Source organism: Rhizobium sp. SJZ105, assembly GCF_007828365.1.
Taxonomy (GTDB): domain Bacteria; phylum Pseudomonadota; class Alphaproteobacteria; order Rhizobiales; family Rhizobiaceae; genus Agrobacterium; species Agrobacterium tumefaciens.
In genome coordinates this window covers 1-57,671 of the sequence record NZ_VIUP01000005.1, presented here as the reverse complement: position 1 = coordinate 57,671, position 57,671 = coordinate 1, and the positions used below count along the sequence as shown (strand labels likewise).

Sequence of the window (57,671 nt, the reverse complement as noted above, 5' to 3'; positions counted from 1 at the left end):
GCGGGGCCGTATTCTGCCGACAGGTGAAGAGTTTCAGCCGCTCGACGAGGCCGATGTGCGCGCGGCTGGTGAAGCGATGAAGGCGGCTGGCGTCGAGGCCGTCGCCATCCTTTTTCTCCACTCTTACGCCAATCCCTCCCATGAGTTGCGAGCGCGCGATATTCTGGCTGAAGTCCTCCCAGATGTGGCAATTTCCGCTTCGGTCGAGGTGAATGCTGAATTCCGCGAATACGAACGCGGCTCGACGGCGGTGCTCAATGCCTATCTTCGTCCGGTCATGGACCGTTATCTGTCTTCGCTCTCCGGTATGTTGCAGGATGAGAAGGAAGGGCTGGGCCTTGGCCGCGACCGTCCGGTTATGGTGATGGATGCGGCCGGTGGACTGATGAGCCTCGAAGGAGCGCGCCTCAAGCCCGTCCATACCGTTCTATCCGGCCCCGCCGGTGGTGTGGTCGCCAGCGCGCATGTGGCTATGCTGGCAGGTATTCCCGATATCATCACCATGGATATTGGTGGAACGTCCACGGATATCAGTCTCATCCGGGCTGGACGGCCGGAAATTACCCGTTCGGCCAGTCTCGAAACCGTGCCGATCCGCCTGCCGGTTATCGATATCAATGCTATCGGTGCGGGTGGTGGTTCCATTGCCTGGATTGATGACGGTGGGGCGTTGCGTGCGGGGCCGATGAGCGCCGAGGCGGTGCCGGGCCCCGTTTGCTATCGTCGCGGTGGAACGTTGCCGACAGTTACCGATGCCAATCTTTTGCTGGGACGGTTCTCGCCGCAATCACGTCTGGGCGGTTCGATGACACTTGATCTGGATGGGGCCCATAAAGCCATCAACGATGTCATTGCCCAACCACTTGGTCTTGATGTCTATGAGGCGGCGGCAGGAATATTGCGCGTAGCCCATGCCAACATTGTTCGGGGCATCCGCGTTGTTTCCGTGGAACGTGGTTATGATCCACGTGATTTCGCGCTTGTGCCATTCGGCGGTGCGGGACCGATGCATGGCAGCCCCGTAGCCCGCGAACTCAAGATGCCGCGTGTAATGGTGCCGCCGACCCCTGGCATTCTATGTGCGCTGGGACAGCTGATTTCAGACCTGCGCCACGATTTCGTTGAAACACACGTCGTCCCCTATGCCGCCAATGGCGAAGCTGAAGCGGCTTTGCGCATCAAGCGCCTGACTGACCGCGCCGACGGCCATCTCGATCATGATGGCGTCGCGCCGGACCGGCGCGACGTGGAAATACGCATCGACATGCGCTATCAGGGCCAGTCGTTTGAACTGTCAGTGACGGTGAATCCCGGCGAACCCTGTTGGTGGGCCGACCTTCCTCGCCGGTTTCACGCCGCGCACCGGGCCCGCTTCGGTCATGCTGACGAAAACGCCGCAATCGAGATCGCCGGCTTCGGCGTCACAGGTATCGGCCGCATCAAAACGCCGGTGCTTCCCGAACTCGACGACGGAGGCCCTGTGCCCGACGACGATGCCCGGACCGACGAACGCCCGGTCTATTACGAGCCTGGCGATACCGGCGCGCGTGGCGCCTTCCATAGGGCGGCGGTCTACGCCCGGGAAAAGCTCAAGGCTGGCAACATGATATTCGGCCCCGCCATTATCGAGGAAGTTTCTTCGACCACCGTTCTTTATCCTGCCGACCGTCTCACGGTTCATAAATCAGGCAGTCTGATCGTTGAGGTAGCAGAATGACCATGTTTGATCCGATCCGTCTCGAAGTTCTGCGAAATGCCCTGGAAGCAACCGCGCAGGAAATGGGCGTCGTGCTGAAATGCACTGCCTTTTCGCCCAACATTAAAGAACGCATGGACGCATCCTGCGCAATCTTCAACGCGAATGCGGAGCTGGTCGCGCAGGCAGAGCACGTACCGGTGCATCTTGGTTCCATGCTGAGGGCCGTTGCGCCGACACTTGCACAGTTGCCACCGCTCAAAGAAGGCGATGTCGTCATCGTCAACGACCCTTTCATTGCCGGCGCGCATCTGCCCGACATCACGTTGATAGCTCCCGTTTTCGCCGCAGGTGAACTCGTTGCGCACGTGGCAAGCCGCGCACACCATTCGGATGTCGGAGGCATGGAGCCCGGTTCGATGCCCGGCAGCTCAACAGAGATTTTCCAGGAGGGCCTGATCATTCCGCCAGTCCTACTTTACGACGGAGGTACGGAACAGGCCGGTATCATGCGCATGGTTCTTGCCAATGTTCGCACGCCGGAAGAGAGGCGCGGTGATCTCAATGCCCAGTTGGCGGCTCTCAGGATCGGGGAGATCCGCCTGCAGGAAATGGTGGGGCGTTTCGGTGTCGATGGGCTGAAACAGGGCCTGTCAGCCATTCTTGACTATTCCGAGCGGCGCATGCTGAAGCGCCTCGCGGAGTTGCCGCCCGGCCGCTACGAGGCCGAGGACTGGCTGGATGACGATGGATCAAGCCCGGAGAAAGTCCTGATCAGGGTTGCCGTCGATGTTGCGCCCGACCGTCTGGTATTCGATTTTGCAGGAACCGCGCCGCAGCGGCGTGGCAATGTCAATGCGGTCAAGCCGATGACACACTCGGCTGTGTTCTACGCCATCAAGATACTGACCGACGCAACACTTCCGCCAAATGCCGGCGTGTTGCGTCCAGTCGAAATTCACATTCCGCAGGGCTGTTTCCTCGATGCTCAGCCGCCGGCCGCCGTCTGCGCGGGCAATACTGAAACCACGCAACGCGTAGCAGACACTGTGCTGCGCGCCTTTGCGCTTATCGCGCCCGATCGCATCGCTGCCGCCAGTCAGGGGACGATGAACCTGATCGGCATCGGTGGACGTGATCCCCGAAGCGGAAGGCCTTATACCTATATCGAGACGATTGGCGGGGGGCAGGGCGGCCGTCCTTATGGTGCTGGCATGCATGGCGTGCACGCCAATATGTCGAACACGCTCAACACCCCGATCGAGGCGCTTGAAATCAGCTATCCGCTGCGTATCGAACGTTACGAGCTGCGCCAGGGATCGGGCGGGACGGGGCACCATGCCGGCGGCGAAGGCCTGATCCGCGCCATTACAGCGGTGGATCACGAGGCGCGTGTTTCGCTTCAATCCGACCGTCGGATCACTGGTCCTTACGGTCTGCATGGCGGTGACGCCGGCGCGACGGGACAAAACTCGGTCATCGATGCGGCCGGCATTGCGACACCGCTAGCCGGCAAAGGCTCGGTAACGCTTTCGTCTGGAGAAACGGTCGTCGTGGAAACGCCCGGCGGCGGCGGCTGGGGGAGGGTTCCGGTTCAGATCGAATAGAGACGCTAGAGTCTCCCGCATACCTTGGACATCTGCGATCTTCTGCGGCACGCCATTGCGCCGAAACGACAATTTCAAGTCGGTTCAGCCACCGGCTGAGGAACGAAGGGGGGCGCAGACGCGACTACTACCTTTTTACCCGCAATCCGCTGCCGCTATCTTGCCGGCACGCGGCCGGTGCCGGTCGCTTCCATTGATGGAGGTTCGGGATCGGGTACGACTGATAATGTGTGTTTGAGGCATTTAAGTGCGAAACAGGATCGGGAGTGGCGTACACCCTCGATCTTGTAGAGCTTTCGGCGCAGAAACTGCTCGTAGCCTGCGGTTCCTGCCACCGCCACCTTGATGAGATAATCATATTCGCCTGTCGTCAGATAGGCTTCCAGCACCTCCGGAAGAGCGGCCATCGCCTCTCCGAAGCGTTCCAGAACCTCGTCGTCGTGGCGCTCCAGCATCACCTCGATGATAACAGTTTCGGTCAGTCCAAGCTTGGCCTGATCGAGAATGGCGGTATAGCCGCGAATGACCCCTTCGTCTTCCAGCCGCTTGACACGCTGCCAGCAGGGACTGGGCGACAACCCCACCTTTTCCGAAAGCTCCGCATTGCTCAACCTGCCGTTCTCCAGCAGGGTGCGCAATATCTTGCGGTCAATTCTGTCCAGCGGTTTCGTCATCCCCGGTCTCCACACAATACGTTGCAAAAATCTGCCGTCACTGCGGCAGACTGCGAAAGAAATGTTTTCCGACGGGCGGTTTGGCGCTGGCATTCGAAAGCACCTTCCGCTGATTTTTAAGTACCGTACTGCAAGGTACAGGCAGCAGGGAGGAGCAGGCGTGGCACCCGTAGAACAGCATCATTTTCCAAGGCCAAGAACGTTGATACATCCCGGCATTTCCTCGCCGGTGCGCATCAACAGCTCGCACTCGCCATCCGCGCGCCACGTGCGGCTGTTCATTGCGGCGGGCCGCAGTCTTTACGATGGAATCGTGCAGCCGCTTTTTGAAAACGGCATTGAGAATGCCTCGCTCACCATTCTTGGCGGCTATTTCGACATATTGTCCTATTGCGTCGCCCCGCCCGACCCTTCCGGCAAGGCGGTCATTGCCTATACGAAACCCATCGACGCCGGTGCGGCCTGGCTTGTGTTCGGCAATGCTACGCTCGGGCGCAGCATGAAGGGCGAGCCGATTGTTCATTGCCATGCCGCCATGCGCACCGCGGCGGGTGTGGTCAAGGGCGGCCATCTGCTGACTGAATCCTGTATTGTTGGCGAGAGCGGCGTTTCCGCCCTGGTGACGTCACTCGACAGTTTCGTGCTGCAGCAGTCCTTCGACCCTGAAACCAACATTCCCCTTCTTCAACCCAGGAACCGTACGGAGCGCGCCGATGAACACGCATAACACTGTCGAAATCGGATCCATGGGGCGTGTGGCCTATGCCCGCATCGCACCCAATGAAGACCTTGTTCTCGGTGTCGAAAAACTGTGCCTTGCCGAAGGTTTCAGAAATGCCTTTGTGCGCGGTGCACTTGGTAGTCTCGTTGATGCCTGTCTCGGCACCCGCAACGGCGCGTTCTTGCAAATACGCGGTCCCGCCGTGGAAATCGTCTCCATAGCCGGCGAAGTGCGTGCCCAGCCGGACGGCTCGCTGCGCGCCTCGCTGACCGGTGTCGTCGCCGATACCGAAGGTTCGGTTTATGGTGGTCCCTTCATCGCCGGAGCTAACCCGGTTTGCATGACTTTTGAAGTGACGCTTGAAGAGTGGTTGCCTGCGGAAAAGCCGCAGGCGGCGTGAGTTGTCGTCAGGCGGGCCGGTGAGTTGCTCAGCGCAACTCATGCGGCGCGCGCCTGTCTTTCGGTCAGAAGTAGCTCGAAAGTAACGCAGACCGGGTTCTTGCCGCGCACCAGCCGCCCGCCGCTGATATGTGTGGTGAGGTCCACCATCGCAATATCCAGCATTGCTTGTCGGTCTCCCGACGCGGCCGTGGCGATACGGCCGTTTCTTATGAGGATTTCGCTCGCGTAGGCAGTGAGGGTTGTTCCGTCTTCATAATCCGCACCGACCAGGCTGCCAATTCCATTGACTTCGGCTTCTCGCAGACCAAACTGGGTAGAGACCTCTTCGAGTGCCGTGCATATATCGGTATTGGGGCGCACTGTGCATAAAAGTGCCCGAAGACCTGAACCCTTTTGGTGGCGCTGCTGCGCGATGGGTGTAAAAAGGGGGAAGTTGGTTTCCTCATCCTTTTGCACATCGAGGATCGCTCCATCCAGCGCCAGAGCTTCAAGCGGTGTTTCTACAGCAAATTCGGTCTCGAAAGGCAGTAGATGCCCCATGGAGACAACGCCTTCGGCACTCTTCCATGAACCATGGCAATGCAGAAACGGCGCGTTATCGCGCCGGCCCATATGCAGGCCGGCATCGATGATAGTGCCCCCCGGCATGGAAAAGGTTTCGCTGTACCATGCGGCATGCGCGTCATCCGGTGCGGCTGCCGGCATGACATAATGCAGCCGTTTCATCGGTACGTTCTTCAGTCTGACGTAACCGCCTTCGAACCCCAACTCCGCAAAGGCATCGGCAATCGCTTGGTTGGCATTTACGCCGGACCGGACCGTCAGAGTAACAGGATAGGCATGGCAGCCGACGGCGCGAAAGCGTTCAGGCGTGATCGGTCCGGGATGGACGATGTGGCGGGGAAGCTCTTGCGTGCCTGTCTCCGTCATACCGCAAGCCCCGCGGTAATGAAGCCCCCATCCACGGCGAGCACCTGTCCGTTGATGTAGCTTGCGTCATCCGACACCAGGAAGGCCACGGCAGTAGCGATCTCGTCCGTCCTGCCATAGCGATGCATCGGAACGCGGCTATGCCATTGGTCACGAACATTTTCCGTATGAACCGCCTGGGTGAGGGGGGTATCGACCGGACCGGGAGCAATTGCGTTGACACGAATGCCTGATTGCCCCAGCTCGTTTGCCATTACCATCGTCAGAAGATTGACGCCGCCCTTCGAAGCGCCATAGGCGCTGCGGCCACGATTTCCACACATGCCGGAAACAGAACTGATATTCACGATCGAGCCGGCAAGATCGCGCTCCAGCCAGTAACGTGCGGCAGTGCGCGCTACCGCGAAGCTGCCGACGAGATTGACATCAACGATGCGGCGAAATTCTTCGACGCTTGTGTCGACGGACAGCTTGTCGATACCGATGCCGGCGCTGTTAACGACGGCGACCAGATCAACCGCATGATCGGAATCTCCCGCGGTCAGGGCGGCGAAAGCCATCTCTATCGATGCCTCGTCCGCAACGTTGCAGACGATGCCGCGCGAGAGATCGATACCGAGCTTTTCGCAGGCTATATCCAGCGCCTCGCGCTTGAGATCCAGCAACCATGGCTGCCAGCCGCGCGCCATCAGGAGCTGCGCGGTGGAAAAGCCGATGCCGGATGCACCGCCTGTGATCGCGACGGCCCCTTTTGTCCCTGTTTTTTCTTGTGTCATACCGTCTCCTCCCGATTGAATGTCACGCCTGTCAGCCTGTCCGCTTTTCTTCGAAAGCCGGCATCTGACCGCGTTTCTCCAGTTCCTCGCGGATCATTTTCTTGGTGATCTTGCCGTAGGCGGATTTCGGCATGGCATCCCAGAACACCACTGATTTCGGCAGCTTGTAGCGGGCCATCTTGCCTTCCAGATAGGCCTTCAGATCAATAGCGGCGATATCCGCGCCCTCGCGGGCCACGCAAACGGCCACACCGACCTCGCCCCACACCGCGTCCGGCACACCCAGAACCGCAGTCTCGCTGATGTCAGGATGCATGAGGATTTTTTCCTCGATTTCACGCGGATAGATGTTCGAGCCGCCGGAAATATACATGTCGGAGGCGCGCCCGGTGATGTAGAGGAAGCCGTTCTCATCGCGATGACCAAGGTCGCCCGTCCGGAACCAGCCATTGCGGAAGGCTTTGGCATTGGCCTCGGGATTATCGTAGTAGCCGGCGAAAACGGCGGGACCGATTACACAAATTTCGCCGGTTTCGCCTGCGCCAACCTCCGCGCCAGCATCGTTCTGGATCTGCACTTCCATGCCGGTACGGTCGAAGCCGCAGGTGCCGATGCGCGTTTCCGGACCGTCCTCGGCGTTATGAAACGAAGGCGGCAGCACGGTGATGTTCCCGGTGACTTCACCCAGGCCGAAATATTGCACCAGCACCGGGCCGAGCTTTGCAAGCGCCCGTTTCTGGTCCGCGCGATACATCGGCGCACCGGCATAGATGACATAGCGCAGTGAGGAGTGATCGAAACGATCCACAGAGGGGTCTTCGACGAGCATTTTAAGGATGGTCGGTACAGTGAAGGCGTTGGTGATACGCCATTTTTCGATCAGCGCCCAGACGGCGGGCACATCGAGTTTTTCCGCCGCCGGAAGCACGGTTTTCGCGCCATGCGCCACCTGCACCAGCTGGTGAATGCCCGCACCGTGTGAAAGCGGGGCAACGACGATGGAGGCGTCGTCCGGTCCGGTGCCGGGCATCAGATCGCAGAGATGGTTGGTGATGACGAACGCCATCTGGCCATGGGTAAGCACTGCAGCCTTGGGCCGGCCGGTCGTGCCTGAGGTGAAGAAGAACCAACACGGGTCATCCCGATCCACTGCCTGGCTTTTGACTTTGTGCCCCATATGACGGGCCACGATGGCATCGTAATCCTCACCGAACTCTGCCGTGCCGATGGCGATGCTGAAATCGATCGTGCTTGCCTCATGGCTGGCTTTAGCATGATCGGGAAAAGCACTGGCGCAAATCATGCCGCGTGCGCCGCTGGCCTTCGCCAGATAGGCAACTTCATCGGGCGATTGACGGTAATTGGTCGGCACCCACACCGCACCCACGCGGAAGCATGCGAACATGGATTCGAACATCTGGTTGTTGTTGGAGGACTGCACCAGAATGCGGTCCCCCTTTCTGACGCCGAATTCAGTCTCCAGCGCATGGGCCATGGCGTCGACGCGGGCTTCCATTTGAGCCCAGCTCCAAGTCTTTTTACCCCAGACGAAACCGATATGGTCCGGGTTGCGGCGTGCCGCCTGCGTCAGGAAATGCGAGAGGTTCATCACCCGCGTGGTGGAGGGCGCAACCCCGCCCGCGGGATGCTGTACGGCACTTTGCGTCGTCATTTCACACGCTCCATGATCGAGACGTAATTGGCAACCGCCGTGCCACCCATGTTGAACACGCCAGCCAGCGAGGCATTGGGAATTTGCATGTCGCCTGCCTCGCCCATCAATTGCATCGCCGCCATGACATGCATGGAAACGCCGGTCGCCCCGACGGGATGACCTTTCGACTTCAATCCACCCGATGGGTTGATTGGCAGGCGTCCGGTCTTCAGCGCCGTTCCATCCTGGACAACGCGATATCCTTCACCGGGCTTCGCAAGCCCCATGGCCTCATATTCGATCAGTTCGGCAATGGTGAAGCAGTCGTGCGTTTCAACGAAAGAGAGGTCGTCGAGCGTTGCGCCGGCAAGTTCCAGCGAGCCGGCCCAGGCGCGGCGCGCGCCTTCGAAGGCCAACGGATCGCGACGGCTCAATGCCATGATGTCGTTGACATGCTTGCGGCCCCGGAAACCGATGGCGCGGTTGAGTGTGGCTGCCGTTTCCTCGTCGGCCAAAATGATCGCGGCAGCGCCATCCGAAATCAGCGAGCAGTCGGTGCGGCGCAGCGGGCCTGCGACGTAGGGGTTCTTGTCCGAAACCGTATTGCAGAAATCGAAGCCGAAATCCTTGCGCATATGGGCATAGGGATTGACCGCGCCATTGGCGTGGTTCTTTGCGGCAATCATCGCCAGCTCTTCCGAGCGGTCGCCATAACGTTGAAAATATGCCTGGGCGATGCGGCCGAACTGGCCGGCAAACCCGCCGGGAATATTGGCCTCCTCCGCACGGTAACAGGCGGAGAGCAGGATTTCGCCCACCTCTGCGGTTGGCAGCGCCGTCATTTTTTCGGCGCCGACAACGAGTGCGATGCGGCCGCGCCCGGCTTCGATGAAATCCATGGCGCTGTAGAGGGCGGCCGATCCTGTTGAGCAGGCATTTTCGAAACGCACCGCCGGCGTATAGGCGAGGCGCTCATCGCCCATCGCTACCAGGGCGCCCTGAAAATCCTGCTTCGAGAAGCCATTGTTCATCACGCCGACGAAAATGCCGTCGATATCACTGACATCGACGCCCGCATGGGCTATGGCCGGCGCCACGACCGAAGCCATCAGTTGCTCGGTATTTTCAAGGGCCGACTTGCCGAAAGGCGAATGCGCCCAGCCGACGATCTGCGCTTTGCTCATTTGCTCGTTCTCCTCGTTTGCCGTTTCGTGTCGCCTTCACCGCGCGTGCGGGCGCGGCTGGCCATCATTTCCGCGATGCGTGTCTCGATGCGGGTTACTTCCTCGCGCAGCAGCGCTGCCAGTTCCGGCTGGCGCTCCGGCCGCATGCGGCTGTCCACAGCGGCAATGCTCAGCGCTCCTACCACCGCGCCATCAGGCGCGCGGATGGCAACGCCAATACCCCAGGAATTAGAAAGGATCAGGCCGGGGTTGAGCGAATAGCCATTGGCTCTCGTCAACTCGACATCACGGCGCAGGCCCTCAAGCGTGATGCCGGGATAATTAGCGGCAATCAGCCCGCTATTGGCCGCAATGATGCTTTCCACCTCGGCGTCCGGCAGCGCCGCCAGCATGGCGAGCGAACCCGCGCCAATACCCAAGGGGTGTTCGAAACCGGCCTGAAGTGCATGGGTGCGCACCGGCCAGGTGCCTTCTTCGCGGTAAAGGCACAGGGCAAATGTATCACGGCGCACGGAAAGGAAGCTCGAATCCTCCGAGCGGCGGGAAATGCGCGTCAAGCCGTCCTGCGCCATTTGAAGAAGGCCAAACCGGCGCGATGACAGGCTGCCCAGCACATAGGTTTCTTCGCCGAGGTAATAACGCCGCGTTTCCTCATCCTGCTCCACAAGCCCGGCGCGGATCAGAGCCAGCAGCAGGCGGCGGGCCGTGGGTTTGTTCAGTCCGCTTTCTGTCACGATGACCGAAAGCGCCACGCCGCGTTCCGCGTGCCTCCCGACCATGGAGAGCAGCGCCAGAGCCCGGTCCACCGCACGCGCGCCCGTCAGATCTTTTTCTACCGGGATCGTTGTTGTTGTTGCCATTTCAGGAAAACGCCCCCACCGCACAGCTTTGCCCGCCATCGACCGGCAAACAGACGCCGGTGATGAACTTAGCCTCATCAGATGCGAGAAAAACGGCGGCGCGGGCAATATCGAAGGCATCGCCCATGCGACCCACCGGGATAGCCGCATTGCGCGCCGCCACCATCTCCTCGACAGACGCATATTGATTGCTGATCTGCTTGTAGATCAGTGGGGTGTCGATCATTCCCGGAAGAATGCAATTGGCGCGAATGCCCTGCCGGGCATATTGCATGGCCAGCGCCACAGTCGCCTGATTTACAGCTGCCTTCATGGCGTAATAGGCAAAATAGGGATAGCCGGTCCAGCGAATGGAGGCGAGCGACGAGATATTGACAATGGCCCCGCCGCCCTGCGCCAACATCACCGGCAACACAGCCTTGGAAGTGCGATAAACGGAGCCGATATTGAGATCGACCGAGGCGCGAAAGCTTTCCTCATCCAGCTCAACCGGCCCGCCCATATGGGTCACGCCGACATTATTGTGCAGAATATCGATGCCACCAAAGGCCTCGCAGGTGCGGTCAACGGTGGCCGATACGGACTGTAGTTCAGTGACATCGGCGGCAACCGCAATCGCCTCCAAGCCTTCGCCGCGAATGATCTCAGCCGTCTCTTCGGCTGCGTCAGCGGATAGATCGACACAGGCTACGCGCGCGCCTTCGCGGGCAAATTGCACGGCCGCAGCCTTGCCGTTGCCAAAACCCGGCCCCGATGATCCTGCGCCAAATACAAGCGCGCGTTTTCCCGTCAGGCGACCTGTCAAAGCAGTCTCCATTCCAATCGTCAGACATAGTCGGGTTGGCCCCGCTACGGGCGGGGCCAGTTATTCAACAGGCCGGTCAGGTCAGGCTTGCACCAACGGCCTTTTCAAGAATGGCCCAGGCTTCATCGCCGTATTTGCCTTTCCACTCGGAATAGAAGCCTGCCTCTTTCAGCGCGGCGCGGAAAAGTGTCGCATCCGTGTCGTTGAAGGTCATGCCCTTGGAAATCAGATCTTCCTTGACCGAGGCATTGAGCTTCGCCACGTCGGCGCGTTCATCCTTGCCGGACTGGTTGAGGTTTTTGGCGACGATGGCGCGCAGGTCATCCGGCAAACGCTCCCAGGCGCGCTTGTTGGCCAGGAACCAGAATCCGTCCCACATGTGATTGGTGACCGAGCAGAATTTCTGCACTTCGAACAGCTTTGCGGTGGAAATGATCGCCAGCGGATTTTCCTGGCCATCGACCACACCGGTCTGCAGTGCAGTATAGACCTCGGCGAAATTGATCGAGGCAGGGGCCGACTTGAATGCCTTGAACATAGAGGTCCAGAGCGGGCTCACTGGCACGCGGATCTTGAAGCTTTCGAGATCTGCCGGCGTGGCGATGGGCTTGGAAGCGCTGGTGATCTGGCGGAAGCCGTTGTCCCAGATTGTGTCCATGGCAACGAGATTCTGCTTGGCAATTTCGCCACGGACATATTTACCGAGATCGCCATCCATGGCCGCCCATACGGACTCGTAGTTCGGGAAGGCGAAACCGATGCCGCTGATGGATGCGTTCGGTACCAGCGTCGACAGGATCAGCGGCGAAAGCGTGAAGAATTCAACGCCTCCAGAGCGCACCTGGCTCAAAACGTCTGTGTCGGCACCCAGCTGGCTGCTGGGGAAGATGCTGATATTGACCTGCCCATCGGTCTCTTTGGCGATGCGCTCGGCGGCCTCCTTGGCGCGAATGTTCATCGGGTGCGCCGCAGGCAGATTATTGGCATATTTATAATTGTATTGGGCAGCGCGGGCGCGCGACACGAAGGCGGTGGCCAGTACGGCGGAACCGGCGCCGGCGAGTATGGTACGTCTGTTGATATTCATTGCTTTCTCCTCCCAAAATAAAGCAGTTATCATTCATCGGCGTGGCGGGCGGACCCGTCACGGTCTCAGAGCAGAATGGTCGAAAATCCGGGGATTGCTGCAATCAGCAGCAGGCCGATGATCATGGCTGCGAGATAGGGCCAGATGGCACCCATGGCTTCGTCCGGCGACACGTTGCCGATCTTGCAGGCGATGTAAAAGCCGATACCGATTGGCGGCGCCATCAGGCCGATATTCATGGCAACCACCACGACCATCGAATAATGGATGTCATTGATGCCAAGTGTGCGGGCGATCGGAAACATGATCGGCGCGAGCAGAACGATCGCTGGCAGTCCTTCCAGGACGCAGCCCAGGATCATGAAAATCAGGATCGACACGACCATATAGGTCATCCAGCCGCCCGGAAGATCGGTAATCATCGCGGTCAGCTGGAAAGCAAAGCCGCTCTGTGTCAGCCCCCAGGCCATGGCCGATGCACAGCCGAGGATCAGCAGGATCGCCCCTGAAAGTGCTGCCGTCTCGACCAGCATCGAATAAAGCTTCCTGAGGCTGATGCCGCCATAAAGCACTGCGCCGACGATCATGGCGTAGAGCACGGCAATAGTGGACACTTCGGTTGCGGTGGCGACACCGCCTCCCACCAGGCTGCGGATGAGGAAGGGCAGAACGAGCGCCGGTGCGGCAATCAGGGCTGCCTTACCGACCTGCGGCCATGGCGTGCGCTTTGCGCCTTCCATGTTTTCATCCCGCGCCTTCCAGCGGGCCAGAACGGCCAGCACCAGAAGCAGGACCATTGCAATCATGAAACCGGAGGTGAAGAGGCCGGCAATAGACACACCTGCCGCCGAACCCAGAACGATCAGCACGATTGAGGGCGGAACCGTATCGGCCATGGCGGCGCCGGTGGCCAGAAGCGCGATCATTTCCTTGGGTTTGTGGCCACGGCGCTTCATTTCCGGAAAGAGCGCCGGTGCGACGGTTGCCATATCAGAAACCTTGGAGCCGGAAATGCCGGAGACAAGAAACAGAGAACCGAGCAGAACATAGGACATGCCCGCGCGAATGTGGCCAAACATCGAGGACAGAAGCTCGACAATCGCCTTACCCATGCCGGTAGCATCGAGCACGCAGCCGAGTAGCACGAAGACTGGCACTGACAACAGAATGATGCCGGACATGCCCTCATCCATGCGCCCGATCATCACAATGGTCGGAACCCAGGTGGTGAAGGTCAGATAGGCGAGGGTTCCAAGGCCGAAGCAGAAGGCAATCGGAACGCCCAGCACCAGAAATACCGCAACGAACAGGCCGAGGAATATCGCCAGATTAAAATTGCCGAGGGATTCCAGCATCGGCGATGCCAGATAGAGCAAACCGGAGGCAACCGCGACCGTTACAAGGGCCGCAATGATATCGCGCAGATTTTCTCGTCGGAAGAGATTGTTAAGCACCAAAAGCAGCATAAGACAGGCGCCGACCGGTAGCGCCGCAGCGCGAAACGACATCGGAATATTCAGCGCCGCTGACGTGACCACCCACTCCTCGATGGCGTATTCCATGGCGGGCTTGATGATTGCGGTAAGAAAGGTCGCCACCAGCACCAGTGCTAGGGAATTGATATAGCCCAGAACACGTTGCGGGAACATGTTGAGAAACAGCGTGAGGCGCAGGTGTTCACTGCGATCGATGGCGATTGCCGCGCCCAGCATGGCAAACCACAGAAAGCACAAGGACGCCGTTTCATCGATCCAGACAATCGGCAGATGCAGGGCATAACGTGACGTCACGCCCAGCAGAAGCAGGCCGATCATCACCGCCAGCAGCACCGCCGCCACGGCCTCGATGGGGCGCATGAACCAGGAGCCTGTTACCTGTCCGGTGTGCAACAGTTCGCCATCGAGTACAAATACGTCGTCATTCGCGTTTGCGGTCATGGTCATCGGGGCCTCCTCTCCCACAGAACAACCTTCGCAATGAACATGTCTGCAAAACAGAACGTCCGTGCCACGACCGCGACATCAGGATAGCTGTTGTTGCCAGACAGGCCAGACCCCTCCAAAGGTCTGAATGTATCGGGATACTGCCTCCACAATATGGACCGTTACAAAATCATGTATTCGGGATACACAGGAAAATTCATGAAATCAACAGTAAATAGACGGATTTATGCAGTAAATTTATGCATCCATAAGGTCCATATAGTGGATCATACTTGACGAGAGCCCTCATTCCTAATGATTGCCTTGCGGCGCGACACCCCGTTCAAAGGCCAGTCAATGCAAATCGTGCCTACCGATTAGAGCAGGTCGCCAGACATCCGGGACGCCTGCGTCGCGTTACAGAGAGCCGGAAAACATGTCTGCCAGTCCTTAAACTGGCGGGGTTGGAAAAGCTGCGACGTGACGACCGCTGGGCGCAATTGGAAAAATGACGGTGGTGCGCCTGAGCGCTCCCTAAACGGCAATACGGGCGTCGATTATCTATCGAAACCTTCCCTAGCGGTGGTTTCTTGACCTAACGTTATGCGGCAAGAAAATATGTTCTTCGCGACGTCACCGCTTGGAATTCTTCCTGTCAAGCGCGGGGCGACGCGTCGCCCATCCTTTCCGGCGGATTCTGAGCGGATTGATCTGATGCGGCAGGTAAGCGGCTACTGCATCCGGGCGCGCCTCGCCATGCTGCGTTCAGACAAGAGCCAAAATTCGGGCCGGACCGCCCGTTCCGCCGCGATGTGCAGGCGCGCCGACGACGATAGTCGCGCCCTTTATCGGCAAAGCCTCTAGGTTGTTGAGGCCTTCGATGCCGTAGCGCCCTGCCGGGAGCCAGGAATTGTGAACTGCAAAATCGGCAGAGTTGCCAGGATCAAGCGAAAGCGTGTCGACGCCGATCGCGACGGTGTCGTGCTTGAGCAGAAGGTCGGTTGCCGACTTGCCGAAACCGGGGAAGGCGAATTTTCCCGCGTCGTCATTGCGGAAGGAGGGGCTCTTTACTCTCGTTGCCCAGCCGGAGCGCAGAGCAACGATGGAACCTGCCGGGATGTCGCCATTTGCGGATATCCAGCGCTCGATGTCTTCGGCCTCGATGGTGGAATTGGCATCCTCTTTTGCGCGGTCTGTGATGTCTATGATGACCAGCGGCGCGACAAGTTTCTGCGGTTCCAGCTGATCGACACTCGCCCCGTCGGCGCTAAAGTGGAAAGGTGCATCAATATGCGTTCCGGTATGTTCGTAGATCGTGAGTTTGTGTAGCTGATAACCGTCCTTGGCGATCTCAGCGGCCCATTCGTATTCTATGCCCGGTTTGCCATCGAATGTAGGGAATGTGGAATCATATGTATGTGTGAGATCAACGACCTGTCTGGGTGTCTGCGCAAGCACCGGGGCCGCGAGGCTGCCAGCCGTCATCGCCGTTACACCGGCCACGGCGCCCTTGAACAGCAAGCGTCGCGACAGCATGTTCTTTTTCACGTTCTCGATCACGCAATGGTTGCACATACCTTAGTCCCTCCAGTGAAAATCCCTGATCGCAACCGTAGCGCAACGATGGAGTGAAGCAAGACATGACCTTCCCCGATTTTTGACCCGTGTTCAGATGGCGGTTTCGGCAGCCCGCCGTCCATAGGCAGTACTCGCTTGCCCACCGGCAGGCCGGTCTCCGATATCGTGAAAGGGTGGTGTACAGATTGTCCGCTTGCCACAGGGCGTTGCGCAACGCGACTGCGTTACCAAGAGGGATGGCAGGAAGAAGTGTTGGCGAAAACGGCCGCGGCGGCACGCCGAGCCGTTTCCTTGAGGTCAGATCGATGAAACCGCGCCCAGAAGTCCCGCAAGCGGCGAGGGCTCGTCGGATGTAGCGTCATATACGCATGGTACTGCAAATATCGCCGCAAACACGACGGCGATGACAAGGACGCGGGCGGAAACCATCGGCTTAAGCGAGAATGAGCGTAACATCGATGTTCCCCCTGGTTGCCTTCGAATAGGGGCAGATCTGGTGGGCATCGTCTATTATCGTCTGCGCGATGGGACGATCGATACCGGGCAGGCTGACAGTCAGGCGAGCCTGCAGAAAGAATTCGCCACCCGTCGTGCCGAGGTCAACCTCCGCATCGACAGTGGTGTCGGCGGGAAGCCGGAGCTGGTGTTTTGCCGCCGCCTTTGTCATGGCGCCGATGAAACATGCCGACCAGCCTGCCGCAAAAAGCTGCTCGGGATTCGTGCCCGGCTTTCCGCTGCCCGGAGGGGAAAGCTTGATGCCAAGCGCGCCATCATCGCTTTGCGCCGATCCGTCGCGCCCACCGGTCGTGTGGGTCTTGCCGGTATAAAGAACAGTCTCGATCTTGGTCATGGGAGGCTCCTTTCATTGTGCCGCTGTTGCGGCGTTTCGTGATAGGAGCTTCGTGACGGATCGGCGTATCCGGCATGTTTCCGGAAACTGCAAAACTGTATCGAAAAGTATCGTTGTTACTGGTCTTCAGACGCCACCTTTTCGATATTTTGGTGGGAGTTCTGCGGTGGGCAGGTCGGCGGCCCGTTTGGGGACCTGCGATGGATTGGCGGCTTGCCGTTTTGTCATGGTTTTTTCGCGCATTTTTCAGGTGCTTTGTACAGATAAGAAATGCGTGAAAAAATGACCGGTTGTAAGCGTGTATGAGCTAAGTACAACGTCATCAGGCTTGAAATGCGGCGTTCGGTGGAGCCATGACATAACCTGCATCAAATGCACGTTGGCGGCCGTCTACAGCAGAAGTTGCTTAGAGCACGGCGTTCAGGGGAGGAGATGTGGTGTCTCCACGCGGAATGAACATGCATGATGGCTAAAACAGAGGGTGCGAAAAACAACAGTTAGCCATCAAGATGGCAGATGCCATCTTGATGGCTACCTTAATTTAAGCTATATTCGATCCAGACGAAGGAGCACTCAATGGTAACCCCGCAACTATCTGTCCGCAGTTCCAAAGCGCGCGACCTTGCACACAAGCTCGCCCGCCGAGAAAATCGCACGATTGCCGATATCGTCGAGCGCGCGCTCGAAACATATGAGGCTCGTGAGGCAGGACGTGAACCCGCTGCGAAATTCTATAGTCGTCTTTCATCGCAGTCGGGTACGGATATCGATTTCGACAGTATCATCGATGAAAACAGACGCGCTCACAAAGGCGTCGAGCTTTGATTTTTCTCGACACGAATGTGATTTCGGAGACTTTGAAGAAATCTCCCGATTCTGCAGTCATAGCATGGCTGGTTCGTCACGACGCCGAATTGGCATTGCCGACGGTTGCAGTTGCTGAGATCGCTTTTGGTATTCAAAAGATCAGGCCGGATCAGCGCGCCGATCGCCTGGAAGAGGGACTTGTGAGCTGGCGTCGCCGGTTCTCCGACAAGATGTTTGCTTTCACGGAAGAAGCAGCATTGGCCTATGGCGATATCATGGGAGACGCTGCGCGGCAGGGGAGGGGGATGTCGGCTCCGGACGGCATGATCGCGGCGATAGCGCGGATCAATGGTGGTCGGTTGGCGACCCGAAACCTCAAAGATTTCGAGACAACAGGGCTCGAATTGATCTCGCCCTGGCAATTCTAACAGTGAGACCCGATCTACAATCGGGCCGCTCGCCTGCTTCTCCGTGTAGCACTGTTATAATAGCTGGATGCTTGCTGGACGGATCGGTGGCGTGATTGCTCCATGGCTTCTGGTAGGGGAGTTCCGCGGTTGGCAGCCTCGGTCAGGCGCACACACCATCTGGCGAAGTGCTTACTTCAGCTAGGGCCCAAGCCGTCGTTATTCCGGAGCCAGTGGTGATCAAATGATAAGAGGTACTTATCGTTAATCTGCGTCCCTCTCAGGCAAAAGCCACCTCGGCTGCAAGCCCGCCGCCTTGCCTGTTATAGAGGCGCACTGAGCCGCCGATTGTTCCGGCGAGCTGCTGCGCGATCGCAAGTCCGAGTCCTGTACCGCCGGTGTCGCGGTTTCTCGATGTTTCAATCCGGAAAAAGGGCTGCATGGCATTTTGAAGCATCTCGTCTGGGATGCCCGGCCCACGATCGAGCACCGTGATGACCACGGTGCCTTCAGTGCGCCGGTCGACCTTAATTTCCGCACTGCCCCCGAATTTGAGTGCGTTATCTATCAAGTTCGTCAGGATTCTTCGCAGGGCATGTGGCTTTGTCGACACTGTGCCGCGCACCATACCATCAACCGTGACTGCTTTTCCTGTATCCTGATAGTCGTAGGCTATGCTGTCGATGAAAGAGGCCAGATCGATACGTGAGGATTTCTCGCCATTGCCATGACCGCTGCGTGCATAAGCGATACCATCCTGTACTAGACGTTCGATTTCACGCAGATCACTGACCAGCTTTTCCTTTTCCGGCGTATCGTCTGCCATGTCGGCGCGCAACCGCATCCGGGTGATGGGCGTCTGCAGGTCGTGCGAAATCGCCGCGAGAATCTGGACCCGCTCTTCGAGATATTGGGCGACGCGATCGCGCATCGCGTTGAAGGCGCGGGCGGCGTGGACAACTTCGCTTGGGCCGCTCTCACTCATCGGTAACCCCTTTTCCCCCGGATCCAACGCTTCGGCTGCCGCAGCCAGCGCGCTGAGCGGTCTGGTCGTCTGTCGCACTGCAAACCAGGTGCACAGAAGAAGAAGCGCCATCTGAGCGGCGAAGACATAAGGCAGCCACTCCGCCAGCGGCATCACGCCGCGCGGTGTCACGTCAATTGTGAGGGGCGAGCCGTCCGATAGCGTCAGATGCGCCTGAAGCCGCTTGCCGTCGCCGGGAATGGACTCGACCTTGACGGGGAAACGGTGACCTGCGGCCTCCTCGATCCTCTGCGCAATTTCAGCGCCGCGGCCAGACATGTCGGAAACACCTGGAACACCCGGGCCGAGGACGAGCTGATAATTGCTGCGGCTCAGGCGATGGACCCATTGCGCCCGCTCTTCCGCAGGCAGGCGGTCGATTATGGCGATCGATACAGCCAGATCCTGCTCAAGAGTGCCGAGCATGACCGCCTTTGCCGACATATATCTTTCGGCAAAGAGGATGCTGAACGACAGACCGTAGGCAATGGCGAGGCCCGCAAACAGGATGATGAAAAGTCTGGACCGCAACGAGCGCGGCCACCAGCCGGCGAGCAGGCGTGGGCCGTTCATAACCTCGGCTCCGAAATCTCCACGGGCACCGCAAAGACATAGCCTTCCGCCCGCACCGTCTTGATGTAGACGGGTTCGCGCGCGTCATCCCCCAGCCTTTGGCGCACGCGGCTCACGAGAAGATCGATCGATCGGTCGAAAAGTTCGGCATCGCGGCCCTGAGTGAGATTTAACAGCTGGTCCCGGTTGAGGACGCGCTGGGGATGATCGATGAAGACCTTGAGGAGCCGGTATTCAGCGCCGCTCAAGGCCACGGTCGTGCCCTCCCTGTCGAGCAGGTGGCGGCCCACCGTGTCGAGGCGCCACTCACCAAAGGTCAGGAGCTGCCCGGCCTCGCTGATCTGCAGATTGGGAGGCAGCATCCGCGTGCGGCGCAGGATGGCTTTGATCCGCGCAAGAAGTTCGCGGGCAGCGAAGGGCTTCGACAGATAGTCGTCGGCGCCCATTTCGAGCCCGATAATGCGATCCATCTCGTCATCCCGGGCGGTCAGCATCAGCACCGGCTTGGCTTTGTGTTTCCCCGCCCGCAGCTCACGGCATAAAACTAGCCCGTCATCGCCAGGCATCATCACGTCGAGCACGATGAGATCGACGGTATTGCCGTCGAGAAAACTTCTCATCTGCCGTCCATCGGCCGCCACGCTCGTACGCAGGCCGTTCTTCTTCAGGTAGCTGGAGACCAGCTCCCGGATTTCCCTGTCGTCGTCCACGACGAGAATATGGTCGATATGGTCCATTGGATGCCTTCGTCGTCCGGACGGTTCGAGTGGCCCGCTACCGCGCGCCCCGCTGTCACATGCAGTAAGACAACGGTTCGCGGGCTTCGGCAAGTTTAAAGCTTTGCGACGTCCAGAACAGCCCTGGCAAAAGCCTCTGGCGCTTCCTGCGGAAGGTTGTGGCCTATGCCGCCGCTGATGTTGCGGTGCTGGTATTTGCCGGAAAACTTTGATGCATAGGCGGAAGGGTCTGGATGCGGAGCACCGTTGGCGTCGCCTTCCAATGTTATCGTCGGCACGGCGATGACGGGAAGTTTCGCAAGCTTACGCTCGTAATTATCGTACTTGGCTTCCCCGTCTGCCAGTGCCAACCGCCAGCGGTAGTTATGGATGGTGATGGCCACATGGTCGGGATTGTCGAATGCGGGGGCCGAACGATTGAAGGTCTCGTCACTGAATTTCCAGGTCGGAGATGCCGTCTGCCAGATCAGACGCACGAAGTCGCGGGTGTTCGCTGCGTAACCCGCACGGCCGCGTTCCGTCGCGAAATAGAACTGATACCACCACGAAAGTTCCGCCTTGGGCGGAAGCGGCTTTCTATTGATTTCCTGACTGCCGATGAGATAGCCGCTGACCGACACGAGCCCGGTGCAACGCTCGGGCCAGAGTACGGCCATGATGTCGGCGGTGCGAGCGCCCCAGTCATAACCGGCCACGACGGCCTGTTTGACGCCGAGTGCGTCGAGAAAGGCAATCATGTCGACCGCAAGCGCCGCCTGCTGTCCGTTGCGTGCCGTGTCGTCCGAGAGAAAACGGGTCGTGCCATATCCGCGCAGATAGGGGATGAGTACCCGATATCCAGCCGATGCAAGGATGGGCGCGACATCGACATAGCTGTAGATGTCATAGGGCCATCCGTGCAGCAGCAGCACGACCGGGCCGTCTGCGGGGCCAGCTTCTGCGTAACCGACGCTGAGTACACCCGCTTCAACCTGCTTCAGGGCGCTAAAGGAGGTAGCTCCGTCGCGTCCGGTTGACGGCTGAGGCGCAGGCGCTTCGCCCTTGGCATGAGCAAGGCCTACTGAAGCGAATTCGACGGCGGCAACCGTCATTGCGGCAATGCCAAAGAAGCGGCGGCGCTGGAAATTGATCTCGGAAGTCATTTGCTGTCTCTCCTGTCCGTGTTGGATGCCGGGCAGGTAACAGGGTGCGTGTATCGTCGATGTGTCCCAAGGGAGGCGACTGTGAATGGTTTTGTAGCAGGGTGCATTCCGGATACAGACTGATACATTTGGCTCGCCCTTCCAACGCAATCAGCCGCCCCGACATCCGGGGCGGCTGCATTTGATCTTACGGAGGTGTGCTTACTTTGAGGATTGCCGGGCGGCCTGTTCGATGATGTCTGCGACCTTTTTGGGCTGGGAGGCGAAGACCGCATGGCTTGCCGCAATCTCGGTCACCGCACTGCCGGCGCGCTTGGCCATGTCACGCTCGAGATCGCGGTTAATCGACCGGTCCTGCGTTGCGACGATCGACCAGCTTTTTTTGGTTTTCCAGGCGGGTTCGCCGGCCTTGGCGGCAAAGGCGGCCTTGGCGGCGAAGACCCGACTTCTTGCCATGAAGGCCGCGTCCTCACGCGGCAGATCGCCGGCGAAATCTTGTCCAAAGACGGCGGGATCGAGATAAAGGAACGCGCCATCCTTCGTCGGCTTGATGCCGTTGCCGGCCGGCGGTTTGGAGCCGGCGAGGTCGAGAAGGCTCTCTCCCTTCTCCGGCTGGAATGCGGCGACATAGACCAGCCCGGCCACGTCCGGTCGATTGCCGGCTTCCGAAATCACCATGCCGCCGTAGCTGTGCCCGACGAGCAGGCTGGGGCCCTGCTGGAGATCGAGGACACGGTTGGTGGCCGCCACATCATCGGCAAGCGAGGTGATGGGCTCCTGCACGATCGTGACGTTGAAACCTCGGCTTTGAAGAATCTCTGTCGCCCGGCGCCAGGCCGAACCATCGGCCAGCGCGCCATGGACGATGACGATATTCTTCACCTCCGCCGCATGTGCGGCAAAAGCGGTCAGTGAGGTTGCTACGGCAATCGCGAATTTTGGCATGAGACGACGGTGCATCATGTTTTTCCTTTGGTTTAATGGGAAAGGGAAGGAAAATGCAGGTTCAGCCGAACGTGAAGGCATAGGCCTGCACGCCGGGGTCGAGGAAGCGGATGGCAAAGGTTCTCGCTTCGACGGTGCCGGACTGGCGGACGAGCTGGTAAAGACGGGTTGAGGTAACAACGCCATTGCCCTCGGCGTCCGTGTCGGCGCCGTGATCCGCATCCGGCGGATGCCCGTCGATGGTGACCTCGAAACGAACCGGTTTTCCGGCGCTTGCCGGTCCAAGGACCAGATGCAGGTCACGGGCGCTGAAGCGGTAGGTTATGCCGCCATCAGCCGCATCAAGTGTGGCCGCCTCCGCGCCAACCGTCCAGGTACCGGAAAGTCCCCATTCGTTGAGAGAAGGCGTCGTGACGGAATAGTCGCGCGGCGTGTCCGCGCGCACCGCCTCGTTCGATGCAAAATTCTCAGCCTGTCGGTAGCCGATATAGGTTTCGCCGGAGCGCATGTGCCTGATATCCGCACCGGCTTCAGCCCCTGTCGCCTCCGGGCTCACCGGGGCACTGGAGGAAGCGCTACTGCCGGCTTCGCGCAGCAGGTCCTGGATCGCCTCTTCTGTCTGCCGATAATCGCCTTCGCCGAAATGGTGGTAGCGAATCTGGCCCTTGGCATCGATCAGGTAATGCGCCGGCCAGTAGCTGTTATCGAAGGCGCGCCAGATCTTGTAATCATTATCGATTGCCACCGGGTAATCGATCTTGAAGCCGGCGACGGCCTGCCTGACATTGTCGATTTTCTTTTCAAAGGCGAATTCGGGGGCGTGGACACCGATGACGACGAGGCCCTGATCGCGGTATTTGTCTGCCCACGCCCGCACATAGGGAATGGTGCGGATGCAGTTGATGCAGGAGTAGGTCCAGAAGTCGACGAGGACGACCTTGCCACGTAATTGTTCGCGCGTGAGCGGCGGGGAATTGAGCCACTCGACGGCGCCGTCGAGGGATGGAGCCTTGCCCTCAACCGGCAACTCTGACCGGGCGGCGGCAGCGCTGGCGCTGGCGCCTGCCGCGGTCGCCGCTTCAGGCGCTTTGGCGGTGTGGAGCCGATCGAGCACCTGCTGTTCGAAGGATGCCGTGCTCGCATAGGAAATCTGCGAAAGGAAACCCGTATCCAGACCGAGCGCGATGACCGTGACGCCGGCAAGCACCGCCGCGCCAAGCACTTGGCGGATCCGCTCGCTAAAACCCAGAGACCGCTTCATACCCGCAAATACCCGACCGCCGATGAGGATGGCGACGGCAAGGGATGTCGCTGCCCCGGCGGCATAGGCGGCAAGCAGCAGGCTCGTTTCCAGATTGGCCCCCTTCAGGGCCGCTCCCGTCAGGACAAGCCCGAGGATTGGTCCCGCGCAGGGTGCCCATAAAAGCCCGGTGGCGATGCCGAGTATCAGCGAGCCCGCAATCGTCGGTACTGACCCGGGCTTGCCGGCGGCATTGGCGAGCCGGTTACCGAGGTCAACGACCGGGCGGGTGATGATGCTGGCCGCACGGGGCGAAATCAGGCCGACACCGAAGACCGCAAGCAGCGCAAGAGCCGCGAGCCGGCCATATTCATTGGCGCTGATTGCCCAGCTCCCGCCAACAGCGGCAAGCGTCGCGACGGCGCAAAAGGTTGCCGCCATTCCCGTAAGCAGGGGCAGCGTGCTGCGCAGGAACGGTTGCCCCGCCCGCGCAAAAACGAAGGGAAGGATGGGCAGGATACAGGGGCTGAGAATTGTCAGCGCCCCTCCGAGATAGGCAATGACCAGAAACGTCATCATCTTGTCCTTTCAGGCAGGAGTTCACGGCTCCGGGCGGCGAAGGCGACCCGGTGATGGCGCCAATTTCCCGGCCTCACGTATCCCTGATGTGTCGGGACTTCGGTGAATTTGTAATCGAGTGTAGAGGCCGCCTTTCCGCGAACAGTCGCGAAAGCGAAATCGCCCGAGCCCCGGCATCGGTTACGGTGCATATCGCGTGAAGATGAAATCATGGTCCTTGACGTTGCCCTCGTGGCAGGAGAGGCACGTCTCATGCTGAGCGGCATCCACCGCCTTGCCGTTGACAAACCGCCCGAAGCCCCAGCCGTGGCTGGCGGCATATTTCCTGGAGTCTTTCACCATCACCTGCACTGTGGTCGCCGCGCCCGGAACCGTGGCCGGCGGAAACTCCGTGGATTGCTGCCGTTTATAGGCGAGCTTCACCAGTATCGAGCCGTCGGGGAAGGGCAGGGTTCCGCTCTTGTAGGCGTTGACGGCGACATCGTTTGCCAGAACAGCACGAAGCTCGTCCAGCGGCGGCGCTTCCTGCGCGGGCGCGATGAACTTCCAGTCACGATATCCTTCAGGAAGCGTGACACCATAGATGGGAGAGGCAAGCTCCGGCGGCGTGTCCGCTGAGCTCGAATAAACGGTTCCAAAACCTGCTGCCGCACCCGATAGGGCGACGGCGAAGAAAATCTGCCTCTTCATGGGAAATCCTGCCTGATCCGAAATAGATCAGGCAATGATCTGCCCTGCAGGTATCTGGCATGTTTCCTGAAACCCGCATTTATGTATCAAATCGTAGCGCTGCGCAGTGCCCCCGGAGGCATGTCACGCTTAAAGGCCGGCGAGCACGCTCACGTCATCGTCTTTTGGAGCTTCCATCGCGACCCTTATCGCCTTCTGGATCTCGTCCTCTATTGCCTTCCTTTCGTCGGGCGGCATGGCGGCAAGGTCGCCTTCGGACAATCCCCGCGCCTCCAGATATTGGGCCCGGATTTTCTCGCCAAGGCTCATATTTGCCCAGCGGCTAAGCTCGGCCTCATCGGAGCCTGTTCCGCCGCCCTCAAGCGGGGTCTCTTCTATTCCGCCCTCTTGCCCCCGGAGCGACCAGAGTGCGTTGGCAAGATTGGAGGAGAGCGAAGGCGCGGCGCCCCCTGCGATCAACAATGCCGACCGTTCGGGTGTGGGATCGGGCACGGCCTGGGAAACGTCCTGTGGCCGCGGGCGTATGTAAAGCGAGGCGGTGGAGCCAATTCGATCGATTGCAGACATAGTATATCTCCTTCCGTCGCAATCTGGTTCGGGTGGCTTGTGTCTGGCTGGTCATGCTGCTTGCCTGCGTTCGGCGACGTCTCTTTGGCGACCACAAGCAGATTTCTTTCGTCACCTCGCCGGCGGAATTGCGCAAAATCATTCCGAAGCAACGAGAAGTCGTGAAACTTTTTGGAGCGCGGCGAGTTTGGTGAAGGAGCAATCAGCTCGCATGTCCCACTGCATATAATCGCCGCTACGCGGAGGATTGATCGTCCATTCGGAGGAGATCGCATGAATTCCATCATCTATCTAGTCGGCCTCGTCGTCGTCGTCCTGTTCATCCTCTCATTGTTGGGGCTACGCTGATGGTTGATCCAACGGGTATCGAAACGAATCCAAACCGCAGCTATGTGGATTGGCCAGCGATTTTCGCCGGTGCCGTCATTTCCTCGGGCGCCATGGCCATTCTCACCGCATTTGCGGGCGGCTTGGGCCTGAGTTCAATCTCGGCGGACAATGGTGGCGAGGTCAGCACAGTCTGGCTCATCATAACCGCGCTGTTCGTCATCATTTCCATGGTCGGCTCCTACATGCTGGGTGGCTATATTGCCGGCCGCATGCGTCGGCCTGCCGGCGCTGCCGACAGGAACGAACTGACCGTCCGCGATGGTGTGAATGGTCTGGTCGTGTGGGGCCTCGGTACGGTCGTCTCGGCGTTTCTCGCGCTCGGCGTGCTGTCCGGTGGTGCCAAGGCTGTCGGCAGCGTGGCGCAGACCGCGGTTGAGGCAACGGGTTCCGCGGTCGGTGGCGCCGTTCAGGGTGCTGGCCAACTTGCGGGCGGCATCATTTCCGGCGCTGGCAGTGCAGCAGGCGGTCTGGCGCAAGGCGCCGGTCAAGCTGCAGCGCCCAGCATCGAGCAAATGCTTCCGCAGGGCCTGAAAGCCAATCCAATCGACTATTTCACGGATAGTCTTTTGAGAACCGATGCGCCCGCCGCCCCTCTGACGGGTGACCAGAGCGCCGGCGATTATCAGCGCCAGATCAGCGGCATCCTCGGCAATCTTCTTGCAACCGGTGAGATATCTGATGCCGATAAGACATGGCTTGCCAATCAGGTCGCTGCCCGCACAAACATCAGCCAGACGGATGCGCAAACGCGCGTAAATCAGACTGTTGAACGCGTGCAGGCCGTCAGGGCGGAAGCGCAGAAGAAGGTCGATGAAGCACAGAAGCAGGTCGAAACCCTGAAGGCAGAGACGCAGAAGGCGTTGGACGATGCCAAGGCCAAAGCTGCGGATGCCGCAGAAAAAGCGCGCGTCGCAGGCATTCTGACCGCGTTCCTTCTGGCCGCTTCCGCGCTCGTTTCTGCCGCCGCTGCTTATATCGGCGCAGTACACGGTGGCCGACACAGAGACGAAGGCCGTATCTGGGGTGGTCTTTCCTACCGCAAGTAACCAGAGCGACGGCAAGAAAAATCGTCTTTTCACAAAAGTCCTGCCCGGACCAAATTCCGGGCAGGACTTTCGTTTTAGGTATCTTCCGTCACGGACACGGTCAATCGCGACGCTGCAGCAAGGCAAGTGCGACCGTGGATGCCGCCAGGATCGCGGTCAGCGCCAGCGGCGCAGTGGCACCGTAGGAATCTACGATATAGCCGCCGACAACCGCCCCGATACTGATAGCCACCTGGAAAGAAACAACCATCAGGCTGCCTGCCGCTTCCAGTGCATCGGGTGCGCCGCGGGAAAGGTTGGTCGGCAGCACCACGGGCGCCATGCCAAAGGCAAGACCCCAAAGCGCGACGAGCGCGAATGCGGCACCGCTATGAATACCCCATAGGACGAGGGCGATTGTTGCAAATGCCATCAGGGCGGCGGTTACGATGAGCGCGAGGCGGATACTGGTGTCTGCCATGCGGCCTCCCAGCACATTGCCGATCACGGAAGCGACGCCAAAGCCGAGCAGGGCGAGAGCAATCGGCGTGGTCTCAAGCAGCGTCACCTGTTCGAGGAAGGGACGTACATAAACTGAACCGGCAAAATGCCCCGTCATGAGCAGCAGGATGGCGAGCATCCCCAGTTGAACGCTGCGCCGCCGCGTCAGCCGGAAAACATCGGAAAGGCTATTGCTTGTACTTGCTGGCAGCGAGGGTAGGCTGAATATCTGAAGCAGCATGGCAATAATCGCAAGCCCCGCCGTCATCGACATGGCAATGCGCCATCCCACCCAGTCGCTGATCAACGCGCCCATGGAGGGAGCCGCAATGGTGGCGAGTGAAACGCCGAGTGTGACGATAGCCATGCCGCGCCCGGTCGAATTTGCGCCAACGAGCCGTGCCACGACAGCAACCGAAAGCGCCCAGAAACCGCTGAGCGCAATACCCAGTCCGGCCCGGCCCACCAGCAATAGCCAGAAATCTGCAGCAACTGATGCAAGAATGTTGGAGCCGATCGCCAGCGCACTGAGACCGACAAGCACGGTCTTACGGTTCAGTTTGCCGATGAGAACATTGCTCAGCAAAGCGGTCACAGCACCCACGGAGGCCGTCGCCGTGACAACCTGTCCCGCCGTACCCTCCGTAATACCGAGATCGCGCGCCATGGGCGTCAGCAATCCCGCGGGCAAAAACTCGGCCGATACCAGCGCAAAGCTTGTGGCCGCCATCGAAAGAACCGCAAACCAGGTTGCGGCGGTCCATGCGGGTTCCTCTGTGGCCTCCAGGCCAATCGTTGACCCATCAAATTCTGATGTCGTGTCCGTCATGGTGTCTCTCCTTGAGTTGGGAGAGTTTTAGACGAATTTTTTCGGATGATATGTATCTAAAAATCCGAATTTCATAGCTATTCCTCCGAAATGCAGTGGAGATGAAACCACTCAACAGGTCGCTGACAGACTTGGCGTCTCAAGACCGACATTGTATGGCTGGAAAGACCAGCTACTCGGTTATGAGGCTTCTTCATCCATGAAACGCCGCAAAGCCAACCACAAGGTGCCTGAACGTGAAGGGCTCGAGCGACAGCTTGAAGCCCTCCAGCGAGATGTCCGCCAATTACAACTCGAGCACGATCTCCTGAAGAAGGCCAACGAACTCCTAAAAAAGACCTGGGCGTCGATCTGCAGATCCTGAGTAATCGGGAGAAGACCCAGCTGATTGGTAAGCCCACGGTGAAGGCCGTCTTGCGATGACGGCCTGCTGACTGCCAGTCCTAGTGGTAACACTAGGAGTAGTCATATGGCGAAGCATCCAATTGAGGTGATCACGTCTGTGGAGCGCCGTCGGCGCTGGTCACGAGAAGACAAAGAGGGGCTTGTCGCTGCCTGTCTTGAGCCTGATGCGGTGATCTCGGAGATTGCCCGCGCGGCCGGCATCCATGTCAGCCAGTTGTTCCGTTGGCGCAAAGAGCTTTGTCGGATCGAGGAGCCAAGATCTGACACTGCGGCTTTGGTGCCGGTAATCGTGTCCGAGGCCGCTTCGACAGTCTCTCCCGCTCAGCCGGAACCACCCACCAAATTCCATCCTCGTCGGAAGCGCAGTGATGTAACAATCGAACTAGGTCGGGGCCGACGCGTCCGCGTGGATAGCGACATCGACACGGACGCGCTTGGCCGCATCCTCGACTGCGTGCTGGGGCTGCGATGATCCCGGTTCCTGTTGGCGTGAAGGTCTGGCTGGCGACGGGCTATACGGACATGCGCAAGGGCTTCCCCGGTCTGTCGTTGATGGTGCAGGAGGCGCTGAAGCGTGACCCGATGTGTGGACACCTGTTCGTATTCCGCGGCCGCGGCGGTGGCCTGATCAAGGTGATCTGGCATGACGGCCAGGGCGCTTGCCTGTTCACGAAGAAGCTGGAGCGTGGCCGCTTCATCTGGCCATCAGCGGCCGATGGCACGGTAGTGATCACGCCCGCGCAGCTCGGTTATCTGCTGGAGGGCATCGACTGGCGGATGCCGCAAAAGACCTGGCGGCCGACGTCGGCCGGATGAGTAAAAACACTGGAATGACAGGCTCGAATATGATTCCATCCTGTCATGAGCAATACGACTGAAGAGCTTCCGGACGACCTTGCCAGTGCCCTTGCCCTGCTGGCCCAGGAACGCGCTCGACGTGTTGCAGCCGAAGCAGAAGCGGCGACCGCCAAGGCCGAAGCCGCCAGTGCAAAAGCACTCGTATCGCATTCCGAAGCGCTGATCGCGCGGCTGAAGCTGGAGATCGACAAGGTTCGCCGTGAACTCTACGGCAGCCGGTCCGAGCGTAAGGCGCGGCTCCTGGAGCAGATGGAACTGCAACTCGAGGAGCTCGAAGCAGACGCCGGTGAAGATGAACTGGCGGCGGAGATCGCAGCCAAAGCTTCAACCGTCAAAGCTTTCGAGCGCAGGCGTCCGTCACGCAAGCCCTTTCCTGAACACCTGCCGCGTGAGCGCGTCGTAATCGCTGCTCCCGCGAATTGCGCCTGCTGCGGCTCCACCAAACTGTCGAAGCTTGGTGAAGACGTTACCGAGACCCTGGAGGTCGTCCCGCGTCAGTGGAAGGTCATCCAGACGGTGCGGGAGAAGTTTACCTGTCGCGAGTGCGAGAAGATCACGCAGCCACCAGCACCCTTCCATGTAACGCCACGCGGCTTTGCCGGGCCAAACCTGCTGGCGATGATCCTGTTCGAGAAGTTCGCCCAGCACCAGCCGCTCAATCGCCAGAGCGAACGCTATGCCCGCGAGGGCGTTGACATCAGCTTGTCAACGCTGGCCGATCAGGTCGGAGCATGTGCCGCGACGTTGAAGCCACTTCATTGTCTGATCGAAGCGCATGTTCTTGCCGCTGAGCGCCTGCATGGTGACGACACGACAGTGCCGATCCTGGCCAAGGGAAAGACCGATACCGGCCGCATTTGGACCTATGTCCGGGATGATCGGCCGTTCGGAGGCCTCTCACCGCCGGCAGCCCTTTACTATGCCTCGCGCGATCGACGGCAGGAGCATCCGGAACGCCACCTGAAGACCTTCACCGGTATTCTGCAGGCGGACGCCTATGGCGGCTACAATCCGCTGTTCAAGGGTGATCGCGATCCAAATCCGCTAAGACAGGCGTTTTGTTGGGCACACGCGCGTCGCAAGTTCTTCGTGCTCGCAGACATTAATGCGAACGCCAAGCGTGGAAAGAACGCCGCGCCGATCTCGCCTATGGCGCTCGAAGCTGTCAAACGGATCGACGGCCTGTTCGATATCGAGCGGGAGATCAACGGGCTTACGGCCGATCAACGCATGGAACGTCGCCGCAAGGAAAGCCTGCCGCTCGTCGACAGTCTGCAGGTCTGGCTTCAAACCGAGCGTGCAAAACTGTCGCGCAGTTCTCCGGTCGCCGAGGCGATCGATTACATGCTCAAGCGTTGGGATGGCTTCACATCATTCCTGGAGGATGGCCGGATTTGCCTCACGAACAACGCCGCGGAGCGAGCCCTGCGAGGCTTCGCACTCGGTAGGAAGTCCTGGCTCTTCGCCGGATCAGACCGCGGCGCGGATCGTGCAGCCTTCATGGCCACGTTGATCATGACGGCAAAGCTCAACGACATCGATCCGCAGGCGTGGCTGGCCGACGTTCTTGCCCGCATCGCCGACACGCCGATTATCAGGCTGGAGCAGTTGCTTCCGTGGAATTGGACGCCGCCGACCGTCAACGCTCAAGCTGCCTGACCTGTGGCCTTCACCGGAGGCTTACGCTGATTGACGCCCTTAAGGAAGTTTACCGCTTGCCAGAGCTGCCTGCCCAGCTTCGGATTCATGAAGGTGCGCGGACATGATCTCGAGGGTTTTATCGAGAATGGCGGCTTCAACGGGAGCGTCAAAACCTCATGGAAGGTGGACAATGGATCGCCCGTTAGTACCGAAGGTGATCTTAACGACTACTTCGGTTGGCACAGTTTCTCGGGCTTCAAGACCGCGTTCGTGGACCAGATGATCTCGGGTCAAAAAACGCTGACGATTACGGACGACAAGGGCACAGTTATCACCGCCGATCTAGAGGCAGCGCTGGGGGCTTTTTGGCAGTTGAATGGCTGCTTGGAGGATGCTGACAGGTAAGATTATCAGGAGAAATCAGTTTTCACCGGTCGCAACGCTGTGGATGTCGGTTGCGTACCGCTGTTAATCATCACCATCATGGCTGAGCTAAGGAATCTCAACATGGAAATCTATTCTTGCTCGGAATAGTCAGTCACGTCAATAAGAGTGATGCCGTAGGGTAGGCTGGATGAATAGTTGGCACTGGCCCAGCACTCAATCTGCTTACGCTCCGCTTCAGTATTCCAGAACACGAAGTAGTGCTTGCCGTTGTCACCCCTATCGATGTCGTCTTCTGCAATGCTGGCAGGAATATCGATGAAGGGGAATTGCCGGAGCAGATGTTGCAAGACTTCACGGTTGGTGGATTCCGCCTTAATGAAAACCTCATTGTCGATATTGATCGCCATGCACTGCTATCCTGTCAGATGTCATTCTCGTCTGCGGTGGCTTCATCGTTCAATACCGCCTCACGTTCCCGCATAGCCGCTAATCGGCTGGGTGGCCATATCTCCAACGGTGGCATTTTGGGCTCACCGAAAGATCTTGCTGAGTACAGCTCTTTATGCTCCGGCTTGATAAGCATGTTAGGCGGCAGGTTATCAAACAGCTCATAATCGTGGATGTAAATCCAGTAGTTCAGGCCGTTCTTGTTGAGCGCCGTGTAAAACAGCAACAATAATTCGTAGTCCGACAACTGTGCCCGCAGCAATTTCACATACCGTAGCTTATCACTGATGCCCTTGTAGTCATGAACGAACCGGAGGACGTTATAGAGATAACGGTAGTAGTGGGCGAGGTCTTGCTGCCTCCAGTCCCAAAACCTATTGTAGGCCCTCTGTAGGCGCTCCTTGTCCTCAAGTTCTCCAATTTCGTCGTAATACTGTTTGTAGTTGGCGAAGAATTGCTTGAAGCAGTCACGTCCAACAGCCCGCCGGTTGATGTCGCCGGACATGGCGTCATAGGTATTCGGCTGCCGGTTCTTCCATTCAAGGTCAATCGAGTTGACAATGGTGTTGTGCAGCGTGAGCATCTGGAAGAAGGTGGTCTCGAAGTTCTGGCGGTCGAGTGATTGATGTTGGTCTTCGAGAGCACGCGCTGATGCTGCCAGCTCATTCCTTGTCTCCGCCAATTCCTTCTGCTGCAGCACAATGGTGATGAGTAGCGCCATGAAGGTCAGGAACGTCAGGATGGGGTTAAGCGTGCCGCCGATGAAATCGCCGAAGGTGCCGCCGGTGGCTTCCGCATCGAAGTGGACGATAGCAAATGCGGTTGCCACGATGACGATGCAGAATGCGCCTGCAATCAAAAAAAGATGGAACAGATTGGATTTGGAGTTGTCGTTGGCGGGCTCAAGAAATGCCTCGAAGTGCTTCCGTGACCACCAATAGGCACACTTCGGCAATCGCTTCAACCACGCCCACGCTGACATGCTCCACCCCTTCAATTCCTGCCACACGACACGCTCCCGTCAGTCATCACCGGCAACAATCCTCTCCCAGCCAGCAGCTTCGTCATCGTAGTCGTCATCATCGTCCTCCATTTCAGGCGGCACGATTTCCCGTTCGATACCAATACCCGACCGGAAGAAATACTGCACTTCGAGATAAGCTTCGGCCGCTGGCCGCAGGGTTACCTGAAGCAAATGTTCGATAACTTCACTGTGGTATTCTTGAACAGAAACATAATGATACGTGGCCCAAGGAAATAGGATGCGCATCGCGTCTTGCAAATCTACGGCACGATAAAAATACTCATGTATCTCTTCCGGGTCGGTGTCGTAGTCATCAACATATATTTTGAGTGTTCGGAAATTGACGTGCTTATTGATCCACTCTTCCCATCGAAAGAATACCGTCTTATCCCTCACTCGCTCCATCAGTCCTTCATCGCTGGCGAAGGCGGCGCGCAGAACTGACTCGTCGTCGGTCGCACGAATATCCTTAAAAATGCGAAGGCCATCATCATCGAGAGTGTTGGCGGACGGTATCTTGATAGTGAAGCCGGTTTGCGTCAGCGTACACAGATGCTCCTCAACATGTTGGAACACCATCAGCTTGGTCTCGGGGTGGACTAGAACAAGGAAGACAGGGATCGGGTAGTTATTCCAATATGAGTAATGTTTGTGAGAGCCACGGTATATGTAATCATGCCCATGCTTCTCAAAATATGACTTGCCGGTTTTGATCTGCAGCGCGATGAGCTTGATTTTTCCTTTTTCGTGAATCTCAACCGTTGCATCGACGCCTCTGTCAGACTCTGGTTGGCGACGGAGGATCAGTCCTTTTTCGAGGAAGAAAGTTTCGACGTAGGAAAGACCTACGCGCCCCTTCAAATCGGTATCTAAATCAGGATTTGTGCCCAACCAACGCCCCCGCATTTACTTACCAATGGCATATGCCATTGACGGACGAATTGCGAGAGCTGAGTTAATTAAGCTCGCTTGGTTCGAGTCTGAAATTCCGAAAACGGGCCTTTTTGCAGCGTCGCTAAAATCCAACGAGCCGTCATGCCAACTCTACCGAGACAGGAATTCAGCAGGCGCGAAGAACACTGGGGCAAGACCTGATAAGCGGAAAGAAAGAATGGCGATCTTACAATCGGGCTCATAAAAAGCGGCCTTGCGCTTGATACTTTCCTGCTAAATAGTGGGTGCCATCATACTACGGGGGATATCGGTGAACATTAGTGATGAAATTGCTTTCGCAGATTATCGGGCTTCTTGGCTTGAAGATGTGACCAAAGGCAATCCTTCGACGGTTGAGCTCGGTCGCCGTTTCGCCCTGAAGCTGATTACACAATGGATGGAAGACTCTATAGAAACCGACCACTTTATTTATTGCGATGGGTCGGGTGATGGTGGGGTAGACCTCGCCCTCCTTGATACCGGACCGGAAGAAACTTCCGACGAAACCGGCGTGAGCGGTCACACGTGGTATTTGGTACAAAGCAAGTATGGATCAGCGTTCGCCGGTCCGCAGACGCTCCTCATCGAAGGGCAGAAGGTGATCGACACTCTCGACGGTAAACGCGAGCGGCTTAACTCGCTAGCTGAAGGGCTTTTGGAACGTCTCTCAAATTTCAAGCGAGGAGCCGGCGCAGCCGACAGAATAGTATTAGTATTTGCCACAGAAGCGCCCTTGAAAGATGATGAGAAGCGCGTGCTGGCGGATTTGCGCGTCATGGGCACTTCGCGTCTTGGCTCCATGTTTGATATTGAAGCACTCTCAATCGAAACTATTTTCGCTCGCCTGCAAGAGATTGAAGCCGTTGGTCTGACGAATAGACTGAAAGTTTCGCTTGATGCGCAGTTGGTGCCATCGGGATCAGATTTGCTCGTAGGCTCTGTTGGTCTCTCCAACCTCTACGCATTCTTGAAAAGCTACCGCGATGCAACGGGCGACTTAGATCGGATATATGAAAAGAATGTCCGTCGATTTCTTGGTGCGCGTGGCAAAGTTAACAAAGCCATGCAGTCCACTCTTCGTGACGCTCCTGAACGTTTTGGGCTATATAATAACGGGATAACCGTTGTCGTTCACGACTACAGCCTGAGAGAAGGATCGGTTGAATTAGCTGAACCGTTTATCGTGAACGGTTGTCAGACCACAAGAACGATCTGGGAAGTTTTCCATAGCCGGCTGAGCTCTGGTGGCACGGGCGTAAATCCAGAAACCGAGGCTTGGAAAGTAAAGGCCAGCCAAGGTGTCGTTGTTGCTAAGATAGTTAAGGTCGGCGATAGCGGTGAAAACCTATTGCAAGCAATTACCCGCTATACGAACAGCCAGAATGCCATCCGCGAAAAAGACTTCCTTGCGCTAACGGGTGACTTTAAAACGTGGCAGGGGCAGCTCGCTAATCAGCACGATCTTTATCTCGAGATCCAGCGGGGTGGATGGGACTCTCAGAAAGCCCTTCAGAACACCAACCCCGCTACCAAACAGTTTACCGAACACGCAAACGCGGCTGATCTTATCAAAGTCTACGGTGCCGGCTGGTTGGGCGAGGCTGGTTTGGCGTTTGGCAAGAATCCCCCGTTCTTGCCGGACGGTTCTGTCTTCAAGCGGATTGTAAATGGGGCAGATGTCGATGGCGGGCCGTTTGGCGTAACGGACCTTTACGCCGCTTATCTGCTCCAAAAGTACACCGCGCAATATGGATTTGGCCGAGGCGCGCCGAAGCACTCACGGCGTCAGTCAAGGTTCCTATACTTTCTTGTAGTTCTTGACCTCTTTAAAGACGTTCTCTCACGCGCGCTTCACCCCACCGATCATCGTTCAGTCGCTGCGGCGATGGTCAAAGCGCTAAAAGACGACGGTGCGCGATCCGCGCTTCTTGATCGAGCCGCCGAGGTAATCGACTCCTACTTTACTCAGGGTAGTGACGATAGTTTGTTCAATGAGCCTAGCTACCTGAACAGCTTCAATGCCGACCTAAACGCTTTCCTAAAGTGGGAAAAGCTGGCGCGCTCCGAAACTGAGACGCCGCGCCTTAGGCAGCTGCTTGCGGTGAACAAGTCTGTTATGGGTATTTCAGTGGGGGGCAGCCCAACGCCCCGACAAATGATTATGCTTGCCGTGAGTGCTTCCTAACGGTTGGATGCTCGGAATATCGGATATACACGTAAAAATGCTTGATAAACGAGCCCGGGTGTCTACCTGCTCCACTACCATCGTCACATCAGAGTATACCCTCAAGTGACCACAAGTCAGTTGTAACCGCTGTTTCACTCCCACATTGCTCGCTGCCGCCTGATCTGTGATTGAGGTTTCCATGGATGAAGAACGGGAGTTTCTCCATGGAGACCTCATTGGAGTTTCTCACAACCAGGAAGCCTGGACGTGAGGCTCACCGACATTGGCCGGACGAGGTCAAGGCGAAGATTGTTTCGGAAAGCTTGAGGCCTGACACGACAGTCAATGAAGTTGCGCAGCGCTATGGATTGCGAGCCAACAGCCTTTCCACCTGGCGGACGATGGCACGGCAGGGCAAGCTGATCCTGCCAGCACCGGAGGATGCGGTGGAGTTCGCGGCGGTGATCGTCGATCCGCTTGTTTCAGAACCGCCGCCTAAGGCGGTTGGTCGCCCTGAGATCGTCCTCGGTCAAGTGATCATCCGTCTTGAGGAAGGGGCATCTGTGGCCCGGATCGCTGCCATCGCACGTGCCTTGTCGGCGACATGATCTTTCCATCGAACCGTGTGCGGATCATGGTGGCGACCAATCCCGTGGATTTCCGCAAGGGTCATGACGGGTTGGCGGCTTTGGTCAAGAACGAGCTGCACAAGGACCCGTTCACCGGAACGGTCTTCGTGTTCCGGTCACGCAAGGCTGACCGGTTGAAGCTGATCTACTGGGATGGCTCTGGGATCGTCATGGCCTACAAAAGGCTGGAAGAGCACAGCTTCACTTGGCCAGGCATCAAGGATGGATTGATGACTCTCACCCACGCCCAGTTCGAAGCCCTGTTCGCAGGCCTTGATTGGCGGCGGGTTCACGCCGTCCAGACGAGAACGCCGCAGGCCATCGAATAGCTGCGGCACGATGACTCAGCAGGGCAAATTCCGAGGGCAAATCAGCTTTGGATTTGGTAGGTTTTAGCCATGCTTGATGCCGCCGATCTTCCCGATGATGTTGCCGCCCTGAAGGCGATGCTGATTGCTGCGCGGCTAAGCGAAGCGGATAAAGTTGCCCAGATCGCTCGCAAGGACGAGCGGATCGAACGGCTTGAGAAGCTGGTCGCAGCGTTCAAGCAGGCGGCCTTCGGGCGCAAGTCCGAGAAGACTGATCCCGACCAGTTTGATCTGGCACTGGAAGACCTGGAAACGGCCATGGCTGCCATCCATGCCGAGGATGAGGCGGATGTTCCTGCTGGAAACAGGATTGCCAAGGCACGCGCAATCAATCGCGGCTCCCTTCCAAAGCATCTTCCGCGTATCGAAGAGGTCATCGAGCCGGAAAGCCTCATCTGTGCTTGCGGTGGATGCCTGCATTGCAATGGCGAGGATGTCTCCGAACGGCTGGACGTCGTCCCCGCCCAGTTCCGCGTCCTCGTCACCCGCCGCCCTAAGTTTGCCTGTCGGGCCTGCACCGACGGGGTCGTCCAAGCCCCAGCTCCGGCGCGGCTGATCCAGGCTGGGCTCCCGACGGAAGCGACCGTCGCGCATGTCCTGGTTTCCAAGTATGCCGATCATCTTCCGCTCTATCGGCAGGCGCAGATCATGAGTCGCCAGGGCATCGACCTCGACCGATCAACACTTGCCGACTGGGTCGGTCGGGCAGCCTATGAACTGCGGCCCGTCTTCGCTGCGTTGATCGCCGATCTGAAGCGCTCATCCAAGCTGTTCATGGACGAGACCCGTGCCCCGGTTCTCGATCCCGGCTCACGCAAGACCAAGACCGGATACTTCTGGGCGCTGGCGCGTGATGATCGCCCATGGGGCGGCGGTGCTCCGCCAGGTGTTGCTTTCACCTATGCGCCCGGTCGGGGAGGCATTCATGCCGAACGGATATTGCAGGGCTTCTCCGGCGTCCTGCAGGTGGATGGATATGCCGGATACAACAGGCTGATCGCCCCTGAGCGTGTTGGTCCGGACATTCAACTCGCCTATTGTTGGGCACATGCCCGGCGCAAGCTGGTGGAGATCACCCGCAACGGCTCAGCACCCATCGCCGAGGATGGCGTCAAACGGATCGGCGAACTGTACCGCATCGAAGCCGAACTTCGGGGCCTTAATCCGGAGGCTCGATTGGCTGGACGACAGGAGCGGTCAGCGCCACGGGTCGCCGACATGCAGGCCTGGCTTGTCCATCACCGTGCCCGTGTTGCGTCAAAGTCCCCGCTTGGCGAGGCTTTGGCCTACATCATCAAATACTGGGATGGCCTGAAGCTCTTCCTGAGCGACGGTCGCGTTGAGATCGATAGCAACAGTGTCGAGCGCACCATTCGGCCGATTGCCCTCAATCGCAAGAATGCACTCTTTGCCGGACACGATGCCGGGGCCGAGAACTGGGCGACCATTGCCTCGCTTGTCGAGACGGCATTATGCCGCGCGCGGCATAATGCACTTTATGCCGACCGGCGAACTATGCCGATTAATCAACTTTTTGCCAACGTTTCCGGCACCATAGCGGCCGTCTAGTCGGCATAGCTTAGGGTCTCTCCGTCGCAATTGACGCAAAGGAGAGGACATATGAACACAACTGACTATTTGAATCGCAGCTCCCTATACCGGAAGCTAGAGCAGATCCTGCGATTGATGAATCGATTGTGAGGTGACGCGGCGCGGCGAAACTGATTCAACATCCACAGCGAAGAGGTGGATGATGGCACGAGCACTGAGCGACGATCTTCGATTACGCGTACTGAAAGCGTCTGCGGCGGGTATGTCTGCACGGCAGGCCGCCGCGCGGTTCGGGGTTGGGATTTCGACGGCAATCCGGTGGATTGCAAGGGCCAGCAATGGTGAGCCGACATCACGGCCGCAAGGTTGGCGAAGGTCCTCGAGCCTGGATGCGCACGAGGCGTTCGTTGTCGAGATGATCGACGATCGCAAGGACGTGACGCTGGACGAAATGGTCGAGCGTCTGTGCGTTGAGCGGCAGGTCGGCATCAGCCGGAGTGCGCTCGGTGCCTGGCTGCGAGGCCGCGGGTGGACGTTTAAAAAAAGTCCGCACTCTCCTCTTAGAGACTTCGGCGGCTACCAATTCCATGGAAGCAGTGGCTCCAGCCTGGTCATCGGCGTCGGATAGCCCACTGACCACCAAAATTGCGAGCCAAAATTGGACGCCGATCATCCCGCCAGAGGGGTCAATATTCCACGCCGAAACACAGTCAGTGAAATATGCTGAGGTGGTCTTATGCGCCCTGTGTCAGTTCCGCGGTTGACCGTTAAGCTAATCCCGCGCTCATGCATGAGCATTCACTTCTTCTTATCTTTCGGTTCCCAAAACATCGAAATCACTTTGTGCCGTATGAAGAAATCCAGTCCCGAGCCATCGTGTTTGTGAACCGAATCAAACGACAAGGGGTCACCCGACGCACATGCGCTGGCCTTAACTCCTGAATTTCGAGACTCGAGCTCTTCTTTCCATTTTCCGAGCATTTTCTTCGCATCCATTGCGAAACAGTAAATCAGCACGTCACCATGATCCTGACCGGGGTTGCCCGTTGAATAGCGTGTTGCCAATTGCTGAAAGCCCTTATCGAGCCAACCGTAGTCGCTGTGTTTTTTCGCTTCTGCCAGCCAAAGAAAATCTTCATTCGCTTGGACAACGATGTCACAATGTCCACCAACCGAGGCGTTATGCGTTGCATCTATGCCAGAGCTTGTGAGCATATCGCAGATCTGGACCGTTAAGCCGTCCTCGTCATCATCTTGTTTTTTCTCTCTGTGTTTCACGAGCTTATTGCAGGCGAAGTCGACCGATTTCCGCAGCGCCCTCAATCTCGCATCGTGGTTTTGCGCGAGCACAAACTCTATTCCGGCTCCCAATTCCTTTCCTGCGGCCAGAACTCTTAATTGTGCGAGCGCGTCCGCGTCCAAGCTCCTGATCTCCTGGCTCATTGTGGCTGCCCTCCGAAAATCTCCGGCTCTAGTTCAAAAAATGGTACCACTCGTTCCGAAGCGAAGACAATTTCCTTTCGGGTGACCGGATGAAGAACGGTATCGACGTCTAATACTCTTTGGAAGTCGGCGGGCGACAATCTGTGTCGCGCACCATCTTCATCGACAAAATCGGCCGAGGCGCGAAATATTGCGCACCTGGATTGAACCAGTATCGCAAGTGCAGAGACCACGTCGGGCGTCAACTCGCTCCTGTCCAGCAGTTTCAGGATATCCCCGACGCGCCATTTTTGCTCTTTCGGAGCGCCTGCTACGGCATCAACTATTTCCAACGCCGTCGCTGCTGCTGGTGTGTTCTTCCAACCGGCATTAATGGCTGATTTCAGCTTCTCGGTCGAGTTGACCTCGGGTTCGGCATCCGCGTCCAAGCTCAGAGACGGAAGCGCTCGCACGATCCGCATCGTTTCTATACTTACGGTAATCACACGCTGAAATAGTTCGAGGGGATATTTCGGGTCCCCGACGGTCTCGGTAGCATAATCGTTGGCATCATTGACTATGCCGCTATCTTTGTCGGTCTTTATGACCTGCCGTTCCATAACCCATTCCAAAGCGGGCTTGCCGTTCACCACGTAGTCATACGCCTCCAGCGGAATGTTCTGCATGGTGATGTTGTCATTGTAGAGGACGGTGGTGCGATCCTTTTCCTTGCCTCTGCCGCCGAACTTCATCTTTTTAACGCGGTAGAATTTCCTGGGGTTGGCCTCCGCCTCGGGTATAAGGCGGTGATCGCCCTCCTTGAAGGTGACCATGTAGGGCGCGACTGTTTCAAAATTCATATGCAGATCGCCTAGGATACGGCCTGCGTCACGGAAAACGGCGAAGTCGGCAAAGCTTTTGACCGACGGTATGCGGGGGAGCTGCTTGGCGAGGTTGTTCCTGAACCGTTCGCGGTAGTCGGGCGAGTGAAGCAGCCCGTAGATGTAATAGAATAGATCTTCCTTGCTGATCTGTTTTCCCGGATAGGTGGCTTGAAAATGGGCTAGGCCGTCATCGGTGATTGCATCGCGACGGGTGAGGCCGCTGGGCTGATGACCCGAAGGAGCGAAGAGGCCGTCATCGGGTTGGTTTTCTTCATAGAGATAGAGGGGAAAACACTGTCCCTTCTCGATAGTGTCCATACTGGGCATACGGTTCATCATGAGGACCGAAAAACCCGCCCTTGCGCCCACACCCGAGACCTGAAAGGCTCGATTCTTCTCACCAGACGGAGGAAAGATGCGAGGTAGCTGGCCGCGACGATCGTTGAATTGAGACGAGTAGAACGCCCATGAGTGTTCAAACGGGCGGTAAAGAGATTGCGCTGCAACCCCGCTATCCAACGTGGCGCGCGCTGCGCGCTTCACACCAGCAAACAGGTGGTCACTCCAAGAGATGCGCCTCGCGTCGTAATCAACCGCCTTCTTTATGTCATCCACGGACTTGCCGCCTACCTGATCAACCGCTTCGTTATAGGCCTTGATCATCCTGCCCATGTTGGCTTTCAGCTTCGTGGGAGAGAAGTTGTAGGCCCAAGCATCACGCTGGGTTTTCAGGCCATTCGAGAAATCTTCAAAAATCAGGATCTCGTGTTTGTTGCGCTTGTCGCCCAGTAACGCGAACCGGTCAAAACTGCGATCTACCTGTTCGAGCCAATCATTTTTCTCGTCGGGCGTGATCGTGCTCCAGCCGCCCGCCGTGGAAATGCCGTTGACCGAGGCATAGTCGCGGATGATGTTCAGCTTCTGTCTGGTCGTCAGGTCTGGGCCGATATCGTGAAAATGGATCTGCCCATGTTTTTGTGCTTTTGGGTTCTTGACTAACACGGCAATTGAAATGCCGGTCATGCTGCCCGAAGAGAATACGTTTTGTCCCTCGCGCGCAGCCCCCTTCGACAGCATGTTTTTGCGAATGTCCCCCCGAAGGTGAAAGATGTAGAGGTCGCTGAACTCTTCGGCCAGACACTTACGCATCCCATCGGCATAGGATCGCTCAATCCAAGCACTGCCCGAAACGAAAGCCATGATCCCGGCATCACCGATCCGCTCGCTCGCCCACCGGAACGCCCGGATGTAGCTGTTGTAGAGTGCCGTTTTGAGAGACGCCGTTGAATGAGCAGCGTAGGTGTCACGGATAGAATCGTCCAGTTTCGGGTAGTTGACCTTTTGCGCGTTGTCATTGGCGCTTTCCTGCCCGGCAGAATACGGCGGATTGCCGATGATCACCCGGATATCCAGCGCCTTTTGCTTGGCCCGGCGCTCTGAGTTGTCAGGCAGAAGGTTCGCAATCATGTCGCGTTCCTGCTCATACATTTGGAAGGTGTCGGTCAGCAAGATACCCTCAAACGGGTCATAAGGTGCGTTGGCCGAAAGCGAGCCATAGGCCAGTTCGTGATACACCGTCTCGATATTCACGGCGGCAATGTAATAGGCCAGCAGTACGATCTCATTGGCGTGAATCTCATATTTGTATTTGTGTTTCAGCTCGTCGGGCGCAATCAGGCCAGATTGCAATAGCCGCGTGATGAAGGTGCCAGTGCCGGTAAAGGGGTCAAGGATATGAACGCCCTTAGACCCAAGCGTCTGGCCGAACTGCGATTTCAGCACGTCATTAACCGAATGGATAATGAAATCCACCACCTCGACCGGCGTATAGACAATGCCAAGCCGCGCGGTGAGCACCGGGAAGGCCGTGCGGAAGAATTTGTCGTAAAGCTCGGTGATCAAAGTCTGTCGCCCCTGCGCGGTTTTCACATCCGCAGCGCGGCGTTCCACGCTGGCGTAGAACTTGCCGAGGCTGTCAGTTTCTTTTTCAAGATTGTGTTCATGTAGCTGCCCCAGTACGATCTCCATCGCTCGGGAGACAGGGTTTTCTTTGGTAAAGCGGCTGCCTTTAAAAAGCGCATCAAAGACAGGCTTAGTGATGAGGTGCTGAGCTAGCATCTCAATCGCTTCGGCCTCGGAAATCTCCGGATTCAGGTCGTCATGCAGTTCCTCAAGGAAGGCCAGGAAGGCAGTGCGTTCCGGCTCGTCTTTGGCGACGATGGTGGTAATGCGGGTGATATGGGTCTGGGCGATCTTGGCGATGTCCTTGGCCCAAGTATCCCAATATTCGCGGGTGCCGCATTTCTCGACGATCTTGGCCATAATGGCGCGGGTGAATTCGTCGAAAATCAGCTCCCCTTGCTCAGGTGAATAATCCTCTCTGACCTCGGTTGCTTCTCCGCCAATGTCTGCGCGCTTTTTCGCTGTCTTGGATTTCTTCGTCGCAAAGTCATCAACGACAGCTGTTAACTCTCTCAATTCACTTTCCGAGGAAATGCGAACCAACTCGATTTTGTCGCTAATATCTTCTCCAATTTTGGCTTGGTTGATGCGTGCGTCGAGCCGTTCATCGTGGGCGCGCAAGGCATTTAGAATCTGCCAAACCACCTTGTAGCGCTCATTATCGTTAAGTGCTTCCTCGGGCCTCACGTTCGGAGGAATGGCAACAGGTAGAATGACATAGCCTAGCTTCTTGCCCTCAGCTCGCCGCATTACACGGCCAACCGATTGCACAACATCGATCTGGCTTTTTCTGGGGTGCATGAACATGATGGCATCAAGAGCCGGTACATCGACACCCTCTGACAACACCTTCGCATTGGTCAGGATGCGGCAAGTTTCTTCACCTGCATCGGCCTTAAGCCAATTCAGCATTTCCTCACGCGCACTCGCATTGAAGCTACCGTCGATATGCCGTACTTCAGTCTGGAGAGAACGCTCCTCCTCAATTATGTCGTTGCTGGTATATTCCTCGACCACCTTAGAAAACTCGTCCTCTATGACCTTGGACTTTTCAATGCTCTGACAAAAGGCCAGAGCGCGCCTCATGGGTCTGGGATCGAGCTCCAGGTCAGCGGTAAGGTCCGTCTTTGTTAAGGCCTTATAACAACCGATGATTTTGGTTGCGTCATCTAGCGTCAGCTCTGCTCCATCTTTCAAGCGGTTCTGAATAGTGTTGGAAATAAGTCCCTCGTCCACGGCCAGAACGATGACTTTATAATCGGTTAGGAGGTTGTTCTCGACTGCCCAGCCGAAACCACGATGAAATAGGTCTTTGCCAAACTTAGAGTCATCATCCATTGAAGCCAGTTCAGCGTCATGGTCATCAGCCTTCCTCCTCGCCGCATCACCAAAGATGCGCGGAGTGGCCGTCATATAAAGCCGCTTTTTAGCCCGCACGTATTCGTCACTGTGGATGCGGACAAACGTACTGTCATCCTCATCCTTCAATGTAACCCCTGTGGTGCGATGGGCTTCATCGCAAATCACCAAGTCGAACTCTGGCAAGCCGAATTGTTTTTGCGCGCGGACCAAAACATCTATGGAGTGGTACGTAGAGAATACCACCGTCATCTTGATGCCGCTACTCATGGCGACCTGTCGAGCAAGCCTCTCGGGGTCCGTGGTGGCCGGGAATGCCAAGTCGTGGACGTTAAGGTCAAGGCTATCGGCATCAGCGTTTCGCCCAATTCTCGTATCGGAGCATGCCGAGTAAGCCGTGAACTCATCTTGGCAGTCATTTTTCCATTCGCGTACCGTCTGAGACATGAGCGCAAGCGAGGGCACCATGAACAAGACCAGCCTTCCCGGACCCGCAAGCGTTTCTGCGATCCTAAGACCGGTAAACGTCTTACCAGTCCCGCATGCCATTATCAGCTTGCCACGAGCCTCTTTACCTAAACCGTCAACAACCGACGCAAGAGCGTCTTTTTGGTGGTCCCTCAATTGCTTTTTAGGGGCGAGGCTAACCGTACCTGTGCGGACGAACTGCGACCAGTCGATACGGCTGGCCTCCAATTCATCGACGCTAATCCGGTTCCACTCTTTAGAGAGCTTATTCAGCGTCTCTTTTGCGTTTCGACTTAAATCCCTGCGGGTCGTATCCGCGATGATCAGGCGCGTGAAAAGATCGTTGGATGCAGCGGAAATGAAACTGTCCAAGTCTGACTTCTGAATGCTATGTTCTGGGCTATAGAACTTGCATTGGATTGCAGCATAGCCGCCGCCATCGGTGAGCGTCGCTACGAGATCGATCCCGGTGTCGTTACCTTTCCATCCATGCAGTGCGGCCCATTGGCCGAACGGCAGTACTTCTGTGTAGAATTGCTTTTGTGTACTGTCATTTTGCAGGAACACTCTGATGACACGTTCAAAATAATCGCCTTTTTCGCGCTCGTTCCCTGAAGCTGCACGGTAGGTTTCGAGTAGTTCACTTAGCTGCATGTCTTGATCGTTCTCAAAAATGATTCTGGCTGATTGCATTACGCAATTGTGGATATTCGTAACGCGCGCAGCGAGGGAAATCCATTGCCAACTGCCATTGATTGTGACCACTCTCCACACTAGCCGAGGCATGTAGGATTTGACCGGGGGTTACGTTCACGTCGGCGTAAGCCGTTGCGACCGCATATCCACTTTCGTTGACTGGCAAACTGTCTCCTGGGAACACTGGTGCGCGCTGCGCATTTTTTTGGGTTATGCAACGCAGAGACAACAAGGAGGAATTATTTCCCCCGGGCCATTCAGGGAAGCCCGGTTTCTAATGTATTGAACGATGGTGGAAGCGCTCCAAGCCTCACAAATACAAAATCTACTCATTTGAATTTGTGGGAGTTTTTGTGGGGTAACGCAAATTTACTTCGTCAAACTATTGAAATATATAGATAATTATAAAAAATGGCGGAGAGGGGTGGGATTCGAACCCACGATACCCTAGCAGGTATGCCGCATTTCGAGTGCGACGTAACACCCGGTGTCATTTTTCTATTTTTACCGCCCGCCGCAGGTATTCGGTAAGCGACAAGCTGAGGCCGTTGAGGCCTCACGGCGTAAGGGGATCGATTTCGCTACTAGGCGAGCCATTTGCGAGCACTAGAGCGTCTGCGTCAACCAGGGCTGGGGATCGACAGAATTCATCTTTGCAGTCTGCAGGAGCGTCGCGATTGTCGCCCATGTCCTGCTGCTGCCGTCATTACCAGCTAAGAGACTGTTCTTCCTTTCGTGCAAACCTTGGCACGAAAGGAAGAACGTAATATTTGCAGGACACGAATTCGGGGCCGAGAATTGGGCGACCATCGCCTCGCTTATCGAAACATGCAAACTCAATTCGGTTGATCCGCCTGTCAACATGACCGCCACGCTGACTGCTATCGTCTACGGGTACAAGCAAAGCGAGATTGATGAGTTGCTGACATCGAGATACAGGGGATCAGTCATGTGCTCCGAAGACAGCAGTCGGCGCTTAGCCGTCATTGGGTCACAATGTGCGGCTCCTATGGTGCGATGATAGCGGGCGGAGCCGGGGCGATGGCCACATGCTTAAAGGCACATATTTTCTTTTTTCGGTAATGGCGTGCGTTGCCCAGTCAACAGCTACAGCTTCAGCCCAAATCGCTGCGTTCGATGAGCGGCGTATTCAAGCCGCTGTCATGCTGGATGGGCTGGCAGAGCCCATCGTCGGTGAAGCCCATTGCCGGGTCGATAATAAGTGCGAGATCATTTTTGGTTCAGGATCAGGCGTCAGAGTGGATGTTACCTGGCGTAGCCGGGGGGCAATCGATTCTGCTGATTTGACTATTAAGTGCCCAAAGGACTGTTCGTTCCCATCAGGCCGGTCGAAAATCACTTTCCAGAGCGAACGAAAATTCGATCTTTTTCGCGGCGGAGAGAACCACGTTGAGATAAAGCCGGTGTTGAGGCCCAGGATCAAAATCGGACGAATTTTTCTGATCGTGGAATAAGCTTCCTGATCGCTGCAATTCACGCATTATTGCCAGCCGCCTGGCAGCGGAAGTCGTTAACGGCAAACGTGCGTGGTCAAGTTGCACGGCAAACGGCGCTTACCAAACACGTCGGAAAGGAATACTCCGGTTGCGACGGGTCAAGTCCATCGCGACGCCTAGGAAATCTGGAAGCGTGGCGCACTTTTGGGGTGACCGATTAAAAGACGCCAATGTTGTCGTCGGCACCCACTATCGGCTCAATCCAAGCCCCTGAGACCGGTTCAGCTGCTGTCTCAACGCGTCGTCATGGCTTAGCTCAGCATGGCGTGTACGATGCACCATGCGGGCGATCGTCTTGATCTGCTCGGCCTGCTTTGCGAGCTCCGGGCGTGCCGCAAGCTCCTCGGCGAACCTGCGAGGATCGGAACTGCCAAACCGCCGCGTGAGCGCATCAACCACCAGCTTGGCCTCACCGAGCGCGGCACGGCCCTCAGGCGACGATCGCAGCTCCGCGATAAACTGGCTCCGCTTCTCCAACGGCATTTTCTCCACCTTGGCAATGATTTCGGCGCTGCGCGGCGTGAGGCCGGGCACCTCGATGACGTCACGCTGCTCACGCTGCCATTGTTCGCTCTGACGTTCTTCGCCAAGCCGGCGCTCCCATGCCTCGGAGACATAGCCGATATGGGCGGAGAGAGACCTGGCATATTGCAGCGCCTCTTTCCGCTCCTTGTTGTTTCCGAACAGACCTGACTTGCCGCGCAGCTGTCCGAAGCGCTCAGGCTGCTCGGCCATGGCCTTTGCCATGATTTTTCCGTTGCCTTCCTTCTCGGTCATCGCGGTGCGCAGTCTTGCCGCGACCTCGACCGGGTCACGGAACACGTGCCGCGCGACGGACTCCACCGTATCGAATCTCTGGTCGATGACAGACATCGCTTTTTCTCGGGCCACCTCTTCGATGCTGCGGTGGTGACGCGTGATCGCTGGCACCAGCGGAGCGAGCTTACCGGGTTCCAGCGGCGAGAGCTGGCTGACATTTTCTGTGGGGGCAGGGACGGTGCCGTCTTGCGACATGACCTCGGACCACCGAATGCGGCGATATCCCTTATTCTCATCTCCCCGGTCGTCGCGCCGACCGTCATCGATTGTTCGGGCGAACTGATTGCGAGGATCTTCGCGGTGAACAGGGCCGGCCAGATCGCCGGCACGTTCCTCGTAAACCTGCTGACGTTCTGATGGCCGGTCCTGCTGCTCCCGTTGCAGATGGGCCGCACGGGACAAGACCTCTTGACGCTCATCCCGTCCGGACGCAAGTTCGATCTCGCTTCTCACCCCAAACTCTTGCCCGATCCATTGGTCGCTTGCGATCCATGGGTCGCTGGTGATCCCGCGCCGCTCGGCAAAGTCGCTGATGTAATCCAGCGTGGTTTCCTTCGCGCCGGAACGCGACAGACGGCTTGTCAGCTGCTCGTACGCCAACGCGTCACCCTTGACGACACGCCATGCATTGCGCTCGGCCTGGGTGCCATCCGGAAGCGTGACAGGCGTGGCGCCTTCATGCTGCAGTCCAATCCTGTCCCCTATCTTTGGTGAGGCCTCTCGCATGGCCCGCTTGAGATCGACGCCCCACACGGTATGCCGCTCGCCCTTGTCATTCTCCAGCGTCACAAAGTAGCTCTCGCGTGATTGCGGATGGTTTTCATAGGGCGCAACGCCGTGATCAACCAGCCGGCCCGCCTTGGTGAACTCCTTGATGTCGGCATAGAGCTTCACGCTGTCGCGATGCCTTGTCATGGCAACATAGGTCAGATGCCGGTCCATGGTGCTGGACGCCAGCACAAAGGCGCGATCGACTGTCGCCCCCTGGTTTTTATGGATCGTCGTCGCATAGCCGTGGTCGATCGCCTGGTAGGTGTCCGTGGGAATGCTGACACTGTCGCCGCCTCGGCCATCGAGCCGGGCGATGATCTTGCCCGGCTCCACATGCTCGACCGTGCCAAGCATGCCGTTTTTGACGCGGAGGTCGCAGTTGTTTTCGAGGAAGATGATCCGGTCACCGGCGGCGAAGGCGCGTTTGCCGTTATTGGTCTGGAACACGCGTTCTCCAACATCCTCACCACCTACACAGTCCTCACCATTCCCACGGTCTCCACGGTCAACACCGTCGCCCAGCCCGGGGCTGCGCTCCGGCCTTCGTCTGTTCTGAAGTTCAGAGCGGATAGCGGCATTGAGGGCTCGCACATCAGCGCGGCGATGCGCCATGGCAACCCGGGTGCCATCGGCACGCTTCTCACTGTCGGCAAGATAATCACGCACGATTTCTGCCATCGCCTTGTCGCGGCTTTCCGCAAAGTGGATGTCGCCGTGATCGCGATAGGCGGCCAGCCCCTCGGCCGTCTTGTGGGTCGCAAAGGCAACCGATGCCTGTCTCTGCCAATCCTGGCGCTGGCGGCGAATGCCCGAAAGTTCGACATGGCCAATCTGCTCGGCAATCGCCCTGAAGGGTGCACCGGCTCCGATTGCCTGCAGCTGCTCATGGTCGCCGACGAGAACGATCTTTGCGCCGCGCTCTTCCGCTTCTCCGATAAAGCGGGCAAGCTGACGGCTCCCGACCATGCCGGCCTCGTCAATGACGAACACGTCACTGCGACCGATCATACCCCGACCATTGTTCCAACTGTAAGACCATGACGCCAGGGTGCGGCTCGGGATACCGGAACTTTCCTCAAGCCCCTCGGCTGCCTTTCCGGACAGTGCGGCACCATGGACCTGATAGCCTTGAGCCTCCCACGCCTCGCGAGCCGCTGCCAGCATGGTGGACTTTCCAGCACCGGCAAACCCGACCACAGCGGCGATGCGTTCTGGACCTGTAATATGCGCAATCGCTTGACGCTGTTCGTCCGACAATCCCGCTGACGGATCGCGCGCAACCGACGGTCCGCTGGAGCTTTTGCGAATGGCGTTATCCTGCCTCTCCATGGCTCGATCGACATGGCGCGGATCGACGCCATGGGAATGCGCCTGATGCAACCGCTCCCCCGATCGCGCAATGCCAAGTTCCAGATCGATCATCTCCCGCGTCGAATAGCGCGCATTGGACACTTCGCCTGTCTCGGCATCGGTGCGCTCAGCCTGAAGTTCAACGAGCGCTGGTGATGCCAGAACAGCCGCAAAGGCGTTCTGGAATGTCCGGGCGTCATCGTTGATGTAGCGATGCAAGGTCTTGGCAATGTCGTGGCGATCGAACACGCTCTTCTCATGGCTGATCAGCGTCAGAACCTGTTCCGGTTTTTGGCGGATCAGCGCGGCATTTTGCCGTGCTGCCTCGTCATCCAGTCGCCCGCGCTCGACGGCCATTCCTTGCTGCTGCATCTGCGACGCATGCACGCCCATATGCCCGGTCGGCGACAACTCAAGGCCGCGCTCCATATGCGAGCGATGATCGATGCGGACATCCAGGCCTTCGCGTTGAAGCTGACGGTTGGCGATGCCTTCCCACGACTGCCGGATATCGCGAAGCTGCATGTCGGTTGTCGCCATGCCATTTGCCAACAGCCGTGCGTTCTTGTGCTCAAGAACAGTCTTCTCGCCAAGGCCGGTTCTGCCAACCTCTCGTGTCGTCATCAGCACATGCGCATGGTAGTTCCTGATATCACCATGCTCACTTGGCGAATGGATTGCAAAATCCACGGCCGCGCCATAGCGGTTTGCCAGATCCTGGGCAAAGGCGCGTGCAGCCTTCAGTCGCCCTTCTGACGAAAGCTCATGCGGAAGCGCGATTTCGAATTCGCGGGCGACGCGGGCATCCTTGCGCTTTTCTGCAAACTCGGCAGCATTCCACAACGTTGAGCGATCCAAAGCCCAGTCGACAGACGCACCTTCCGGCAGCACGATCTCACTATGCTCGATACCCTCTTTGCGGGTGAAGTCATGCACAAGGCCATCGCGTTGATTGACGAGAAGAACCGCGCAACGGTAGGCGGCGGATGCGACAGCGCTGCGACCAGATGACCGCGAGACAGGTTTGGTGCTGAGATGATAAATCGCCAAACGAAATCTCCGATACGCAAACGGGGAGACCAAACGCTCAAACGCGCTGCAAGTCGTAAGTGCGCCCTTGTCTGTTTACCGGTGGCGAGGCTAGCAACATCGAACGGGCATTTCGACTACTAAAAGTAGTAGTCGCCAACTGGTCATTGCTCGTGTTTGAATAGGCCAAACGCATCAATCAGGAAGGCGATATGCGCAGGCTGATTGCACAACGGATGAGGGAGCTGGAAGAGCGGAAGAAAACATTGCAGGCACGGCTCGATAAACAGGAGCGGGCGCAGTCAACGCGTGGCAAGATGTTGCTCGAATGGTTTGTGCTGGAGCAGCTGGAGCGAAACGAGCAATGCGGTCATCGTGAGGACCTGCGGCAGTGTGCCGACGTGAGGGGCAGGGCAGGCGGGCATCTTGCTGCAACGGTTGGACAGAATGCCTTCGTGAACAGTCCTTCAGAACCTCAATGCTGCGCTCTGTCGGCCACGGTATTGCGCCCGCAGTACCTGCGATTGGGAAAAAAAACGGAAAGCGAGATACAACCTGAGATAAAGTACCATTGAATGTTCGCTATTGAGGAATGCGGGTATTCCAATACCATTTGCACAAATCAGAGCCGGTTGCCGCAAGATCGAATGTGCATCGTCCAGGAAGACAGACATTCGCCTGGTGGCTACCAAAAATCGGAGTTTCAAAGGCCTCTGGAATGGCCCATACAGGACACCGTCGATAAGCGGAGCAGACATGAAGACCAGCCTAGAACACCTGCCGGAACGAAAGCAACGCGAGCTCGCGCGCGTCGTCGGAATTATTCAGGAAGAGTTTGCTGATCTGGTCGAGCGCTCGAAGTCTGATGCCAAGAAAGACGGGCGGATTTTCAAAATCATTCTGTTCGGTTCTTACGCGCGTGGCACCTGGGTGGATGAACCACATACGTCGAAAGGCTACCGCTCGGACTTCGACATTCTTGTCATCGTCAGCAACAAGGAATTGGCCGATCCCAAATACTGGGACAAGACAACAGACCGGCTGATGTGGGACAAGGAGATTGAGACGCCGGTGAGCCTCATTGTCCATGGCGCTCGCGAAATCAGCAATTTCCTGCAGGAAGGGCAATACTTCTTCAGCGATATTCGCCGTGATGGCATCGCTCTTTACGAACTCGACGATAGGGAACTCGCCGAGCCCAAAAGCCTTACGGGGCAACAGGCATATGAGGTCGCCAAAAAGCATTTTTCGGCTCGCTCGCGCACTGCTGACTTCTTCGTCAAGCATGTCCTCTACGGGTTGAAAGATGGAGATTGGAAAGAGACAGCTTTCATGCTGCATCAATCCATAGAGCAGGCCTATTCCACTCTGCTTTTGACCCTCACCAATTACAGCCCTGCGAGCCATAATTTAAAATTCTTGCGAGGGCTGGCAGAAGGTCAGGATATCCGCCTCGCCGAGGCCTGGCCGCGGGATCACCATCGGTTTCAGTCGTGGTTCAACACGCTGAACGAAGCCTACGTGAAGGCTCGCTACTCTGACCATTACGAAATCACCGAGGAGGCTTTGACCTGGCTGACTGCCAGAACGTCCATCCTCTACGATCTCGTCAACACGGTCTGCCAGGAACATATCGCCAAGCTGGAACACGCCGCGAACGCCAGCGACTGAGCTTCACCGGTAGCACAAACTTTCCTGAACTCAGGTAACAGCCACCGCAGCGTGATGAACCATAGGGTCCAACCTACTCTCGCAATCGCTATGTCGATCTCCTCATAGAAACTGGTCAGTCTTCCAGGAACGAAGCCGTGGTCAACAGCGGCAGTTCCGGTGCGACCGCAATCGAAAGGAATAATCGTGGCAAGGAAAACCATCGAACAGCGCCTGGCTGAACTGGATGCGCAACGGTCCGCGCTCAAGGCACGGCTCTCGAAAACCGAGCGTAACAACGACATGCGCCGCAAGGTCCTGATCGGCTCGCTCGTTCTGCATCACCTGGAGACCGCGAATGATCAGGAGTTTAAGCAACAGCTCGATGACTGGCTGCGCCGCGAACTGCCGGGCTTTCTGACGCGCGACAATGACAAGGCGCTGTTTGCCGATTTGATCGGACCAGGACTGCCGGGCACAGCAGAGAATGGTGACAGTACGCAGGGTGCTCCATGAACCGATTGCGACTTGCCAGGGACGCATTCAAAAACATGATGCGAGCCGCCGCGCGAGATCCGCTTTGGGCATTTCTGGCTTTGATTGCCATGCCCTTCCGAATCTGGAAACGGCTCCTCGGATTTATGTTCATCTTGTTCAACGTCACCTTTGTGATCGGCATGGGTGGTGGTTATTTCCTCGAGCAAACGGGTTTCGAGCGGGGCTCGCTTGTTCACATCATCCCAGGTCTCTTAACCCTGCTGGCGCTTGCCGTTATCTCCTTTTGGTTCGTCACCACTCCACTGATTTTGCATTTCGGGGAGAATGACGATGAGACCCACGGCTCTGCCCGCTTCGCGACACACAAGGAGATAGCCGCTCTCACCTCATCCGGTTCCGGCCTCCTGATCGGTCGTGATATGAAAACGGCCAAGGCTCTGCGCTATGATGGCCCGGCCCATCTCCTGACGATGGCGCCGACCCGTACCGGCAAGGGTGTCGGCACGATCATCCCGAACCTGCTGACCGCCGACCGTTCCGTGATCTGCGTTGATCCAAAAGGTGAGAATGCAAGGATCACCGGTCGTGCGCGCCAAAAATTCGGGCCGGTCCATGTGCTCGATCCTTTTGGTGTCACCGGGAGACCCTCGGCAGCCTTCAATCCCCTGGCCCTGCTTGATCCCCGCAGCCTCGATGTCGCGGACGACGCCAGTTCCCTTGCCGACGCCCTCGTGTTCGACGAACCGGGAATGGCAGGCGAGGCGCATTGGAACGAGGAGGCAAAAGCTCTTATCGGCGGATTATTGCTCGAGATCGTTGCATCTGAGCCTTTGAGACGCAGGCACCTCGCAACACTCCGCGACTATCTCACCCTTGCTCCGGAACAGTTTGCAGCGCTGCTCAAGCGTATGCAGGACAGCGATGCGGCAAGAGGTCTTGTCGCCCGCGCCGCAAACCGCCACCTCGGAAAATCCGATCGCGAAGCTGCAGGCGTTCTGTCCGCAGCCCAGCGTCATACGCATTTTCTTGATTCACCGCGTATGACGGACGTCCTCAGCCGCTCGGATTTTCGGTTTGCCGATCTCAAGCGCAGCAACGTCACGGTGTTCCTCGTCCTTCCTCCTGATCGCCTCTCGACCTATTCACGCTGGCTGCGCCTGCTTGTCTCACAAAGCCTGCTCGAAATGGCCCGCGATACGACAAAGCCGGCGACACCGGTTCTTTATCTGCTCGATGAGTTCGCGTCCCTTGGGCATCTGGCACCAGTCGAACGCGCGATGGGTCTGATGGCGGGTTATGGTGTCCAGCTTTGGCCCATCCTCCAGGACATCCATCAGCTGCGTGCCACATACAGTCATCGCGCCGGAACCTTCCTGTCAAATGCCGGCGTGCTGCAGGTTTTCGGCGTCAACGATCATGACAGCGCCCGCCTCATCTCTGATTTGCTCGGACAGGAAACGGTCGTGTTCCAGACCATGGCGAGAGCGCTCGATTCCGATAAGACCGGGATCACCTATAGCCAACAGCATACCGGCCGACCGCTACTCACTCCTGATGAGGTACGCAATCTGCCGGCGCTCGGACAATTGCTGTTCCTTGCCGGACAGCGGCCAATTTTTGCTGAGAAACTTGCCTACTTTGCCGATCCGGAATTCAGGGATATGTTCGATCCAGTCTGACGGAAGCGTGACAAACAGGCAGTCTGGCATTCGCATCGCAACCTTGTATCGGAGGTCCTTGGATCTCCTAGGCGTGGACTTCCAATTGTCATGACTGATAATTCCAATCGCCAAGGAATTGGAAACGAGTCGGTATGAACGTCTGCAGCAATCGACGCGGTGATCCAGCCTGTCCTGACGAGAACGCGCTCCCCCATAGCGCCGAAGTGAGCGGCAGGACAGGCGTGCGCCTTGCTGCAAAGACATGAAAACGAAGGCGTGCTGCATGTCTTCAGCGACAACGAGAGCTGCCGCCGCATCTTTGGCGAGGTCCGGGTCGCATGTGTTTTCTTCTGCTTCCATGGCCCTACGCCTTACCCAGTCGGTCTACCGTGACACCAAGGGCACTTGCCAACGCGAGCTTGCCGTTGTCTGGCATTAATACGAGGCCCGACAGGATCGCTTCCTGCCACGCCTCTCCGCGCGCCCACGCTTCGCGGTAGGCATCGGCAAGCAAATAGCTCTGTCGCGTCTCCACGAGCGCCTCGGACAGCAGCGAGGCCTGTACGAGGTCCTTATCTCTCTTTGCTCGCCCGAGGGCATCCGTGCGCCTCCTGGATGCAACGATCAGCTTGTGGATGGCATACCGCTCGGGAGCGGGGATATTCACGCTAACGCCTTCCCGGTGCAGCAGTACCGTTCTTACGGGTTCGTAGATCAGGAAGTCCAGGAACCGCAAGTTTTCAGCAGACGCGCCTCCAAGGGCAGGCATTGGGGACGGCTTGCCCGTGTAGTCATCCGATCCACGGTTGGTCGTCAGGAATTCGACGCGGTAGTTTACCGAATTCGAAAAGGCCACCACCTTTGCCTTATCGACCTGGTGTGGGACCGCCCTGAACGTGCTGTCTATCGATCTCAGGAGATCGAGGATCGGAGGCAGGCTGTCCTCGACTTCCGCCGACATCGCAAAGTCCTGCGCGAAGTCCGCATCACCTGTTTGCATTGAGGTATTAGGGAGACGAACGCCAAGGAGGCCTGAGTAACAGCTGAAAGCCACAGAATCGACGAGGAGTGCTCTCAGACGAAAGAGGCCCGCGTCAGCGAGTACTTTGGTCACTTCACCCGCGAAGCGATCCGGCGCGGACATGCCGCCGCTTCGCAGCAGCATGCCGACGAGCTTGCGCCGCTCCCGGATGTCGTCTTTGACTTGCCTATGGGCTTTCACCCGAGCCGTGATGTCGGCGTCATTCTGCGGGCCGACATAGCGTCTCTTGTCCTTACCCTCGGGAGTAGGGAGATCAAAATACCAGTAATTGCGGCCCTTGACCGGAACGGCAACAAACCGACCTTCGAGGGGAAAATCTGCCTGAAACTGAGCATCGAACGTCCGCTGTGCCAGTTCAGCGAACGCCGTTCTGTAAACGAGGTCAATCTGTTTCATCGCCCGATCCCGTTATAATGGATGTCAAAAAACATTATAACCATAGTGTCAGATGTCAATGGAGCGAGGCAAAACCACTTCGTTTTCATTCAGAAAGTGGACACTGGTTCGCATTGACACCATTGCATTCAGGCCGTCGAGGCGGCAACTTTGGACGGCCGCAAATTGTCGAACTGAAAAGCCGTCGTCCTCTCCTTCGACCACAAACCAAATAGTAGAAAGGTCAGTCGATAGATCTGGCGCCAACGCATGTTTTCCCTCGAGAGAGGAGACGCATGGATGCGAGGAGATGATATCAGCATTCGGCAGCGTGTTGATCAGGCGTTCCTCTCAGCCATTTTCCGACCTCCAGAAGTCGACTAGCACTTTTGGCATTTGATCAACGTGTCGAAGCGTATAAGGTCCATGGATACCACCAGCGCGATCAGATCGGCGCAACAATCGGAAGCCAGCCAGACCCTGTTCCCATGATGAAATCCTCCCTCGATCATATCCCGCACAGAAAGCAGCGAGAGCTTGCTCGTGCGCTGGAGATCCTGCACGAGGAGTTCGAGGATGCCTTGGGTGAAGGCACCGCCGACTTCAAGAAGCGCGGACGTATTCTCAAAATCATTCTGTTCGGCTCCTATGCCCGCGGCACCTTTGTCGATGAGCCGCATACGATGAAGGGCTATCGCTCGGATTTCGATTTGCTGGTGATCGTCAACAATCGCAAGCTGACGGATCACGCGACCTACTGGTACAAGGCGGCCGACCGGATCATCCGCGACAGCTTCATCGAAACGCCGACGCAGTTCATCGTGCATTCTCTGCGCGAGGTGAACACAGAGCTTAAGAAGGGCCACTACTTCTTCTCGGATATCCGCAAGGAAGGCATCGTTCTATACGAACTGGATGACGAGCCGCTCGCTGAGCCGAAGCTGCTGACTGCGGAAGAGCGTTTGGAGGTGGCGAGGGAGCATTTTAATGAGAGGCTCGGGCTTGCTCTCTCGTTCATGAAAGTCGCCCGTTTCTGTATTAGTGAAAACGATCTTCGGCTTGGCGCTTTCGAATTGCATCAGTGCATTGAGCAAGCATACTCCTGTGTCATCCTGACCCTGACCAATTATGGGCCTGCCTCTCACAACATCAAGTTCCTACGCTCTCTTGCCGAGGACCAGGATCTGCGATTGGCGGAAGCGTTTCCGCGGGATCATCATCGTCAGCGAGCCTGGTTTAACAGGATCAATGAAGCCTATGTTAAGGCTCGATATTCAAAACATTTCGAGATTAGCGAAGAGGCGCTTGTCTGGCTTGGCGAGCGCACCGCGCGTTTGCTCGAGCTGGTGAAGGTCGTTTGCGATGAACATATCGAAAAGCTGGAATGTGACGTTCGAATGGGCGGGAGTGAAGCAGCAAATGACAGCAGGCTGTCGGTTTCCACGCGGAACTGAGTCGGTTGGGGATGCGGATAAAAACTTGGACTGATTTAGACGCTAAGGCCAAGACTTCTGCGATACTCGATGGGACTGAGTGATCCCAATGATAATTTGATG

47 protein-coding genes and 5 pseudogenes (1 of these 52 running past the window's edge) are annotated in these 57,671 nt (G+C 57.5%); 24 read left to right on the top strand and 28 right to left on the bottom strand.

Annotation, left to right across the window (positions count from 1 at the left end):
* A protein-coding gene (locus tag FB593_RS16875; RefSeq protein ID WP_112948815.1) for a hydantoinase/oxoprolinase family protein crosses the window boundary here: on the top strand, nucleotides 1-1,717 show its 3' portion. It extends 377 nt beyond the left edge of the window; 1,717 of the gene's 2,094 nt are visible here — the last part of the coding sequence; its start codon lies beyond the left edge, outside the window; it ends in the stop codon at nucleotides 1,715-1,717.
* A gap of 2 nt (nucleotides 1,718-1,719) precedes the next feature.
* On the top strand, nucleotides 1,720-3,303 hold the full coding sequence (locus FB593_RS16870; protein WP_321186282.1) for a hydantoinase B/oxoprolinase family protein: 1,584 nt from the start codon (nucleotides 1,720-1,722) through the stop codon (nucleotides 3,301-3,303).
* Between the two features lie 155 nt (nucleotides 3,304-3,458).
* Here the strand turns inward: FB593_RS16870 and FB593_RS16865 are convergent, their stop codons facing one another.
* Nucleotides 3,459-3,977: an Lrp/AsnC family transcriptional regulator gene (locus FB593_RS16865; RefSeq protein WP_010974190.1), complete on the bottom strand. Its 519-nt coding sequence runs from the start codon at nucleotides 3,975-3,977 to the stop codon at nucleotides 3,459-3,461.
* 160 nt (nucleotides 3,978-4,137) lie between these two features.
* On the opposite strand from FB593_RS16865, the gene FB593_RS16860 reads away from it, so the two are divergent.
* On the top strand, nucleotides 4,138-4,704 hold the full coding sequence (locus tag FB593_RS16860; RefSeq protein WP_162738421.1) for a DUF296 domain-containing protein: 567 nt from the start codon (nucleotides 4,138-4,140) through the stop codon (nucleotides 4,702-4,704).
* Nucleotides 4,691-5,098 carry a PPC domain-containing DNA-binding protein gene (locus FB593_RS16855; protein ID WP_035199191.1) on the top strand — a complete coding sequence of 136 codons (408 nt, stop codon included), beginning with the start codon at nucleotides 4,691-4,693 and terminating at the stop codon, nucleotides 5,096-5,098. The genes FB593_RS16860 and FB593_RS16855 overlap by 14 nt, the downstream gene beginning before the upstream one ends.
* 38 nt (nucleotides 5,099-5,136) lie before the next feature.
* Here the strand turns inward: FB593_RS16855 and FB593_RS16850 are convergent, their stop codons facing one another.
* The 10 genes from FB593_RS16850 to FB593_RS16805 all read right to left on the bottom strand — a co-directional run bounded on the left by FB593_RS16850 (nucleotide 5,137) and on the right by FB593_RS16805 (nucleotide 16,746).
* The gene (locus FB593_RS16850; protein ID WP_145166782.1) at nucleotides 5,137-6,030 is read right to left on the bottom strand and encodes a PCC domain-containing protein; all 894 of its coding nucleotides are present in this window, start codon (nucleotides 6,028-6,030) and stop codon (nucleotides 5,137-5,139) included.
* Entirely contained in the window at nucleotides 6,027-6,806 is a 780-nt protein-coding gene (locus FB593_RS16845; RefSeq protein WP_112513596.1) for an SDR family NAD(P)-dependent oxidoreductase, read from the bottom strand. The genes FB593_RS16850 and FB593_RS16845 overlap by 4 nt, the downstream gene beginning before the upstream one ends.
* Before the next feature lie 31 nt (nucleotides 6,807-6,837).
* Nucleotides 6,838-8,478 carry an acyl-CoA synthetase gene (locus FB593_RS16840; protein WP_112513595.1) on the bottom strand — a complete coding sequence of 547 codons (1,641 nt, stop codon included), beginning with the start codon at nucleotides 8,476-8,478 and terminating at the stop codon, nucleotides 6,838-6,840.
* Nucleotides 8,475-9,644 (bottom strand): acetyl-CoA acetyltransferase, encoded by a 1,170-nt coding sequence (locus FB593_RS16835; RefSeq protein ID WP_145166781.1) that lies wholly within the window; start codon nucleotides 9,642-9,644, stop codon nucleotides 8,475-8,477. The genes FB593_RS16840 and FB593_RS16835 overlap by 4 nt, the downstream gene beginning before the upstream one ends.
* Entirely contained in the window at nucleotides 9,641-10,504 is an 864-nt protein-coding gene (locus FB593_RS16830; RefSeq protein WP_111810099.1) for an IclR family transcriptional regulator, read from the bottom strand. The genes FB593_RS16835 and FB593_RS16830 overlap by 4 nt, the downstream gene beginning before the upstream one ends.
* 1 nt (nucleotide 10,505) lies before the next feature.
* The gene (locus FB593_RS16825) at nucleotides 10,506-11,309 is read right to left on the bottom strand and encodes an SDR family NAD(P)-dependent oxidoreductase (protein WP_162696958.1); all 804 of its coding nucleotides are present in this window, start codon (nucleotides 11,307-11,309) and stop codon (nucleotides 10,506-10,508) included.
* Nucleotides 11,310-11,385: 76 nt separating this feature from the next.
* A complete protein-coding gene (locus FB593_RS16820) occupies nucleotides 11,386-12,396 on the bottom strand; it encodes a TRAP transporter substrate-binding protein (RefSeq protein WP_003517515.1) in 1,011 nt (336 codons plus the stop codon).
* A 65-nt stretch (nucleotides 12,397-12,461) separates the two neighbouring features.
* Entirely contained in the window at nucleotides 12,462-14,339 is a 1,878-nt protein-coding gene (locus FB593_RS16815; protein ID WP_112513593.1) for a TRAP transporter large permease subunit, read from the bottom strand.
* A 744-nt stretch (nucleotides 14,340-15,083) separates the two neighbouring features.
* Complete coding sequence (locus tag FB593_RS16810) at nucleotides 15,084-15,893, bottom strand: cyclase family protein (RefSeq protein ID WP_112355305.1); 810 nt, start codon at nucleotides 15,891-15,893, stop codon at nucleotides 15,084-15,086.
* A 436-nt stretch (nucleotides 15,894-16,329) separates the two neighbouring features.
* Nucleotides 16,330-16,746, bottom strand: coding sequence for an organic hydroperoxide resistance protein (locus FB593_RS16805; protein WP_065660157.1), 417 nt, complete (start codon nucleotides 16,744-16,746; stop codon nucleotides 16,330-16,332).
* A gap of 576 nt (nucleotides 16,747-17,322) precedes the next feature.
* On the opposite strand from FB593_RS16805, the gene FB593_RS16800 reads away from it, so the two are divergent.
* Both FB593_RS16800 and FB593_RS16795 read left to right on the top strand, forming a co-directional pair.
* Nucleotides 17,323-17,571: a type II toxin-antitoxin system VapB family antitoxin gene (locus tag FB593_RS16800; protein ID WP_006313527.1), complete on the top strand. Its 249-nt coding sequence runs from the start codon at nucleotides 17,323-17,325 to the stop codon at nucleotides 17,569-17,571.
* Nucleotides 17,568-17,981 carry a type II toxin-antitoxin system VapC family toxin gene (locus FB593_RS16795; protein WP_111810104.1) on the top strand — a complete coding sequence of 138 codons (414 nt, stop codon included), beginning with the start codon at nucleotides 17,568-17,570 and terminating at the stop codon, nucleotides 17,979-17,981. The genes FB593_RS16800 and FB593_RS16795 overlap by 4 nt, the downstream gene beginning before the upstream one ends.
* 14 nt (nucleotides 17,982-17,995) lie before the next feature.
* Here the strand turns inward: FB593_RS16795 and FB593_RS27845 are convergent.
* The 8 genes and pseudogenes from FB593_RS27845 to FB593_RS16755 all read right to left on the bottom strand — a co-directional run.
* Nucleotides 17,996-18,127, bottom strand: a pseudogene (locus FB593_RS27845) (integrase); the annotation flags it as partial.
* A 113-nt stretch (nucleotides 18,128-18,240) separates the two neighbouring features.
* On the bottom strand, nucleotides 18,241-19,557 hold the full coding sequence (locus tag FB593_RS16785; protein WP_145166780.1) for an ATP-binding protein: 1,317 nt from the start codon (nucleotides 19,555-19,557) through the stop codon (nucleotides 18,241-18,243).
* Nucleotides 19,554-20,294 (bottom strand): response regulator, encoded by a 741-nt coding sequence (locus FB593_RS16780; RefSeq protein ID WP_145166779.1) that lies wholly within the window; start codon nucleotides 20,292-20,294, stop codon nucleotides 19,554-19,556. The genes FB593_RS16785 and FB593_RS16780 overlap by 4 nt, the downstream gene beginning before the upstream one ends.
* Before the next feature lie 95 nt (nucleotides 20,295-20,389).
* A complete protein-coding gene (locus FB593_RS16775; RefSeq protein ID WP_145166778.1) occupies nucleotides 20,390-21,436 on the bottom strand; it encodes an alpha/beta fold hydrolase in 1,047 nt (348 codons plus the stop codon).
* Between the two features lie 201 nt (nucleotides 21,437-21,637).
* Nucleotides 21,638-22,396 carry an alpha/beta hydrolase gene (locus FB593_RS16770; RefSeq protein ID WP_145166777.1) on the bottom strand — a complete coding sequence of 253 codons (759 nt, stop codon included), beginning with the start codon at nucleotides 22,394-22,396 and terminating at the stop codon, nucleotides 21,638-21,640.
* Between the two features lie 46 nt (nucleotides 22,397-22,442).
* A complete protein-coding gene (locus FB593_RS16765; protein WP_145166776.1) occupies nucleotides 22,443-24,200 on the bottom strand; it encodes a cytochrome c biogenesis protein DipZ in 1,758 nt (585 codons plus the stop codon).
* Between the two features lie 180 nt (nucleotides 24,201-24,380).
* Nucleotides 24,381-24,890 carry a cytochrome P460 family protein gene (locus FB593_RS16760; RefSeq protein ID WP_145166775.1) on the bottom strand — a complete coding sequence of 170 codons (510 nt, stop codon included), beginning with the start codon at nucleotides 24,888-24,890 and terminating at the stop codon, nucleotides 24,381-24,383.
* Nucleotides 24,891-25,019: 129 nt separating this feature from the next.
* Nucleotides 25,020-25,457 (bottom strand): hypothetical protein, encoded by a 438-nt coding sequence (locus FB593_RS16755; protein WP_145166774.1) that lies wholly within the window; start codon nucleotides 25,455-25,457, stop codon nucleotides 25,020-25,022.
* 347 nt (nucleotides 25,458-25,804) lie between these two features.
* Here FB593_RS16755 and FB593_RS16750 point away from each other — a divergent pair, with 347 nt between their 5' ends.
* The gene (locus FB593_RS16750; RefSeq protein WP_145166773.1) at nucleotides 25,805-26,893 is read left to right on the top strand and encodes a hypothetical protein; all 1,089 of its coding nucleotides are present in this window, start codon (nucleotides 25,805-25,807) and stop codon (nucleotides 26,891-26,893) included.
* A 100-nt stretch (nucleotides 26,894-26,993) separates the two neighbouring features.
* Here FB593_RS16750 and FB593_RS16745 read toward each other — a convergent pair whose 3' ends face one another.
* Nucleotides 26,994-28,202, bottom strand: coding sequence for an MFS transporter (locus FB593_RS16745; protein WP_145166772.1), 1,209 nt, complete (start codon nucleotides 28,200-28,202; stop codon nucleotides 26,994-26,996).
* Between the two features lie 91 nt (nucleotides 28,203-28,293).
* Here FB593_RS16745 and FB593_RS16740 point away from each other — a divergent pair.
* From FB593_RS16740 to FB593_RS16720, 5 genes and pseudogenes are all read left to right on the top strand, one after another.
* Nucleotides 28,294-28,592 (top strand): annotated as a pseudogene (locus FB593_RS16740) (transposase); the annotation flags it as partial.
* 79 nt (nucleotides 28,593-28,671) lie between these two features.
* Nucleotides 28,672-29,079 (top strand): IS66-like element accessory protein TnpA, encoded by a 408-nt coding sequence (gene tnpA / locus FB593_RS16735; protein WP_032488527.1) that lies wholly within the window; start codon nucleotides 28,672-28,674, stop codon nucleotides 29,077-29,079.
* Complete coding sequence (tnpB, locus tag FB593_RS16730) at nucleotides 29,076-29,423, top strand: IS66 family insertion sequence element accessory protein TnpB (protein ID WP_034495582.1); 348 nt, start codon at nucleotides 29,076-29,078, stop codon at nucleotides 29,421-29,423. Before tnpA ends, tnpB (FB593_RS16730) begins: the two co-directional genes overlap by 4 nt.
* Before the next feature lie 45 nt (nucleotides 29,424-29,468).
* Entirely contained in the window at nucleotides 29,469-31,124 is a 1,656-nt protein-coding gene (locus FB593_RS16725) for an IS66-like element IS66 family transposase (RefSeq protein ID WP_145166771.1), read from the top strand.
* 87 nt (nucleotides 31,125-31,211) lie between these two features.
* Nucleotides 31,212-31,511: a hypothetical protein gene (locus tag FB593_RS16720; protein WP_210246039.1), complete on the top strand. Its 300-nt coding sequence runs from the start codon at nucleotides 31,212-31,214 to the stop codon at nucleotides 31,509-31,511.
* Between the two features lie 110 nt (nucleotides 31,512-31,621).
* Here the strand turns inward: FB593_RS16720 and FB593_RS16715 are convergent, their stop codons facing one another.
* From FB593_RS16715 to FB593_RS16705, 3 genes are read right to left on the bottom strand one after another with little or no spacing between them, the layout of a single operon-like run.
* A complete protein-coding gene (locus FB593_RS16715; RefSeq protein WP_145166769.1) occupies nucleotides 31,622-31,900 on the bottom strand; it encodes a hypothetical protein in 279 nt (92 codons plus the stop codon).
* Between the two features lie 14 nt (nucleotides 31,901-31,914).
* Nucleotides 31,915-32,949 carry a putative phage abortive infection protein gene (locus tag FB593_RS16710; protein ID WP_321186281.1) on the bottom strand — a complete coding sequence of 345 codons (1,035 nt, stop codon included), beginning with the start codon at nucleotides 32,947-32,949 and terminating at the stop codon, nucleotides 31,915-31,917.
* A 12-nt stretch (nucleotides 32,950-32,961) separates the two neighbouring features.
* The gene (locus tag FB593_RS16705; protein WP_186447933.1) at nucleotides 32,962-33,855 is read right to left on the bottom strand and encodes a DUF4365 domain-containing protein; all 894 of its coding nucleotides are present in this window, start codon (nucleotides 33,853-33,855) and stop codon (nucleotides 32,962-32,964) included.
* 313 nt (nucleotides 33,856-34,168) lie between these two features.
* Between FB593_RS16705 and FB593_RS16700 the strand changes: the two genes are divergently transcribed.
* The 5 genes and pseudogenes from FB593_RS16700 to FB593_RS16680 all read left to right on the top strand — a co-directional run.
* Nucleotides 34,169-36,082 (top strand): AIPR family protein, encoded by a 1,914-nt coding sequence (locus FB593_RS16700; protein WP_145166767.1) that lies wholly within the window; start codon nucleotides 34,169-34,171, stop codon nucleotides 36,080-36,082.
* A gap of 206 nt (nucleotides 36,083-36,288) precedes the next feature.
* Nucleotides 36,289-36,672, top strand: coding sequence for a transposase (locus FB593_RS16695; protein WP_233283022.1), 384 nt, complete (start codon nucleotides 36,289-36,291; stop codon nucleotides 36,670-36,672).
* Nucleotides 36,669-37,022, top strand: a complete 354-nt coding sequence (gene tnpB, locus FB593_RS16690; RefSeq protein ID WP_112951765.1) for an IS66 family insertion sequence element accessory protein TnpB — start codon at nucleotides 36,669-36,671, stop codon at nucleotides 37,020-37,022. Before FB593_RS16695 ends, tnpB (FB593_RS16690) begins: the two co-directional genes overlap by 4 nt.
* 69 nt (nucleotides 37,023-37,091) lie before the next feature.
* Nucleotides 37,092-38,630 carry an IS66 family transposase gene (gene tnpC, locus FB593_RS16685; RefSeq protein ID WP_414896262.1) on the top strand — a complete coding sequence of 513 codons (1,539 nt, stop codon included), beginning with the start codon at nucleotides 37,092-37,094 and terminating at the stop codon, nucleotides 38,628-38,630.
* 184 nt (nucleotides 38,631-38,814) lie between these two features.
* Nucleotides 38,815-39,150: pseudogene (locus FB593_RS16680) on the top strand (helix-turn-helix domain-containing protein); the annotation flags it as partial.
* 260 nt (nucleotides 39,151-39,410) lie between these two features.
* Here FB593_RS16680 and FB593_RS16675 read toward each other — a convergent pair.
* The 3 genes and pseudogenes from FB593_RS16675 to FB593_RS16665 form a co-directional block, all read right to left on the bottom strand.
* Nucleotides 39,411-40,055, bottom strand: a complete 645-nt coding sequence (locus FB593_RS16675; RefSeq protein WP_145166765.1) for a hypothetical protein — start codon at nucleotides 40,053-40,055, stop codon at nucleotides 39,411-39,413.
* Nucleotides 40,052-45,361 carry a DEAD/DEAH box helicase gene (locus FB593_RS16670; protein ID WP_145166821.1) on the bottom strand — a complete coding sequence of 1,770 codons (5,310 nt, stop codon included), beginning with the start codon at nucleotides 45,359-45,361 and terminating at the stop codon, nucleotides 40,052-40,054. Before FB593_RS16670 ends, FB593_RS16675 begins: the two co-directional genes overlap by 4 nt.
* Nucleotides 45,362-45,959: 598 nt before the next feature.
* Nucleotides 45,960-46,135: pseudogene (locus FB593_RS16665) on the bottom strand (transposase domain-containing protein); the annotation flags it as partial.
* Between the two features lie 22 nt (nucleotides 46,136-46,157).
* Here FB593_RS16665 and FB593_RS27840 point away from each other — a divergent pair.
* Both FB593_RS27840 and FB593_RS16655 read left to right on the top strand, forming a co-directional pair.
* Nucleotides 46,158-46,424, top strand: a pseudogene (locus tag FB593_RS27840) (transposase domain-containing protein); the annotation flags it as partial.
* A 28-nt stretch (nucleotides 46,425-46,452) separates the two neighbouring features.
* The gene (locus FB593_RS16655; protein ID WP_145166764.1) at nucleotides 46,453-46,878 is read left to right on the top strand and encodes a hypothetical protein; all 426 of its coding nucleotides are present in this window, start codon (nucleotides 46,453-46,455) and stop codon (nucleotides 46,876-46,878) included.
* A 231-nt stretch (nucleotides 46,879-47,109) separates the two neighbouring features.
* Here FB593_RS16655 and traA read toward each other — a convergent pair whose 3' ends face one another.
* Nucleotides 47,110-50,910 carry a Ti-type conjugative transfer relaxase TraA gene (traA, locus tag FB593_RS16650; RefSeq protein ID WP_145166763.1) on the bottom strand — a complete coding sequence of 1,267 codons (3,801 nt, stop codon included), beginning with the start codon at nucleotides 50,908-50,910 and terminating at the stop codon, nucleotides 47,110-47,112.
* A gap of 191 nt (nucleotides 50,911-51,101) precedes the next feature.
* Between traA and FB593_RS16645 the strand changes: the two genes are divergently transcribed.
* The 4 genes from FB593_RS16645 (at nucleotide 51,102) to FB593_RS16630 (ending at nucleotide 54,716) form a co-directional block, all read left to right on the top strand.
* Entirely contained in the window at nucleotides 51,102-51,464 is a 363-nt protein-coding gene (locus FB593_RS16645) for a hypothetical protein (protein WP_145166762.1), read from the top strand.
* Between the two features lie 181 nt (nucleotides 51,465-51,645).
* The gene (locus FB593_RS16640; protein WP_113043048.1) at nucleotides 51,646-52,560 is read left to right on the top strand and encodes a nucleotidyltransferase and HEPN domain-containing protein; all 915 of its coding nucleotides are present in this window, start codon (nucleotides 51,646-51,648) and stop codon (nucleotides 52,558-52,560) included.
* A 186-nt stretch (nucleotides 52,561-52,746) separates the two neighbouring features.
* Nucleotides 52,747-53,055, top strand: a complete 309-nt coding sequence (locus FB593_RS16635) for a mobilization protein (RefSeq protein ID WP_145166761.1) — start codon at nucleotides 52,747-52,749, stop codon at nucleotides 53,053-53,055.
* Nucleotides 53,052-54,716, top strand: coding sequence for a type IV secretory system conjugative DNA transfer family protein (locus tag FB593_RS16630; RefSeq protein ID WP_145166760.1), 1,665 nt, complete (start codon nucleotides 53,052-53,054; stop codon nucleotides 54,714-54,716). The genes FB593_RS16635 and FB593_RS16630 overlap by 4 nt, the downstream gene beginning before the upstream one ends.
* A 346-nt stretch (nucleotides 54,717-55,062) precedes the next feature.
* On the opposite strand, the gene FB593_RS16625 is transcribed toward FB593_RS16630, so the two are convergent.
* The gene (locus tag FB593_RS16625) at nucleotides 55,063-56,136 is read right to left on the bottom strand and encodes a GSU2403 family nucleotidyltransferase fold protein (RefSeq protein ID WP_145166759.1); all 1,074 of its coding nucleotides are present in this window, start codon (nucleotides 56,134-56,136) and stop codon (nucleotides 55,063-55,065) included.
* Between the two features lie 467 nt (nucleotides 56,137-56,603).
* Here FB593_RS16625 and FB593_RS16620 point away from each other — a divergent pair, with 467 nt between their 5' ends.
* Entirely contained in the window at nucleotides 56,604-57,569 is a 966-nt protein-coding gene (locus FB593_RS16620) for a nucleotidyltransferase and HEPN domain-containing protein (protein WP_145166758.1), read from the top strand.
* The last annotated feature ends 102 nt before the right edge of the window (nucleotides 57,570-57,671 follow it).

What these genes read in the sequence shown, in the direction of transcription:
- FB593_RS16870 (WP_321186282.1), top strand. Translation starts at nt 1,720, where the DNA reads ATGTTTGATCCGATCCGTCTCGAAGTTCTGCGAAATGCCCTGGAAGCA.
- FB593_RS16865 (WP_010974190.1), bottom strand. Translation starts at nt 3,977, where the DNA reads ATGACGAAACCGCTGGACAGAATTGACCGCAAGATATTGCGCACCCTG.
- FB593_RS16855 (WP_035199191.1), top strand. Translation starts at nt 4,691, where the DNA reads ATGAACACGCATAACACTGTCGAAATCGGATCCATGGGGCGTGTGGCC.
- FB593_RS16850 (WP_145166782.1), bottom strand. Translation starts at nt 6,030, where the DNA reads ATGACGGAGACAGGCACGCAAGAGCTTCCCCGCCACATCGTCCATCCC.
- FB593_RS16845 (WP_112513596.1), bottom strand. Translation starts at nt 6,806, where the DNA reads ATGACACAAGAAAAAACAGGGACAAAAGGGGCCGTCGCGATCACAGGC.
- FB593_RS16840 (WP_112513595.1), bottom strand. Translation starts at nt 8,478, where the DNA reads ATGACGACGCAAAGTGCCGTACAGCATCCCGCGGGCGGGGTTGCGCCC.
- FB593_RS16835 (WP_145166781.1), bottom strand. Translation starts at nt 9,644, where the DNA reads ATGAGCAAAGCGCAGATCGTCGGCTGGGCGCATTCGCCTTTCGGCAAG.
- FB593_RS16830 (WP_111810099.1), bottom strand. Translation starts at nt 10,504, where the DNA reads ATGGCAACAACAACAACGATCCCGGTAGAAAAAGATCTGACGGGCGCG.
- FB593_RS16820 (WP_003517515.1), bottom strand. Translation starts at nt 12,396, where the DNA reads ATGAATATCAACAGACGTACCATACTCGCCGGCGCCGGTTCCGCCGTA.
- FB593_RS16815 (WP_112513593.1), bottom strand. Translation starts at nt 14,339, where the DNA reads ATGACCATGACCGCAAACGCGAATGACGACGTATTTGTACTCGATGGC.
- FB593_RS16810 (WP_112355305.1), bottom strand. Translation starts at nt 15,893, where the DNA reads ATGTGCAACCATTGCGTGATCGAGAACGTGAAAAAGAACATGCTGTCG.
- FB593_RS16805 (WP_065660157.1), bottom strand. Translation starts at nt 16,746, where the DNA reads ATGACCAAGATCGAGACTGTTCTTTATACCGGCAAGACCCACACGACC.
- FB593_RS16800 (WP_006313527.1), top strand. Translation starts at nt 17,323, where the DNA reads ATGGTAACCCCGCAACTATCTGTCCGCAGTTCCAAAGCGCGCGACCTT.
- FB593_RS16785 (WP_145166780.1), bottom strand. Translation starts at nt 19,557, where the DNA reads ATGAACGGCCCACGCCTGCTCGCCGGCTGGTGGCCGCGCTCGTTGCGG.
- FB593_RS16780 (WP_145166779.1), bottom strand. Translation starts at nt 20,294, where the DNA reads ATGGACCATATCGACCATATTCTCGTCGTGGACGACGACAGGGAAATC.
- FB593_RS16775 (WP_145166778.1), bottom strand. Translation starts at nt 21,436, where the DNA reads ATGACTTCCGAGATCAATTTCCAGCGCCGCCGCTTCTTTGGCATTGCC.
- FB593_RS16770 (WP_145166777.1), bottom strand. Translation starts at nt 22,396, where the DNA reads ATGCACCGTCGTCTCATGCCAAAATTCGCGATTGCCGTAGCAACCTCA.
- FB593_RS16765 (WP_145166776.1), bottom strand. Translation starts at nt 24,200, where the DNA reads ATGATGACGTTTCTGGTCATTGCCTATCTCGGAGGGGCGCTGACAATT.
- FB593_RS16760 (WP_145166775.1), bottom strand. Translation starts at nt 24,890, where the DNA reads ATGAAGAGGCAGATTTTCTTCGCCGTCGCCCTATCGGGTGCGGCAGCA.
- FB593_RS16755 (WP_145166774.1), bottom strand. Translation starts at nt 25,457, where the DNA reads ATGTCTGCAATCGATCGAATTGGCTCCACCGCCTCGCTTTACATACGC.
- FB593_RS16750 (WP_145166773.1), top strand. Translation starts at nt 25,805, where the DNA reads ATGGTTGATCCAACGGGTATCGAAACGAATCCAAACCGCAGCTATGTG.
- FB593_RS16745 (WP_145166772.1), bottom strand. Translation starts at nt 28,202, where the DNA reads ATGACGGACACGACATCAGAATTTGATGGGTCAACGATTGGCCTGGAG.
- tnpA (WP_032488527.1), top strand. Translation starts at nt 28,672, where the DNA reads ATGGCGAAGCATCCAATTGAGGTGATCACGTCTGTGGAGCGCCGTCGG.
- tnpB (WP_034495582.1), top strand. Translation starts at nt 29,076, where the DNA reads ATGATCCCGGTTCCTGTTGGCGTGAAGGTCTGGCTGGCGACGGGCTAT.
- FB593_RS16725 (WP_145166771.1), top strand. Translation starts at nt 29,469, where the DNA reads ATGAGCAATACGACTGAAGAGCTTCCGGACGACCTTGCCAGTGCCCTT.
- FB593_RS16720 (WP_210246039.1), top strand. Translation starts at nt 31,212, where the DNA reads ATGAAGGTGCGCGGACATGATCTCGAGGGTTTTATCGAGAATGGCGGC.
- FB593_RS16715 (WP_145166769.1), bottom strand. Translation starts at nt 31,900, where the DNA reads ATGGCGATCAATATCGACAATGAGGTTTTCATTAAGGCGGAATCCACC.
- FB593_RS16695 (WP_233283022.1), top strand. Translation starts at nt 36,289, where the DNA reads ATGGAGACCTCATTGGAGTTTCTCACAACCAGGAAGCCTGGACGTGAG.
- tnpB (WP_112951765.1), top strand. Translation starts at nt 36,669, where the DNA reads ATGATCTTTCCATCGAACCGTGTGCGGATCATGGTGGCGACCAATCCC.
- tnpC (WP_414896262.1), top strand. Translation starts at nt 37,092, where the DNA reads ATGCTTGATGCCGCCGATCTTCCCGATGATGTTGCCGCCCTGAAGGCG.
- FB593_RS16675 (WP_145166765.1), bottom strand. Translation starts at nt 40,055, where the DNA reads ATGAGCCAGGAGATCAGGAGCTTGGACGCGGACGCGCTCGCACAATTA.
- FB593_RS16670 (WP_145166821.1), bottom strand. Translation starts at nt 45,361, where the DNA reads ATGCAGCTAAGTGAACTACTCGAAACCTACCGTGCAGCTTCAGGGAAC.
- FB593_RS16655 (WP_145166764.1), top strand. Translation starts at nt 46,453, where the DNA reads ATGCTTAAAGGCACATATTTTCTTTTTTCGGTAATGGCGTGCGTTGCC.
- FB593_RS16645 (WP_145166762.1), top strand. Translation starts at nt 51,102, where the DNA reads ATGCGCAGGCTGATTGCACAACGGATGAGGGAGCTGGAAGAGCGGAAG.
- FB593_RS16640 (WP_113043048.1), top strand. Translation starts at nt 51,646, where the DNA reads ATGAAGACCAGCCTAGAACACCTGCCGGAACGAAAGCAACGCGAGCTC.
- FB593_RS16630 (WP_145166760.1), top strand. Translation starts at nt 53,052, where the DNA reads ATGAACCGATTGCGACTTGCCAGGGACGCATTCAAAAACATGATGCGA.
- FB593_RS16625 (WP_145166759.1), bottom strand. Translation starts at nt 56,136, where the DNA reads ATGAAACAGATTGACCTCGTTTACAGAACGGCGTTCGCTGAACTGGCA.
- FB593_RS16620 (WP_145166758.1), top strand. Translation starts at nt 56,604, where the DNA reads ATGATGAAATCCTCCCTCGATCATATCCCGCACAGAAAGCAGCGAGAG.